Source organism: Azospirillum melinis, assembly GCF_013340935.1.
GTDB classification, from domain to species: domain Bacteria; phylum Pseudomonadota; class Alphaproteobacteria; order Azospirillales; family Azospirillaceae; genus Azospirillum; species Azospirillum melinis.
Window position 1 is genome coordinate 168527 of the sequence record NZ_WHOS01000001.1, and the last position, 57129, is coordinate 225655.

Sequence of the window (57129 nt, forward strand, 5' to 3'; positions counted from 1 at the left end):
GCCGGGTCGATCCCCAATCGGGGTGCCAGCACCCCTGGCGCGAACAGGGCCAGCGCGACCAGCGCCTGCAAACCGGTCATGCCGACCAGCGCCGGCAGGAGCGGGGGGAGCAGTGGCGCTGGCGTTGCCGTCGCCGTCTCGGCTACCATTTCGGCGAACCGAAGACGGAGGCAGCATGGCTGGCGGAATTTCGATCCATGGCGTGGATGTGGCGCGCGGCGTCGCCGCCCAGGGCATGCGGGTGGAGCTTCATGCGCTGACGCCGGAACGCCGGCTGCTGGCGGCGGGCGAGCTTGGCACCAATGGCCAGCTCGACCACCCGACCGTGCGCGGCGACGGCATCGCCGCCGGCCCGCACGAAGTGCTGTTCCATGTTGGCGACTGGCTGCGGGCGGCGGGCTATGCCGAGGAGCAGGCCCGCTTCCTCGACATCGTTCCATTCCGCTTCGTCGTCACCGACCTCGACCGCCATCTGCATCTGCCCTTCAAGTTCACCCCCTACGGGGTTTCCCTCTTTCTCGGTGTGTGACGGGGGTCAGGTCAACCTTTTGGAGAGACCGGCGACACGTTCCATCACCAGCATCAGGCCGATGGTGACGACGATCAGCACGCCCGACAGCGCCGCGACGGTCACGTCCAGCCGGCCTTCCAGATCCTGCCACATGCGGATCGGCAGCATGTCGGTGGCGGCGTCGCGCAGAAACAGCGAGACGGGGACGTTGTCGAAGGACGCCATGAAGGCGATGAAACCCCCCGCCATGATGCCGGGCCGGATCAGCGGCAGGGTGACGCGGCGGAAGCCGTACCAGCGCCCTGCACCCAGGCTGGACGAGGCCTCCAGCAGCGACGGGTTCATCTGGGCCAGCGACGCCACCGTGTTGCGGACGACGAAGGGCACCGAGACGACCGTGTGGCCGATGATGAGCGTCAGCGGCGACACCGGCACCCCGATCATCGAGAAGAACATCAGCGACGACAGGCCGAAGGCCAGGGCCGGCAGCACCAGCGGCGACAGGAACAGGCTGTCCAGCACCTTCGCCGTCAGCGTCGGCGAGCGCGCGATGCCGAGCGAGGCGGAAACCCCCAGCAGGATCGACAGGCCGGTCGCCCAGGCCGCCACCGTCAGGCTGTTCATCATCGCGAACTGGAGCTGCCAGGCGTTCCACAGCTCGGCGTACCAGCGCAGCGAATAGCCGGGCGGCGGGAATTTCAGGGAATAGCCGCTCGTGAAGGACACCCAGATCACCACCACCGTCGGCGCGACCAGCAGGACCAGCGCCATCAGCGCGATGCCGGTCATGACGATGCGGAAGCTGAGCGCATCGAAATCGATGCGGCGGCTGCCGGAGACCGGCTTTGCGTGGTCGGACATCGATGCCTCCCCGGATCAGGCGTTGGCATAGCCGCGCGACAGGCGGCCGAGAGCGTTGAAGATCGAGACCACCACCAGCACCGACACCAGGAAGACGATGGAGATCGCTGCGGCGAAGGGCCAGTTCTGCAAGGTGGAGGCCTGCTGGTAGATGTACATCGGCATGAACAGCATCTGGCCGCCGCCGATCAGGCTCTGCGTGATGAAGGCGGTGATCGCCGCGGCGTAGGTCAGCAGGCAGCCGGCGACGATGCCCGGCAGCGACAGCGGCAGGATCACCTTGCGGAAGGTCCGCCAGTGCCCGGCCCCCAGCACCGACGAGGCATCGGCGAAATTCGGGTCGATGCGGCTGAGCGCGGTGATGATCGGCAGCACCATCAGCGGCATCTGCACCTGTGCCAGCGCCACGACCACCCCGCCCTCGGTGTAGAGCAGCTTCAGCGGCGTGTCGATCAGCCCGATCCAGGCCAGCGTGGCGTTGACGATGCCCTGGCGGCCCAGGATGACCACCCAGGCGAAGGTGCGCACCACCACGCTGGTCAGCAGCGGCAGCAGCACCAGCAGCATGATCAGCCCCCTGGCCCAGGCGGGAGAGCGCTGGTGCAGCCATGCCACCGGATAGCCCAGCAGCAGGGTCAGAACCGTCACCTTCACCCCCAGCCACAGGGTGGAGCCCAGAACCCCCAGGCTGAAGCTGTCGCCCAGGAAAGCGACATACTGGGTCAGCCCGTAATGGCCGCCCTGTGGGTCGGTCTGGAAACTGAGCGCCAGCAGGATCACCAGCGGTGTGACGAAGAACAGGATGAAGCCCGCCGCCAGCGGAGCCGCGAGCTTCAGGTCGTAGGTGGTGACGTCGCGCAACGTCGCGGCCATGGGGCGCCTCCTCCGGCTGGCGGGCTATGGGTGGTCAGACGCGGATTTCGCGGTTGAACCGCTCGATCCAGGCAGCGCGCTGCTCGTTGATCTTGGCCCAATCCTGGAACACGAACTTCTTCGCGATCTCCGCATGGTCCTTGGCCAGCGTCTTGGCCAGTTCGCCCTTGATCGCGACCTTCGTGTTGGTCGGCACGATCAGGTAGGGCTCCTCCATCAGCGTGGCCTGCACCTCCGGCGACAGGGCGGCTTCGATCAGCTTGAAGGCCAGTTCCTTGTTGGGGGAGTTCTTGACGATGTGGATGGTCGTCTTGAAGGCGATGGCGCCCTCCTTCGGAATGACGAACTCGACGGGCACGCCGCGCGCCTTCAGGATCTGGATGGCGTTGAAGTTGCCGGGGGAGATGTCGATCTGGCCCTGCTGGAACAGGGTGGCGAGCTGGCCGGGGTTGGCGGCGACGGCGGCAAGGCTGGGGCGCAGCGCCTCGATGGCCTTGAAGGCCGGGTCGATGTTGGCCTCCGACCCGCCATGCATCTTGGCGAGTTCCACCATGAAGCCGGTGCCGAGCGTCGAGTTCAGGTTGGTGATGCCGACGCGGCCCTTGAATTCCGGCTTCCACAGGTCGGCCCAGGAGGTCGGCGGCGTCTTCACCGTCTCGGGGTTGTAGGTGATGCCGACCACCTGGAAGAAGGGCGCCGGCCCCATCGGGACCTGTGCCGCCGGGATCAGGTCATTGTAATAGGCGCTCTTTTCGACCGGATAGGGTTCGACGAGATCCTGCGCGATGGCCTGGAGCGCGGGCCCCGGATCGTGCAGCATGACGTCGATCGGCGGGTTGGACCTGGCGGCGTTGACCTTGGCGATCTGGTCGACCGACAGCATCGGGTCGAGGACGATGTTGGCATTGCCCGCCGCCTTGCGGAAGGCGGGGACGAGCACGGCCTTGTGGGCTTCCTCCCAACTGCCGGTGAAGGTCGCGAAGACCAGCGGGCGCGCCTGTGCCCAGGTCAGGCCGGGGAAGGCGTGCATGGCACCCAGCGTCAGCGCCGTCTGCATCAGATTGCGGCGGGTCAGCAGCATCGTTCACTCCTGAAGGTGAGAGGGGGCCTGAAGGTGAGAGGAGGTGGGCGAAGAGGAGATTCAGGCCGCGGCGAAGACCGAGGCGAGACGGGGAGCCACCGGCGCCAGCCGCACCGGGGTACCGGGCGCCAGCAGGTCGGTGCGCTGGATGCGCGGTTCCGACACCTTGACGGCGGTGCCGTCGCCGACGCGGATTTCGTGGACGACGGTGGCGCCCAGCGGCAGCCCCATCTCGACCACGCCGTTCAGCGTCTCGGCGTCGCCCGTGGCGGGATCGACGCTCAGATGTTCGGGGCGCAGGCAGACGGTGACGCGGGAGCCTGGCCGCAGATCGCCCTTGGGCGCGCGGGTCTCGATCAGCCCGCCGGCGTCCAGCCGCACCCGGCCGGCGCTGCGGTCGCTGTCGACCAGCACGCCGCCCAGCAAATTGGCCGAGCCGACGAAGGTGTTGACGAACAGGCTGTCGGGCGCGTCGTAGATCTCGGTCGGCGGGGAGAATTGTTCGAGCCGGCCCTGGCTCAGCACCGCGACGCGGTCGGCCATCGACAGCGCCTCCTCCTGGTCGTGGGTGACGAGGATGGTGGTGATGCCGGACAGGCGCTGGATACGCTTGACCTCGATCTGCATGTCGAGGCGCAGATTCTTGTCGAGCGCGGCAAAGGGTTCGTCCAGCAGCAGGATCGACGGGTTGACCGCCAGCGCGCGGGCCAGTGCCACGCGCTGCTGCTGGCCGCCGGACAGCTGGCGCGGGGTGCGGTCGCCGAGATGGCCGAGCTTGACCAGATCAAGCATGCGTTGCGCCTCGCTGCGCTGGGTGGCGCGGTCGACGCCGCGTGCATCCAGCCCGTAGGCGACGTTTTCCTCCACCGTCATGTGCGGGAACAGCGCGTAGTTCTGGAAGACGATGCCGACCGAGCGGCGGTTGGGCGGCAGTCCGTCCACGCTTTTGCCGCCAACCATCACATGCCCCTTCGTCTGGGCGAGGAAACCGGCGATGATCCGCAGCAGGGTGGTCTTTCCGCAGCCCGACGGGCCGAGCAGGGCCACCAGTTCGCCGCCGCGGATGTCGAGCGTGACCTCGTTCACGGCGAGCGACGCGCCGTAGCGTTGGGTGATCCCGTCGAGAAGAAGCGTCTGCCCGCGCGGGGAAGCCGGGCCGTTGGGCGAAGCGCTGACCATGGCTGCACCATCCCTTTCGCGTTGCCGTTCGATTGCCTTCCTCTTTAGCAAACGGCATGCCGATTTTTCATTTTGCGTTATATAGCAGTATGATAGCATTGTTTTGTGATGGCCGGCGCTTTTCGCGGAAACCGAATTGCCGCCATCTTGTGCGCAGGCCGGATGCATATGCCGCTTTTGACGCCATTGTCGGGAGACTGATCGATGTCTGTGCAGAATGACGTCTTGTGGCGGGACAGTGCGATGTCCCTGGCAGCGCGTCTCGCCAGCGGGGAGCTTTCAGCCCGCGCGGTGACGGAGGCGGATCTGGTCCGGATCACGGCTGCCGATCCCGCGCTCTGCGCCTTCCTGACCGTCGCTGCGGACAAGGCGATGGCGCGGGCCGGGGCGCTCGATGCCGCCTTTGCAAAGACCGGCCGGCCGGTCGGGCCGCTGCATGGCGTGCCGGTGGCCATCAAGGACCTGACCGACACCGCAGGCATCCGCACGACCTACGGCTCGGAGCTTTACGCCGACCATGTGCCGGCGGCGAACGATGTCGTGGTGGAGCGGATCGAAGCGGCTGGCGGCATCGTCATCGGCAAGACCAACACGCCGGAATTCGGCTTCGGCGCCATCTGCGGGAACCGTCTGGCCGGACCGACGCGCAACCCGTTCGATCCGCGGCTGACGTCCGGCGGATCGAGCGGCGGCGCTGCGGTCGCCGTCGCCGCCGGTATGGCGCCGCTTGCCCATGGCACCGACTTCGGCGGGTCTGTGCGGGTGCCGGCGAGCTTCTGCGGCGTCGCCTCCATCCGGCCGACGCCCGGACTGATTCCTGCGCCGAAACGGCCGCTGGGTTGGGATACGCTGGCGACGCATGGCGTGATCGCGCGCAACACGGCGGACTGCGCAGTGCTGCTCGCGGTGATGGCCGGCATGGACCCGGACGATCCGACATCGCTTCCGGTACCGCTCCGCGCCGGTGTCGGCGAAGGGTTGGGCTCACGGCTGTGTGCCACGGCCGATTTCGGTGCCGCAACGGTGTCGCATGCGGTGAGGGAACGCTTCGCCGCCGCCGTCGCCCGGCTGGAGGCGGAGGTAGGGCCGGTCCCCCGCCGTCATCCGGACTGCGGCGACGCCATGGCGACCTTCCGCACCCTGCGCGCCGCCCAGATCAGCCACGCCTACGGCCCGCTGCTGGACAGGCATGGCGACCGGTTGACCGACACCGTGCGGTGGAACATCGAAGCGGGCAGCGGCATCACCGCCCAGGCCTATCTGGAGGCACAGGCGGCGCGCACCGCGCTGTACCGCCGCTTCACGGCACTGTTCCGGGATATTGACGTCCTGGTGGCCCCGGCTTGCGGCGTTCTACCCTGGCCGAACGAGGATGGCGAGGTGACCGCCATCGACGGCAATCCGACGGAGACGATCCTGGACTATCTCGGCGTCACCGCCATCGTAACGCTGATCGGGTTTCCGGTGCTGACGCTGCCGGCCGGCGATGCCGACGGGTTGCCCTTCGGCATCCAGTTGATCGCCCGTCCAGGGGAGGAGCACCGCTTGATCGGTCTGGGCCGCCGGCTGGAGCGTGACGCCGGCTTCGTCCATCGCTGGCCTTCGGATCCGGCATTGCCGGACTGAGAAGCCGGCGGTCCGGTCATCGCCGGTCCCGTCCCGTCATTCGCGATGGCGCAGCGCCTCGACCAGGGCGATGAAGGCCGGCGAGGACTGCCGCCGGCTCGGATAATACAGGTGATAGCTTTCCCAGTAAGGCGACCAGTCTTCGAGGACGCGCCTCAGCCGTCCTTGCGCGATGTGGGGGCTGGCGATGTCCTCCGGAACATAGGCAAGGCCGAAGCCATCCAGGGCCGCCTCCAGAACATTGTGGATGTTGTTGAAGGCCACCTGTCCATCGACGCGGATGTTGACCGTCTGCCCCTCGCGTTCGAACTCCCATGCCCACAGGCCGCCATAGGTCGGCAGGCGCAGATTGATGCAGTTGTGGTGGACAAGCTCCTGCGGGCTGGCAGGGATCGGATTGCCGTCGAAGTAGGCGGGGGTGCCGATCACGGCGAAGCGGACCGGCGGGCTGATTCTGGCCGAGATCATGTCCTTGGCAAGCAGCTCGCCCATCCTGACGCCGGCATCGCACCGGGTGGCGACGATGTCGATCAGCGCGTTGTCGAGAACCAGCTCGACCTTGATGTCGGGGTATTTCGGCAGGAAGTCGCGCAGCTTGGGCCAGAGCACATGGGTAACGGCATGGTCGGATGCGGTGATGCGGATGTTGCCGGCCGGCTTCTCGCGCAACTCGCTGAGCGCGTCGATCTGGGCGCCGATCTCATCGAAATGCGGACGGATTCCGTTGAACAGGCGCTCGCCCGCATCGGTCAGCGACACCGCCCGCGTCGTGCGGGTCAGAAGCCGGATGCCGAGCCGGGTCTCAAGCTGGCGGATGGTGTGGCTGAGCGCCGACTGCGACAGGCCGAACTGCGCCGCCGCCCTGGTGAAGCTCCGTTCACGGGCCACCGCGATGAAGGCCAGCAGATCGTCGACGCTCTCACGCGGCATTCATGAATCCCCTTCATGTCGTTCCGCACAGTATAGCGCCGGAGTGGAATTCAGGAATCGGCTTGCTCGACGCTCTGACGCTGTCGGGGGCAACAAACCCCCGTCCGGCGGGCCGCTGGGGGCGCGCCGGACAGGGGTGCTCACATTTTTTAACAGGGAGGCGAGAGCCGGGATCAGGTGGACAGGGAAGCGTTGTCGATCACGAAGCGGTATTTGACGTCGCCCTTGAGCATCCTCTCATAGGCCGCGTTGATGTCGCCGGCGCGGATCAGTTCGATGTCCGCGGTGATGCCGTGTTCGGCGCAGAAATCCAGCATTTCCTGCGTTTCGGGAATGCCGCCGATCATCGAGCCGGCAATGGACCGCCGCTTGGTGATCAGGTTGAACACGTTGGGCGAGGGATGCGGCGTGGCCGGCGCACCGACCAGCGTCATCGTGCCATCGCGCTTCAGCAGCACGAGAAAGGCGTCCAGATCGTGCGGAGCCGCCACCGTGTTCAGGATCAGGTCGAAGCTCTTGGCATGGGCGGCCATCTCGATCTCGTTGCGGGAAACGACGACCTCGTCCGCCCCCAGCGCCTTGGCATTCTCCCGCTTGGATTCGGACGTGGTGAAGGCCACCACATGGGCGCCCATCGCGTGGGCCAGCTTGATTCCCATATGGCCGAGGCCGCCGATCCCGACGACGCCGACCTTCCTGCCCGGCCCCGCCTGCCAATGGCGCAGGGGCGAATAGGTGGTGATGCCGGCGCACAGCAGCGGCGCCACCGCTGCAAGCTGCTCCTCCGGGTGCTTGACGCGCAGCACATAGCGTTCATGCACGACGATCCGCTGCGAATAGCCGCCCAGCGTGTGGCCGGGCGGGTCGTCGGTCGGTCCGTTGTAGGTGCCGACCATGCCGTCGCAGTAGTTCTCCAGCCCGGCTTCGCAGTCGTCGCAATGCTGGCAGCTGTCGACCATGCAGCCGACGCCGACCAGATCGCCTTCGCGGAAGCCTTTCACATGGCCGCCGACCGCGGAAACCCGGCCGACGATCTCGTGGCCTGGAACGCAGGGCCACAGCGTGCCGGCCCATTCCGCCCGCACCTGATGCAGGTCCGAATGACAGATGCCGCAATAGGCGATCTCGATCTGCACATCATGCGGGCCGGGAGCCCGGCGGGCGATGTCCATCGGCTCCAGCGGCCGGTCGGCGGCATGGGCGCCATAGGCTTTCACAGTCATGGGGGAAACCTCTCGCGTCTCTTGGCTTCTTTTCCGGGACGGGCGGCATCAGGCGCCGTATTGCTCGTCCGTCACCTTGTCCATCCAGTCGACCGCCTTGCCGTCCAGCTGTTCCTGGATGGCGATGTGCGTCATCGCCATGGTGGGCGAGGCGCCGTGCCAGTGTCGTTCGCCCGGCGCGAACCAGACAACGTCACCGGGGCGGATCTCCTCGATGGGACCGCCCTCGCGCTGGGCTCGGCCGCAGCCGGCGGTGACGATCAGCGTCTGCCCCAGCGGATGGGTGTGCCATGCCGTGCGGGCGCCGGGTTCGAAGGTGACGCTGGCGGCCGTCGTGCGGGCCGGCGGGTGCGGCTGGAACAGCGGGTCGATGCGGACCGTACCCGTGAACCAGTCGGCCGGTCCCCTGGCGGATGGCTGCGAGCCGACGCGTGTGATGTCCATGGCCTCGATCCTCCGGTCGTTGCCCGCCGCGGTGCGGCGGTGGTGGCGACAGAGAAGCTAGTCCACGGGACTGTCTGCGATTAGTCCCCCAAAGATGCATGGACTTATGAAAGAACCTCATCAATTCCCGTGACGTGTCGCGGTTTCGATGTCCGTTCACGGGGCCGGTCAGGCGATGGCTCCGCCGCCATCCACGCGCACGGTGGAGCCGGTGGCGAAGGGGGTGGTGGCGAGGAACAGCACGGCGTTGGCGATATCCTCTGCTTGGCCCACCCGGCGGGCAGGCAGGCGTTGGGCGGCGCCGGCGAACATCGCCTCCCGCTTCTCCGCCGGCAGGCCGGACCACAGCGGTGTCGCGATCAGGCCGGGCGAAACGGCATTGACGCGGACCGGGGCGAGTTCCAGGGCCAGCCCGCGGGCCAGCGCTTCCAGCGCGGCGTTGATGGCGCCCTGCAGAACGGAGGTCGCGGACGGCCTGACGCTGAGAAAGCCCGACACGAAGGTCAGCGATCCGGTCTCGCTGATTTTTGCGGCCCGGGCGACATGGTAGGCGCCCCAGAATTTGCTGTCCATCGCGGTCCGGGCGTCGGCGACGGCAAGGCCGCGCACCGGCCCGCCGGGCGTCTGCGCCGCGGAGACGACGACATGGTCCCAGGCCGGCTCTTCCGCGAAGAAGCGTTCAACCGCCTCCAGGTCGCGGGTGTCGAGCACGACGGCGCGTGCGTCGCCGCCGATTGCGGCGACCGCGGCGTCGAGCTTTTCGCGCGACCGCGAGGCGATGGTGACCGAAGCGCCTGCTTCGGCAGCCGCCGTCGCGGTCGCCAGACCGATGCCGGAGCTGCCGCCGACCACCAGCACGCGCGTGTTCTTCAAGCTGTCTGACATGGTGCATTTCCTTCAGGGGTGGATTGGAAGGAAGTCTAGAACCTCTCCGGATTACGCAGTATCCTTGATCGGATCGATATACTCTCCACCAAATGGAAAGAATGCGACGGGTATGCTGGGCGACCTCGATGAGCTGCGCACTTTCGTCCGCATCGTCGCTGCGGGCAGCCTGTCCGCCGCCGGCCGAGAGATGAATGTGGCGCTGAGTGTGGTCAGCAAGCGGCTGGCATCGCTGGAGCGGCGGACCGACACACGGTTGGTGGCCCGCAGCACCCGGCGCCTCGCCCTGACGGATGAGGGGCAGCGGCTGTATCGGCATGCCCAGCGCATCCTCGCCGAGGTCGCTGAGGCCGAGGAGGCTCTCAGCCATGGCCGCGTCGAGCCGCAGGGCATTCTGCGGGTGGGAGCGCCGGCGGCCTTGGGTCGCATGCATGTCGGCCCGGTCTGCCGCGAGCTTGTCGAGGCTTATCCGCGGATTTCGGTCGACCTGCGCCTGACCGATCGAATGGTCGATCTGATCGACGAGGGGCTGGACGTGGCGGTACGGATCGGGGCGCCCAGGGATTCGGCGCTGGTCATGCGCAGGCTGGCCGACAACCGCCGGATCCTGGTCGGTGCGCCGGCCTATCTGGAGCGTCGCGGCTGGCCCGCCTCGCCAAAGGATTTGGAAAGCCACGACTGCATCCAATACCGCGGCACCGGCGGGCGCTGGCGCCTGCTCGGCCCCGGCGGTGCGGTGGTCGAACTGGACATCGCATCCCGCCTGCGCTGCGACAATGGCGACGTCGCCCAGGACTGGGCGCTTGCCGGCTGCGGCCTCATGTGGAAGTCACAGATCGACGTTCAGGACGACCTTGCCGCCGGCAGGCTGGTGCGGGTGTTGCCGGACTGGCATGGCGACCCCGCACCGGTCTGTGCGCTGTTCCCCTCGCAACGGCAACTGCCGACGCGCGTGCGCCTGTTCCTCGACGCCATGGCGCGCCGGCTGAACCGGGAGGAGGCAGGGCGATAGAAGCGCCGCTTGTGGTGCCTCAGCCAACCCGCTCGATGGCGATGGCCGTGGCCTCGCCGCCGCCGATGCACAGGGAGGCCACGCCCCGTGTCAGTCCGCGCGCCGCCAGGGCATGCAGCAGCGTCACGATCAGCCGTGCCCCGGTGGCGCCGATGGGGTGGCCGAGCGCGCAGGCCCCGCCATTGACGTTCGACCGCTCGGGATCGATCCCCAGGTCGCGCTCTGCCGCCATGGCGACGACGGCGAAGGCCTCGTTGATTTCGAACAGATCGACCTCGCCCACCGACCAACCGACCTTGTCCAGCAGTTTGCGGATCGCCGGGATCGGAGCGGTGGTGAACCAGGCCGGATCCTGGCTGTGGGTGGCGTGGCTGCGGATCTCCGCCAGGATCGGCAGACCGGAGGCCTCGGCCACCGAACGCCGGGTCAGCACCAGTGCCGCGGCACCGTCCGCATTGGCCGACGAGCTGGCGGCGGTGATCGTCCCGTCGCGGCGGAAGGCGGGTTTCAGCGCCGGGATCTTGTCGGGGGAGACCTTCAGCGGGTTCTCGTCCTGCGCGACCACCCGCTCGCCACCTTTGGCGGGAACCGTGACCGGCACGATCTCCGCCGCGAAGGCACCGCTTTCGACCGCCGCACGGGCGCGGGTCAGCGTCCGGGCGGCGTAGGCGTCCTGCTCGATGCGGGTAAAGCCGTAGGCCTCGGCCGTCGCCTCGCCGAAATCGCCCATGGCGCGGCCACCCTCATAGGCGTCCTCCAGCCCATCCAGCATCATGTGGTCCAGCAGCCGGTCGTGGCCGATGCGGTATCCGCCGCGGGCCTTTGCCAGCAGGTAGGGGGCGTTCGTCATCGACTCCATGCCGCCGGCCACGACGATGTCGGCCGACCCGGCGCGGATCAGGTCATGGGCCAGCATGGTCGCCTTCATGCCCGACCCGCAGACCTTGTTGATCGTGGTCGCTCCGGTCGCGTCGGGCAGCCCGGCGCCGCGGGCTGCCTGCCGGGCCGGCGCCTGCCCTTGCCCGGCGGGCAGGACGCAACCAAACAGCAACTCGTCGATGCTGGTGGGCGGCAAGCCGGCACGCTCCACCGCCGCGGCGATGGCGCGGGCGCCGAGAACCGGGGCCGGCAGCGCCGACAGCTCTCCCTGGAAGCGGCCCAGCGGCGTGCGGACGGCGGACACGATGACGACGGGGTCGTGGTTCGAAGCGGTGTGCATGTTGCGGTCTCCGGATCGGTGGCCCGGCTGGGGCGACATTTAAATGACGAGCATCATGTTTGCATAATTGATGATGATCGTCATATAATTTGTCAACGGGTCTCCTGTCGCTTTGCGGGGAGGCTTCTCAGTGTCGGGTCAGGGAAGGTGCATCATGCGGGTGAGCAAGGAGCAGGCGGCGGAGAACCGGCGCCGCGTCGTCGAGGTGGCAAGCGCGCTGTTCCGCGAGCGCGGCTTCAACGGGATCGGCGTCGCCGACCTGATGAAGGAGGCCGGCCTGACCCACGGCGGCTTCTACGGCCAGTTCGCCTCGAAGGAGGATTTGGCGGCGGAGGCCTGTGCCCACGCGATGGAGGTGGCGGCGGAGCGCTGGCGCGTGTCGGCGGAGACGAAGGGGGACGAGGCTCTAACGGCGCTGCTGGACAGCTATCTGTCCCCGCGCCACCGCGACCGCAGTGCCGCCGGTTGCCCCATTGCGGCACTCGCAATCGATGTGGCTCGTCAGGGTGGCGTGGCGCGCAGCGCCTTCACCCGCGGACTGCGGCCCTTCCTCGATGGCTTGAGCCGCCTCGTTCCGGGGCGTTCGGTGGAGGCGAAGCGGAGGGCGGCGCTGACCACCCTGTCGGAGATGGTCGGCGCCCTGATCCTCGCGCGTGCCGTCGATGACCCCGCCCTGTCGGAAGAGATCCTTGAGGCGGCACGCGCCAGCCTTGGCCGGCCTCCCGGCAAGCCGCAGGACGGCGATGCCTGACGGTCGCCGTGCCGGCGAGGCCGATCAGCCGATGCGGCGGAGCAGGTCGATCCGCAGCGGCTCGCCCAGCAGCCTGTCGAACTGGGCGGCAAGGCCGGTGAAGGCCGCAGCCTTCGCATGGGTGTCGAGCGCCGCCTGATCCTGCCAGATCTCGTACATCACGATGGTGCCGGGCTTTTCACGGCTGACATGGGCGGAGTAGGCGAGGCAGCCCGGCTCCTTCAGCACGTCCGGAACGATGGCGGTGATGGCGTCGGCCAGTGCCTGCTCCTGGCCGGGTTTGGCGACCAGATAGGCGACGAGTTGCACCTGCTCGCTCGGCGGAATGGTCATGGCGGTCTCTCCCCTGATGGACGGTTGGAACTGAAGCTTCGTAGCGCCGGGATTTGACCGATCCTCGCCCGCGGAACGGTGGCTTGCAACCCGGCCCCTTGGCCTGTGACCAAGGGATAGACCGGTCAAATCGAAATCGGAAATGCGGAGTTGCGATTTCAACCAGAAGGAAATCCGATGGATCCTATACCGCTGACCAGGGGCCGGACGCCCATCGCCAGCCTATGGGGTATGCCATTTCAGACGGCGCGGGCAGCGTGACGATGGGATTACCCGTCCTGTTGTCGACGGATTGCCCATCCAACGCTTCTGGAGCCTATGGTTTTTGCCGAACGCAGCGCACACGCGCCAGCTGACCGCCGCGGAACGAGGCGCCATTCCGCCATTCTCCTGCTTTGCCTCCTGTCCATCGGCGTTTCCATCCTCGCCGCGGCGGGCTCCGCCTTTGCGCAGTTGCCTCTGACGACGCCGGCCCCGGCGGCAGCCCCGGCACCGGACCCGAAGGAGATCGGCCGCCTGGTCGATTCGCTGGAGAACCCGGCCAAGCGCGAGGAACTGCTGGAGCAGCTGAAGGCTTTGCAGCAGGTCGAACAGGCGGCCAAGCCCGAGCGCGATACCGAGCGCCTCGGCACGCGCCTGCTGACGGTGCTGTCGGCGCGGCTGGACAATCTGGGGGAGGAGGTCCGGACGACCGGCGAGGTGGTGCTGGCCGCGCCGCAGGGGATGCGCTGGCTGCAGCGGCAGGCGCTGGACCCGGCAAAGCGGGCGACCTGGGCCTGGCTGTTCGCCGAACTCGCCCTTGTCCTTGTCGCCGGGCACAGCATCAGGCTGATCACGATCCGGCTGTTGAGCCGGCCGCGGTCGATCCTGGCGGCACGGCCCTTCCAGTCCGCCATCGCCAAGATCCCCTTGCTGCTGGTCCGCGCCCTGATGGATCTGGCACCCATCGCCGCCTTCGCCTTTGCCGGCTTCGGCGTTCTGGTGCTGATCGACCCGCCGGCGACGGTGCGGCTGCTCGGGGTCGCCTTCCTGAACGCCAGCCTGTTCGTGCAGGTCGTGCTTCTGGTGATGCGCGTCCTGCTGTCGCCGCGCTCCACCAACCTGCGGCTGATCCCGATGAGCGACGCGTCGGCGCGGCGTCTCCTGATGTGGAGCCGGGCCATCGCCGCCACCACCGTCTACGGCCTGTTCGCCGCCGGGACCGTGCGCACGCTCGGGCTGCCGGAACAGTCCTACGACACGCTGGTGAAGCTGGTCGGGCTTGCCGATGCCGTCATGCTGACCGCGCTTGTCCTGCAAAGCCGCGTCGCCGTCGCGTCCTGGCTGCGCGGGGAGATTTCGGCCGCACCGTCGGTTCCGGATCGGGAGCAGGGGGGAGCGCACGCTATCAGGACCACGCGCCCCGGCCGCCTTCTGCGCGCGGCCGGACGGCGTCTGGCCAATGTCTGGCATGCCGTTGCCATCCTCTACATCGTCGCGTTGTTCGGCATCTGGGCGCTGGAGGTGGAGGGAGGGCTGTTGTTCGTCCTGCGGGCAACAGCCGTGTCGATGGCGGTGATCGCCATCGCCCGGATCGCCGGTCGCGGGATCGCCCAGGGCTCCGCGGCACTGCGGCGGCGGCTGGACCGCCAGCGCTCGACCTGGGGCGAGCAACGGATAAAGCGCTATGTCGGGCCGGGCACCCGCCTGCTGCACTGGTCGGTCGCAGTTTTGACCGCTCTGGTGGTGCTGGATGCCTGGGGGCTGGACATCCGGGGGGCGGTGGAAACCGCCCTGGGCTGGCGGTTCGTCGCCTCCGGCCTCGCCATTCTGCTGGTCGCCGGCATCGCGCTTGCGGTGTGGGAACTGACGAACGCCGTCATCGAGCGGAACCTCGCCACCACCGACCGCAACGGCCACACGATCCAGCGCAGCGCCCGTATCCGCACGCTGCTGCCGCTGCTGCGCAACGCGCTGATGGTGCTGCTGACCACTTTCGTGACGCTGATCGCCCTGTCGGAACTGGGGCTGGACATCGGGCCGCTGCTGGCCGGTGCCGGCGTGGTCGGCCTTGCCGTCGGCTTCGGCGCGCAGACGCTGGTGAAGGACGTCATCACCGGCCTGTTCATCCTGTTCGAGGACACCATCTCGGTCGGCGATGTGGTGAATGTCGGCGGCAAGGGCGGTCTGGTGGAGGGCATCACCATCCGAACCATCCGCCTGCGCGATTTCGACGGAACGGTGCACACGGTGCCGTTCAGTGCGGTGACCAGCATTTCCAACATGACCAAGGACTTCAGCTACTACGTCTTCGACGTCACCGTGGCCTATCGCGAGGATGTCGACCGCGTCGTGTCGGTTCTGCACGAGATCGGGGCGGGGATGCGCGCCGATCCGCGCTTCGCGCCGCTGATCCTGGAGCCGCTGGAGGTGCTGGGCATCGACGCCTTCCAGGAATCCGCCGTCCTGGTCAAGGCGCGGATCAAGACCCTGCCGATCCAGCAATGGAACGTCGGCCGCGAATTCAACGGCCGCATGAAGAAGCGGTTCGGCGAACTGGGAATCGCCATCCCATTCCCGCAACGCATCCTGCACATGGCGCCCGACGGGATGCCCAAGGCGAACGCCTACGGCGAAGCGGCGGAGTGACCGCCGCCCGGCAGCGATGCTCCTGTCAAATCCTCTGGCCGGACCCAGGGAGGCTTGCTTGGGTTCGGGCCGCGATGGTTCGCGCCCCCAACATCGCTGTTGACCAAAGCTGTATTATCCATCATACAGGTTCCTGTCTGATGAATGGACAGCATTGGTTCCCGGTGGGACGGTTTCCGGTGGAAGGGGAGGCGGAGTGCTGTGAAGTCGGCGGTCGAACCCCTGAAGGCTCGCAGGATCTATCTGCTGCTGCGCGACCGCATCGTCGCCGGCGAGCTGCCGCCGGGCGCGCGCCTGCCGGGCGAACCGGCTCTGGCCGCCGAACATGCCGTGTCCCGCGTCACCGTGCGCCGCGCGCTGGACCTTCTGGACAAGGAAGGGCTGGTGCAGCGCAAGGCCGGGTCCGGCACCTTCGTCCACGACACGCGCGCTGTCCGGCCGATCGTCGCCGATCTGTCGAACGTGCTGTCGCACCTGATCGACATGGGCCGCAGCACCGACGTCAGGCTGCTGTCCTTCGGCTACGGCGTGCCGCCTGAGTCTATTGCCGAGAGCCTTGGCTTGAAACCCGGCGAGCGGGCGCAGCGGTCGGTGCGCGTGCGCCTGATCGACGGGGAGCCCTTCTCCTACCTCACCACCCATGTGCCGGAATGGATCGGCCTGACCTACTCGGAGGCGGAACTGGCAGCGCGCCCGCTGCTGGAACTGATCGAACGGTCGGGTGTGACGACGGAACGCGCCACCCAGGCGATCAACGCCACGTTGGCCGGTCCGGAAGCGGCGGCGGCGCTGGATCTGGAGATCGGTTCGCCGCTGCTGACCCTGACCCGCATTGTCTACGAGCCGTCGGGCCGCGGCGTGGAGCACCTCCACGCGCTGTACCGGCCCGACCGCTACAGCTTCCACATGGATCTGGTGCGCACCGGCAGCGACGGCGAACGGCGCTGGAGCCCGGCGCTCGGCTGGCCGCGCGCTGCTGACAAGAGCAAATCCGAGAAAAGCAAATCGGGCGAAAAGCCCACCCGCACCCCGCGGGTCATCAAACAGAGGAGTTGAGCGTTATGGGACGTTCGGTTCAGGACTCCACCCTCGCCGGCATTTCCCGCCGCACGGTTCTGAAGGCCGGTGCGGCGGCTGCCGCCGTCACCGCGCTGCCGTTTGCCGCCCCCTCGGTCCTGCGGGCGCAGACCCCGGCGGTGAAGATCGGCATCCTCCAGCCGGTGACCGGCGCGCTGGCCCATGACGGCGACCTAGGCCGGGCCGGTGCGGAGATGGCGATCAACGAGATCAACGCGGCCGGCGGCATCAAGTCGCTGGGCGGCGCCAAGCTGGAAATGCTGTTCGGCGACGCCCGCTCGACTCCCGAAGCCGGCACGCAGGAGGTGGAGCGGATGCAGGCCGAAGGCGTGTCCGCCATCGTCGGCGGCTTCGCCAGCCCGATTTGCCTCGCCGCGTCGCAGGCGGCGGCACGTTACGATCTGCCCTATCTGGTCGATGTCGGCGTGTCGGACCAGATCATGTCGCGCGGCCTGACCAACACCTTCCGCTTCAGCCCCGGTTTCGGCAAGGTCACCCAGGTGGCGCTCGACAACCTGACCGCCATCAACGACAAGGCGGGCAAGCCGGCCAAAACCGTCGTGCTGGTGCATGAGGACGGGCTGTTCGGCTCCGGCCTCGCCAAGCTGCTGCAAACCGAACTGCCCAAGCGCGGCTTCGAGATTCTGGAGACCATCGCCCACCCGACCCCGGCGCGCGACATGTCCAACGTGGCGCTGCGCATCCGCTCGCTGAACCCCGATCTGGTGATCCCGTCCAACTACTATGGCGAGTTCGTGCTGCTCGCCCGCACCATGCAGCAGCAGCGCATCAAGCCGAAGGGCATCTATGCGATCCTGGGCGGTGCGGCATCGAACGGCCGCTTCGTCAAGGAATTCCCGCAGGCGGCGCAGAACGTCATCGACTGCAACCACTGGCACGATCCGAAGAACCCGAAGGCGCTGGCGCTCCGCAAGGCGGTGGAAGGGCAGGGCAAGTCCTTCGCCTACAATGTCTCGCTGAACTATTCGAACGTCCTGCTGCTGGCCGACGCCATCGAGCGCGCGGGATCATCCGACCGCAAGAAGATCATCGAGGCGCTGAACGCCTCCACCTTCGCCGGCCACATCATGCCCTACGGCCCGACCAAGTTCGTCAACGGCCAGAACGAGGGCGCCACCCCGATCAACACCCAGATCCAGGGTGAGGACATCAAGGTGATCTTCCCCGACGCATTCGCCGAGGCGAAGGCCAACTTCCCGGCGGCCTGATCCGTTTTTCGCCGTCGCACCTCCGCATTCCCCCATCCGTCCGGGTCGCCGCGAGCCGGCCGACCCGGCGCGGGTGAGGGACCATTCCTCTCATGCGCGGGCTGCCATGTATTCACCTCAGATCATCCTGGAAGCGGCGCTGAACGGTCTGATGACCGGTGCGGTCTATGCCCTGATCGCGCTCGGCCTGACGCTGATCTACGGCGTGCTCCACATCATCAACTTCGCCCACGGCGCCCTTCTGACCTGTGCCATGTTCGCGGTCTGGATCGCCTGGGCGGCGCTGGGCATGGACCCCTATCTCGCCATCCTCCCGCTGGTGCCGCTGATGTTCGTGCTCGGCTACGGCCTGCAGCGCTTCGTCATCGGGCCGGCCAGCCATGGCGACGACGGCAACATCCTGCTGGTCACGCTGGGCCTGTCCATCGTGCTGGAGAATGTGCTGCTGGCGGTGTTCCAGTCCGACACCCGCACGCTTGACACCGATTATTCCTTCCAAGTGGTGGCTTTGGGACCGCTGCTGCTCAGCTATCCACGGCTGATCGGGCTGGGCGTCGCCGTGGTGGTCACCGGCCTCTTGTGGCTGGTGCTGAACCGCACCGACACCGGCAAGGCCATCCGCGCGGTCGCCAAGGAGAAGCTGGGCGCCAATCTGGTCGGCATCGACGTGCCGCATGTCTATGCCGTCACCTTCGGGTTGGGCTGTGCCTGTCTTGCCGTCGCGGCGGGGCTGCTGATGCCGACCTTCTACGTCAACCCGCGCATCGGCGGCGCCTTCGTGCTCGTCGCCTTCACCGTGGTGGTGCTGGGCGGCATGGGCTCGCTGCCCGGCGCGCTGCTGGGCGGCCTGTTCATCGGCGTGGTGGAGAGCCTGTGCGGCCTGTTCCTGGGCGACAGCCTGGGCCAGATCGGCATCTTCCTGATCTTCATCGCCGTGCTGCTGGTGCGGCCGACCGGACTGTTCGGAGCCAAGGCATGACCGCGCGCGACCTGATCCCGATCGGCGTCCTCACCGTCCTGGCGGCGCTGCTGCCGCTGGTGGTGACATCCAGCCCGGTGCTGAACTTCCTGGTCTTCATGCTGATCGTGGCGCTGGGCGCGCAGGGCTGGAACATCCTGGGCGGCTTCGGCGGCCAGTTCAGCTTCGGCCATGCCGCCTTCTTCGGCACCGGCGCCTATGTGACGGCGATCCTGCAACTGCGCTATGGCGTCAACGCCTGGGCCGGTCTGGTGCTAGCCGTGGCGGCCGGTGCGGCGGTCGGCTGGGTCATCGGCTTCCTCAGCTTCCGGTCGGGCCTGCGCGGCTCCTACTTCGCGCTGGTGACGCTGGCTTTTGCCGAAGTGTTCCGCATCCTCGCCAATGCGGCGTCATTCACCGGCGGTGCGGCGGGGTTGCTGATCAAGCTGGATGTCCGCGCCGCCAACCTGCAATTCGACGACCGCGCCGTCTTCTACTGGCTGGTGCTGGCCTTCGTTGCCGCGGTGCTGCTGCTGACGCGCTGGATCCAGCGCTCCCGCTTCGGGGCGCAGCTGGTGGCGGTGCGCGAGAACGAGGATGCGGCCAAGGCGCTGGGCGTCAATTCCCTGACGGTGAAGCTGCGCGCCATCGCTTTGTCCGGTGGGGTGACGGCGCTGTCCGGCTGCCTCTATGCCCAATATTTCCTCTACATCGACGCCAACATCGCCTATGGCAGCTGGATTTCGGTGGAGCTTCTGCTGGCCCCGATCATCGGCGGCGTCGGCACCGTCTTCGGTCCGGTGGTGGGGGCGCTGACCCTGCACGGGCTGGGCGAGGTCGCCAAGCAGTTCGCCGGCCGCATCCCCGGCATCGACCTGATCGTCTTCGGCGGCGTGCTGGTGCTGGCCGTGGCCTTTGCCCGCGGCGGCATCCTGGGCCTGCTGGAACGCTTAAGCGACCGCGGCCGCGGGATGGTCACGCGCGGACCCAAGGAGGTTTCCCATGCTGGCCGTTGATGGCGTTTCCAAGCGGTTCGGCGGGCTGATGGCGGTGGACAGCGCGACGCTGTCGCTGCAACCCGGAGGCATCGTCGGGCTGATCGGCCCGAACGGTGCCGGCAAGACCACGCTATTCTCGATGATTTCCGGCTTCGTCGCCCCCACCGACGGGCGCATCCGCTTCGATGGCACCGACATCACCGCCGAGGAGCCGCACCGCCGGGCGGAGCGCGGCATTGGTCGCACCTTCCAGATCGTCCAGCCCTTCGCCGGGCTGACGGTATGCGAGAACATCGCGGTCGGTGCCTATCTGCGCCATGCCAAACGGGCCGATGCAACCGCCAAGGCACGCGACGTGGCGCGCCGTGTCGGGCTGGGCGCCGAGCTTGACCGGCCGGCCGGCGGGCTGACGGTGGCCGGGCGCAAGCGGCTTGAGCTGGCCCGCGCGCTGGCGACCGAGCCGAAGCTGCTGCTGCTGGACGAGGTGCTGGCCGGGCTGAACCCGTCGGAAATCCGCGATATCATCCCGGTGATCCGGGGCATCCGCGACGAAGGGGTGACGATCCTGATGATCGAACACGTCATGCAGGCGGTGATGAACCTGTGCGAGCGCGTCTATGTGCTGGCACAGGGCCGCATGATCGCCGAGGGGCCGCCCGCCGTCGTCTGTGCCGATGCCCGTGTGATCGAGGCCTATCTCGGCCACGGCGCCGCCGCCCGGCTGAAGGCGGAGGGGGCGGCCCATGGCTGAGCAGCTTCTGGAAATCCGCGGGCTGAAGACCGGCTATGGCGCCACCGAGGTGCTGCGCGGCATCGACATGGCCGTCCATGCCGGCGAGATCGTCACGGTGCTGGGCTCCAACGGCGTCGGCAAGACCACGCTGAACAAGGTGATGTCGGGCGTGCTGCCGGCCTGGGCCGGCGAGATCCGCTTCGGCGGCACCCGCATCGACGGCAAATCCGCCGCGCGTATCGTGGAAGAAGGGCTGATCCAGGTGCCGGAAGGCCGCAAGATCTTCCCCAACCTGTCGATCCGCGAGAATCTGGAACTCGGCAGCTACCGGCGCGGCAAGTCGAACCGTGCACGGAACCTGGAGCGCATCTTCGCGACCTTCCCCCGGCTGAAGGAGCGCGAGGGCCAGTTCGCCGGCACTTTGTCGGGCGGCGAGCAGCAGATGCTCGCCATCGGCCGCGGCATGATGGCCGAGCCGCTGCTGCTGATCCTCGACGAGCCGTCGCTCGGCCTCTCGCCCCTGGTGGTGGAGGAGATGTTCGGGCTGATCCGCAAGCTGAATGAAGACGGGCTGGCAATCCTGCTGGTGGAGCAGAACGTCGTCCAGTCGCTGGAGGTCGCCCGCCGGGCCTACATCCTTGAGAACGGCGTCTTTGCGCTGTCGGGACCGTCCGACGAGATCGCGCGCGACCCCGAACTGAAACGCACCTATCTCGGCCTCTGAGGGGCTGTCCGCCTGGGAGCGGTGACATGACAAGCCTATCCTTCGACGTGAAGCCGGCGAGCGAGCTGCTCGCCGCCGCCCGCCCGTCCTGGCTCGACCGCTGGGGCGCCTTCGCCGCCGGCCTGACCTTCGCCGACCTGCCGGCCCCGGTGGTGGAACGGGCCAAGCTGGTGCTGCTCGACTGCATCGGCGTGATCGCCGCCGGCATGCAGGAACCGGAATGCCGTGCCCTGGTCGGCAGGATGGCTGAGACCGCCGGTGCCGGGGATTGCCCGGCCATCGGTTCGGGCCATGGCTTTCCCGCCGGCTCGGCCGCCTTCCTCAACGGCCTCGCCGGGACCATGCTGGAACTGGACGAGGGCAACCAGTATGCCCGCGGCCATCCGGGGATCCATGTGCTGCCGGCGGCACTCGCCGCCGGGCCGCGGCTGAACTCCTCCGGCGCCGATCTGCTGACCGCGCTGGCGCTGGGGTACGAGATCGGCTCGCGCATCGGCATCGCCGCCAAGCTGCTGGTCACCACCCACCCGCACGGCACCTGGGGCACGGCGGGTGCGGCGCTGGCGGTGGCGCACCTGAACCGGGCCGATGCGGCGGCGATGATCGAGACGATCAACATCGCCTCCACCCTCGGCCTCGCCACCAGCCGGCGGACGATGCTGGAGGGTGGCACCGTGCGCAACGCCTATGCCGGCGTGTCGAACCAGCTGGGCCTGACCGCCTGGGATCTGGCGGCCAGCGGCATCATCGGCGAGACCGACGGGGTCGGCAGCGTGTTCGGCGGCGTCATCGCCCGCGATTTTCGCCCGGACCTGATGGTGGACGAACTGGGCGAGCGCTGGGAGATCGCCCGCAACTACTTCAAGCGCCACGCCGCCTGCCGCTACACCCACGGCGCGCTCGATGCGCTGGGGGACATCGTGGCGCAGGCCGGCGGGCGGATCGCGCCGGAGCAGGTCGCCTCCATCGAGGTCGACACCTATGTCTGGGCCGCCCAGCTGAACGGCCCTGAACCGAAGAACATGCTGGCGGCGAAATTCTCGCTGCCCTTCGCGCTGGCGACCTTCCTCGCCAACGGGGCGGCGACGCCCGACGCCTTCCGCGACGAGGCCCGGCAGGCCCAGGCCACCCGCGATCTCGCCCGCCGGGTGACGGTGCGCGAGGATGTCGGCCTGACCGCCCGCCTTCCCGGACTGCGCCCGGCCCGTGTCCGCCTGACGCTCGCCGACGGCCGCAGCTTCGCGGCGGAGGCGCTGACCAACAAGGGCGACACCGAGGATCCCTACAGCCCGGACGAGGTGCGGGCGAAGTTCGCCGAACTCGCCGGCCCGGTCTGGGGCGCTTCGCACGCCGCCGCCATCGCCGACTGCGTCGAGACCATCGACCGCGCGGCCGATCTTTCAACCCTTACCCGGCTTCTGTCGGCGCCTGCCGCCGCCGGGGGGAGCGTCTGAGATGACCATGCCCGACCTCAGCTTCAAACAGCGGCTTTCCGAAGACCGCGTCGTGCTGGCTCCCGGCGTCTATGACGCCTTCACCGCGTCGATGGCCACCGCCGCCGGGTTCGAGGCGCTGTACTTGTCCGGTGCGGCCATCGCCTACACCCGGCTGGGCCGGCCCGACATCGGGCTGGTTTCGGTCAGCGAGGTGGCCGACACCATCGCCCTGGTGCGCGACCGCGTGCCGACGCCGCTGATCGTCGATGCCGATACCGGCTACGGCAACGCGCTCAACGTGCAGCGCACCGTGCGCACGTTCGAGCGCGCCGGCGCCACCGCGTTGCAGCTTGAGGACCAGAGCTTTCCCAAGCGCTGCGGCCACCTGACCGACAAGGCGGTGATCCCGGCCGGCGAGATGGCCGGCAAGATCAAGGCGGCGGTCGATGCCCGCGCCAGCGAAGGCACGCTCATCGTCGCCCGCACCGATGCGGTGGCGGTGGAAGGCGTTTCGGCCGCCCTCGACCGCGCCCGCCTTTATGTCGAGGCCGGGGCCGACGTGCTGTTCGTCGAGGCGCCGAAAAGCCGCGAGCAGCTGTCCGCCATCGCCACCGACCTGGGCGGCATCCGCCCGCTGCTCGCCAACATGGTGGAGGGTGGGCAGACGCCGATCAGCTCCGCCGCCGATCTGGCCGAGCTGGGTTACCGGCTGGTGATCTTCCCCGGCGGAATCGTGCGAGCGCTCGCTCGGCAAGCGCAGGACTATTACGGCTCGCTGGCGCAGCACGGCACCACCCAGCCTTTCCGCGACCGCATGTTCGACTTCAACGCGCTGAACGACCTGATCGGCACGCCGGAGATGCTGGCGCTCGGCGAAACCTATAAGGACTTTGGCCCCGCCAAGCGGGAGGACGCAGCATGACCACCAGAACCACCGCAATCGACCCCGTCACGCTGGCCGTCCTGAAGGGCCGGCTGGAGCAGATCGCCGACGAGATGGATGCGACGCTCTACCGCTCCGCCTTCAACCCGATCATCGCCGAGGCGCGCGACGCCTGCCACGGCCTCTACCATGCCGAGACCGGCGCCACGCTGGTGCAGGGCACCAATGGGTTGCCGATCTTCGTCGGCGCCATGGCCTTCGCGGTCAAGGCGGTGATCGACAAGGTGGTGAAGGAGGGCGACCTCCATCCCGACGACATCTTCCTGTTCAACGATCCCTATGACGGCGGCACCCACCTGAACGACTTCCGTCTGGTGCGGCCGATCTTCCGTCAGGGCCGGCTGTTCTGCTGGATGGCGTCGGTCGGCCATTGGCTCGACATCGGCGGCAACGTGCCGGGCAACTTCAACGCCCGCGCCACCGACAGCTTCCAGGAAGGCGTCCGCATCCCGCCGGTGAAGCTGGTCAAGGCTGGTGCGATGAACCACGATCTGCTGGCGATCCTCGCCGCCAATTCCCGTGTGCCGGTATCGAATTACGGCGACCTGAACGGCCAGTTGAATGCCCTGGACCTGGGCGTGCGCCGCCTGACCGAGCTGCTGGACGAGCATGGCGAGGAGACGGTCGCCGCCGCCTTCGACGCCTTCACCGCGCGGGCCGACGCGCTGATGCGCAGCGCCGTGTCCAAGCTGCCGGACGGCGTCTACAGCTTCGAGGATTATCTCGACAATGACGGCATCACGGCGGACCGGCTGCTCATCGCGCTGGACCTGACGATTGCCGGCGACCGGATGACGCTGGACTTCTCGCGGTCGTCGGCTCCCTGCGCCGGGCCGCTGAACATCGCCTATTCCACCGCGGTGGCCTGCTGCTATGTCGCGCTGAAGCATGTCTTCACCGACGTGCCGGCCAATGCCGGCTGCCTCAACCCGATCACCTTCGTCATCCCCGAAAGCACCCTGCTGGCGGTCAAGCCGCCGAAGCCGGTCGGCGGCTATACCGAAACCATCCTGCGGGTGATCGGCGTGGTGTTCGGCGCGCTGGCGCTCGCCGACCCGGCCCGCGCCACCGCCGCCCCCTTCGGCACCATCAACGCGCTGTCGCTGGCCGGCCACCGCAAGGACGGCTCGCGCTGGGTGATGTTCTCCTTCTTCGGCGGCGGCCTGGGCGGCAATCCGGAGACGGACGGGCTGAACCACGCCAACAACCCGATCTCCACCGCCACCATCCCGCCGGTGGAAATCCTCGAAGCCGCCTATCCGGTGATGTTCACCCAATGGGCTCTGCGCCCGGACTCCGCCGGTGCCGGCCTGCATCGCGGCGGGTTGGGCGCGGTCTACGAGATCGAGGCGCTGACCGACGCCGACGTCTTTTTGCTGGGCGAGCGCGGCGTCTTCGCGCCCTTCGGTGTCGCCGGCGGCATCCCGGCGGCGCTGAACCGCTTCACCTGGCAGAGCGACGAGGGCGAGAAGTCGCCGCCGCTCGCCTCCAAGGTCACCGACGTGAAAATCCGCGACGGCCAGCGCGTGCGGCTGGAGACGCCGGGCGGCGGCGGCTGGGGCGACCCGAAGCGCCGCGATGCGGAGGCTGTCGCCCGCGACGTGCGGCTCGGCTACCTCGGCCGTGACGCGGCGCGCAGCGCCTATGGCGTGGCGCTGACCGACGACGGCGCGCTCGACATCGCCGCCACCGCGACCTTGCGCGAATCCTCCGCCGCCTGACGATTCCGGGATCCAAGACCATGAGCAACGGTATTTCCATGGGTGCAGCCAAGGGCGCCCCCAAGGGCGCCATCGTCGGCGTCGATGTGGGCGGCACCTTCACCGACCTGTTCCATTACGACGAGGCGCGCGGCAGCTTCCGCACCGCCAAGGTTCCGTCCAACCGCGGCGACGAGGCGGTCGGCTTCCTGGCCGGTTTGCAGAGCTTCGGCCCGGTGGCGGAACTGGGCTCCATCGTACACGGCACCACCGTCGGCACCAACGCACTGCTGGAGCGCAAGGGCGCGAAGGTCGGGCTGATCACGACCGCCGGCTTCCGCGACGTGCTGGAGATGCGCCGCCGCGACCGACGCCACACCTGGGGCCTGTGGGGCGATTTCGTGCCCGTTGTCGACCGCGACATGCGGCTGGAGGTGGCGGAGCGCACGCTGGCCGATGGCACCATCCGCACCGGAATCGACCCGGAGGAGGTGCGCGCTTGCGCCCGCCGGCTGGCCGAGCAGGGGGCGGAGGCGCTCGCCATCGTCTTCATCAACGCCTATGCCAACCCGGCCAACGAGCTGGCGGCGCTGGAGGCGGCGCGCGAGGTCTGGCCGAACGCCAATCTCGAATGTTCCTCCCGCATCCTGCCGGAAATCCGCGAGTTCGAGCGCACCTCGACCACCGCGCTGAACGCCTATCTCCAGCCGGTGGTCGGCAGCTATCTCGCCAAGCTCGACAACGCGCTGGCCGGCGAAGGGTTCGGCGGCCGCTTCCATATCGTGCAGTCGAACGGCGGCGTGATGTCGACCGACACCGCAAGGCGTCTGCCGGTGCGCACCGCCCTGTCGGGCCCGGCGGCCGGCGTGATCGCGGCGGCGGCGATCTCGAAGGCGGCGGGCTTTCCCAACGTCATCACCGGCGACCTTGGCGGCACCAGCTTCGACGTGTCGCTGGTGGTGGAAGGGCAGACCATGCTGGCCGCCCAGACCACCATCGATTTCGGTCTGGTCGTCCGCACGCCGATGATCGAGATCACCACCATCGGCGCCGGCGGCGGCTCCATCGCCGGGGTCGATCCCGGCGGCATGCTCCAGGTTGGGCCGGAGAGCGCCGGTTCACGGCCGGGCCCGGTCTGCTACGGCCAGGGCAACACCCGCCCGACCCTGACCGACGCCAACGTGCTGCTCGGCCGCATCAATGCCGAACGCCCCATCGGCGGCAAGCTCGCGCGTCTGGACGTCGATGCCGCCCGCACTGCCATCGCCACCCATGTCGCCGAGCCGCTCGGCCTCGACGTCATGGCGGCGGCGGAAGCCGTGGTGCGCATCGCCAACAGCAAGATGGCCGGAGCCATCCGCCTCGTCTCCATCGAGCGCGGCCACGATCCGGCCAAATTCGCCGCCGTGCCCTTCGGCGGCGGCGGGGCGCTCCATGTCGGCGCGCTGATCAAGGAGGTCGGTTTGAAGGCGGCTCTGGTGCCGCGCTTCCCCGGCGTGACCTCGGCGCTCGGCTGCGTCATCGCCGACATCCGCCACGATCAGGTGCAGACGGTCAATCTGCCGCTGGCCGGCATCGACGCACGCTCGCTCGACCGCCGCATGGTGGAGGAGGCGACCGCAGCCCGCGCGGTGGTGGAGTCCGCCGGGCTCAGCGTCGAGCGCATCGACCTCGTCTTCGAACTGGACATGCACTACATCGGCCAGACCCATACGGTCGCCGTGCCGCTGCCGGTGTCGGTGGAGAACGACAGCACGGGGATCGACGAGGCGACCATCCACGCCGCCTTCGAGCGCGCCTATCAGGCCTCTTTCAGCCGTCTGCTGCCAGGGGTGGGGGCCAAGATCGTCAATCTGCGCACCGCCGCCATCGGCCGCCGTCCGCATTTCGACCTCTCTGCCCTGGCTCCGGCCGCCGGAACCACGGTGGAGGGCGCCTATGCCGGGTCGCGGCCGGTGTGGTTCGATGGGGCTTGGCATGAGACGGCGGTCTATAACCGGCTGGATCTGCCGGTCGGTGCCCTGATCCAGGGCCCGGCGATCCTTGAGCAGCCGGATGCCACCACCGTCATCGACCCCGACCTGTCCGCCCGTGTCGACGGCTTCGGCAACATCATTGTCGAAAGGAGCGCCCGATGAGCGCTGGCGTCTTCCCGGTCGAGCGCACCGCGCTGCTGGTCTGCGACCTCCAGAACGACTTCCTGCATCCCGAAGGCGCCTATGGCCGCGCCGGGCAGACGGCGGCGGAGATTGCGGCGCTGCCGGAGCGGGTCAAGCCGCTGGCCGATCTGCTGCGCTCGCGCGGCGGTTGGGTGATCTCCACCAACTTCACCCTGGTGCCGGGCCGCGGCGGCGAGCCGATGATCTCGCCTCATCTGAAGTCGCTGCGGCCCTTCCTGGCGAAGGGCGATTTCCAGCCCGGAAGCTGGGGTCACCGCACGGTGGATGCGCTCCAGCCCGTCGATGTCGAGGTGGAGAAAATCGCCTATTCCGCCTTCTACATGTCGCGGCTGGAATGGGTGCTGGCGAAATGCGGGGTGGAACGGCTGCTGGTCTGCGGCATCGTCACCAATGGCGGTGTCGCCTCGACCGTGCGCGACGCCCATGTCCGCGATTTCGAGACCATCCTGCTGGAGGACGGTTGCGCCGCCTTCAGCCCGGAGGTGCATGAGGTTTCCGTCGCAGCACTCCGTCCGGTCTGCCGGGTGGCGACAGTCGCCGCGATGCTGGAGGAGGTGGCGAACTCATGAGCCGCATCCTGCCCGCCGATGGCATCGAGTTCGAGTTCACCGTCCCCGTCGTCGTGATCGGCGGCGGAGCGGCCGGAATGGTCGCGGCGCTGGCCGCCCATGAGCGGGGGGCCGGCGTGCTGGTGCTGGAGCGCGATGCGCTGCCGCAAGGCTCCACCGCCCTGTCGGCCGGACTGATCCCGGCGCCGGGCACCCGCTGGCAGCGCGATGCCGGAATCGAGGACAGCCCGGAGCGCTTCGCCGCCGACATCATCGCCAAGGCGAAAGGGGAGCCGGACCCGCTTGAGGTCGCCCGCGTCGCCCAGGTGGTCGGGCCGGCCCTGGAATGGCTTGCCGACCGCTATGGCCTGCCGTTTTCGGTGGTGGACAATTTCAGCTATCCCGGACATAGCGCCCGTCGCATGCATGGGTTGCCCAGCCGGTCGGGAGCGGAACTGATCGACCGGCTGCGCGGTGCCGTGGAAACCGCCGGCATCGACGTGCTGTGCGAGGCGCATGTGACCGCGCTCCATGCCGATGGCGCACAGATTCGCGGTGTCGAGATCACGCGGCCCGACAGCAGTGTCGAGCGGGTCGGCTGCGGTGCGCTGATCCTTGCCTGCAACGGCTATGGTGGGAACAGGGCGCTGGTCGAGCGGCATGTGCCGGAACTGGCCGACGCGCTCTATTTCGGCCATACCGGCAACCAGGGCGACGCACTGCTGTGGGGCGAGGCGCTGGGGGCGGCAACCCGGCATTTGTCGGGGCATCAGGGCCATGGCTCGGTCGCTCATCCCGCTGGCATCCTCGTCACCTGGGCGACGATTACCGAGGGCGGCGTGCAGGTGAATGCGGAGGGGCGGCGCTTCTCCAACGAGGCGCAGGGCTATTCGGAACAGGCGGCGGTGGTGCTGCGCCAGCCGGACGGCATCGCCTGGACCGTCTTCGACGAGCGCATCGCCGCCATCGCCCGTCAGTTCGAGGATTTCCGGCAGGCCGAGGCGATGGGCGCGGTGTTGAGCGCCGGCACGCCGGCCGAACTGGCCCGGCTGATGAAGATCGACGCAAATGCCCTCGCCGCCACGCTGGCCGACATCGACCGGCTGAAGGCAGAGGGTGGAACCGATGGGTTCGGTCGCGACTTCGCCGGCTCGGCCCCGCTGGTTCCTCCCTATCGCGCCGTCCGCGTCACCGGTGCGCTGTTCCACACCCAGGGCGGGCTGGTCGTCGATGACGAGGCGCGTGTTCTGGACGGGCAGGGGACGCCGCTGTCCAACCTTTATGCCGCTGGCGGGGCGGCCTGCGGCGTGTCGGGATCTAAGGCGTCCGGCTACCTGTCCGGCAACGGCCTGCTGACCGCGGTGGCGCTGGGGCGCATCGCCGGGATGGCCGCCGCAAGCGCCGTTAGTGAGGAAACCAGCCAATGACCGCACAGCCACGCAGCCTGTTCGAGAAGGTCTGGGACGCCCATGTCGTGGCAACCCGGCCGGACGGTCAGGCCTTGCTCGCCATCGACCGTCATTTCCTGCACGAAGGGTCCTTCCACGCCTTCGGCATGATCGACCATGCCGGCCGCAAGGTGCGCCGGCCGGAGCTGACCTTCGCCGTCGCCGACCATTACGTTCCCTCGCACAGCCGGTCCAGGCCGATTGCCGATCCCGAGATCGCCAACATGGTGACGATGCTGGAGGCGAATGCCGGCCGCCACGGCCTGCGCCATTTCGGCCTGCACGATCCGGCCCAGGGCATCGTCCATGTGCTGGCGCCGGAACAGGGGCTGACGCTGCCCGGCCTGACCATCGTCTGCGGCGACAGCCACACCTCGACCCACGGGGCTTTCGGCGCGCTGGCCTTTGGCATCGGCGCCACCGAGGTGTCGCATGTGCTGGCGACCCAGACCCTGTGGCAGCGCCGGCCCAAGACGATGCGCATCACGGTGGATGGCGTGCTGGGGCCGCATGTGACGGCCAAAGACCTGATCCTGGCGGTGATCGCCGCCATCGGCGCCGACGGGGCCGCCGGCCATGTCATCGAATATGCGGGCAGCGCCATCCGTGCCCTGTCGATGGAAGGCCGCCTGACCGTCTGCAACATGTCGATCGAGGCCGGGGCGCGGGCCGGCATGATTGCGCCGGACGACACCACCTTCTCCTGGATCGAGGGCCGGCCCTTCGCCCCCAAGGGGGATCTGTTCGGCCGCGCTGTGGAGCATTGGCGCACCCTGCCCAGCGATCCGGACGCCGTTTTCGACCGCGAGGTGACGCTCGATGCCGCCGACATAGCCCCGGCGGTGACCTGGGGCACCAGCCCGGAAACCGCGGTTCCGGTAACCGCTGTCGTTCCCGATCCCGCATCCGAGGCCGATCCGGTACGCGCCGGCCAGATGCGCAAGATGCTGGATTACATGGGCCTCACCCCCGGCGTGGCGTTGGAGGAGGTGACCATCGACCGCGTCTTCATCGGCTCCTGCACCAATGCCCGGCTGGAAGATCTGCGCGCCGCCGCCGCGGTGCTGCGCGGCCGTCGCGCGGCGGTGCCGGGGTTGGTGGTTCCGGGCTCGGTCCCGGTGCGCATGCTGGCGGAGGCGGAAGGGCTGCACCGGGTCTTCATCGACGCCGGGCTGGAATGGGGCGAACCGGGCTGCTCGATGTGCGTCGGCATCAACGGCGACCTCGTTCCGGCGGGGGAGCGCTGCGCCTCCACCACCAACCGCAACTTCCCCGGCCGCCAGGGGCCGAACGCCCGCACTCATCTGATGAGCCCGGCGATGGCCGCCGCCGCCGCCGCTACCGGCAAACTCACCGATGTCCGCAAGCTGGGAGTTTCCTGAGGATGGAGCCCTTCGTCACGCTGACCGCGCCGGCGGTGCCGCTCGACATCGCCAACATCGACACCGACCAGCTGCTGCCCGCCCGCTTCCTGAAGAAGCCGCGCAGCGCAGGCTATGGCAACTTCCTGTTCCATGACGAGCGCAAGCCGGGCTTCCCGCTGGACGACCCGGCCTATGCCGGCGCCCGCATTCTGGTGAGCGACCGCAACTTCGGCTGCGGATCCTCGCGCGAGGGCGCTGTCTATGCGCTGGTGGACGGTGGATTCCGCTGCGTCGTCGCCCCCAGCTTCGGCGACATCTTCGCCGCCAATGCCGCCAAGAACGGCCTGCTGACCGTCACCCTGCCGGAGGAGACGGTGGCACTGCTGCGCCGACAGTTGCAGGCGACGCCGGGTACCGCCGTCACCGTGGACCTGCCGGCCCAGAGCCTGACCGGTCCGGATGGCCGGGTGTTGTCCTTCGCCATCGATCCCTTCAAGAAGGACTGTCTGGTCGAAGGGCTGGACGACGTTGCCCTGACCCTGCGCCAGCAGGGCGCCATCGACGCCTTCGACCGCGAGGACGTGGTGCGGCGGCCGTGGGTGGTGCCTGCCGAGGTATAATTCGCGTGCGATGATCCCCTCCCCCGGGGGAGAGGGGATCTTCGTCCTATTCCGCCTTGATCCCCAGCACCTCGGCGGCGATCTTCGCGACATTGCCGTTGATGGGGGGCGGGGCGATGTTCACACCGTCCTTCAAGGCGGCGGTGACGAGCTCCAGCACTTTGAGGCGGGCGTGCCATTTGGAGTTCGCCTCCACCGCATGCCAGGGCGCGTTGGTGGTGGAGGTGCGTTCAAACATCGTTTCCGCCGCTTTGACGTAGTCGTCCCATTTGGCGCGGTTGCGCAAATCCTCCTCGGTCAGTTTCCAGCGCTTGTAGGGGTTCTTCATCCGCTCGCGGAAGCGCTCCAGTTGCTCCTCCGGAGTGATGTGCAGGAACAGCTTGACGATGCGCACGCCGTCGTCGGTCAGCAGCCGTTCGAACTCGTTGATCTCGTCATAGGCACGCTTCCACTGGTCCTTGGTGGCGAACTTCTCCACCCGCTCCACCATGACGCGGCCGTACCAGGACCGGTCGAAGATGGCGAAGGTGCCGGGCGCCGGCAGCTTGGTCCAGAAGCGGTACAGGTAATGCTTTCCCTGCTCGTCCGCGGTGGGGGCGGAGATCGGCCAGACATGGAAGCCGCGGGGGTCGAGCGGCTCGGTCATGCGACGAATGGCCCCGCCCTTGCCGGCCGCGTCCCAGCCCTCGAACACCACGATGGCGCGGCGTTTCTCGTGCCAATAGGTCTGCTGGATGTGCAGAAGCTCCTTCTGCAGCTTACCGAGTCGGCGGTCATATTCCTCCGCCGTCTCGATCCGCACCTTGTCCTGGTCCAGTTTCCCGAGACGGATTTTCGAGACCTTGCCGGGCTTCTCGGCCATGCGTTGCATCCTGTGCTGGTGGGTTCGGTTGCGGCTTGCCAACAGGGCGGGCGGAACCTTCACCGCCCCTGCGGGTTGTCCGGCGGGGGCACGGTGTCGGCATCTGCGTCGGCGCCGGCATACCCGTGAGGGAAAAGCACCGATGCCGCCTGGTCGATCCCACAACGGGGAGCGGCAGGCTGTCAACGGAGAAGCAGGGCCAAGGAAGGGGGTTCCATGAGCATCGTCGGACCGCGCATCTACAACCTGTTTCCGACCCTGGTCGGTCCCGTGCGCGATTGGGCCGGGCACCTGCCGCGGATCCAGGGGATGGGTTTCGACTGGATATTCCTGAACCCGATCCACCAGCCCGGATTTTCCGGCAGCCTGTATGCCATCAAGGACCCCTACCGGCTGCATGACGCGCTCCGCGGCGGGTCGCACGAGAGCGACGACGAGCTTCTGCGCCGCTTCACGGCTGACGCCGCGGCGCATGGACAGTCGGTGATGATGGACTTCGTCATCAACCACACCTCGCGCGATGCGCTGCTGGTCGAGCGTCACCCCGACTGGTACAAGCGAGGTCCCGACGGCGACCTGCACCGTCCGGGTGCGGTCGATCCCAACAACACCGCCCATGTCACGGTGTGGGGCGACCTTGCCTCGCTCGACTATGACCGGGCGGACTCGCGCGCCGGGCTGATCGGCTACTGGTCCGACTATCTGCGCCATTACATCGGGCTTGGCGTGCGGGGGTTCCGCTGCGACGCCGCCTATCAGGTGCCGGCGGATGTGTGGAAGAGCCTGATCGACGCCGCCCATGCCGTGAACCCGGAGGTGAAATTCTTCGCCGAAACGCTGGGCTGCACGGTGGAGCAGGTCCGCGAGCTGTGCGGCGCCGGCTTCGACTTCCTGTTCAACAGCGCCAAGTGGTGGGATTTCAAAGCCGACTGGCTGCTGGACCAGTATGAGGAATTCCGCTGGATCGCCCCGTCCATCGCCTTTCCGGAAAGCCACGACACCGACCGGCTGGCCGCGGAGGTCGGCAGCCAGGACGCCGTGCGGCTCGCCGCCCAGCTGAAGATGCATTACCTGTTCGCCGCCAGCTTCTCCACCGGCGTGCTGATGCCGGTCGGCTTCGAATATGGCTTCACCCGCAAGCTGGACGTGGTGCGCACCAGCCCGGCCGACTGGGAGCAGCCGAAGCTTGACCTCACTGGCTTCATCGGCGCCGTCAACGCCATGAAGGCCGCCACCCCGGCCCTGAACGTCGAGGGGCCGCAGCGCCGCGTGACCTCCCCGCACAGCCCGGTGCTGGGGCTGATCCGGCAGGTGGACGGCGCAGCCCTCGACCAACCCGACGGCTGCGCCATCCTGGTGCTGAACCCGGACGAGAACCGGACGCACACGCTGGATGTCGGCCCGATCCTGGCAGCCACCGGCGGCACCTACGAGGCGTTCGAGGACGTGACGCCGGAGGCCGAGCCGCTGCCGATGGAGCCGGGCGCGCCGATGACGCTGCGCCCGATGGAACTGCGCGTCTTCCGCGCTCGCGCTGCCCGCAGCCATGCCATCGAACTGCATGATGTGGAAGAGCGGGAATGGATGGATTCCATCGCCGCCGGCCGCATGACCATCGAGAATGTCTACCCGGAACTGGACGGCGGCCGCTTCGCCATCAAGCGCGCGGTCGGCGATGTGATGGAGGTGTGGGCGGACATTTACACCGACGGCACCTTCGTGCTTGCGGCGTCCGTCATGTACAAGGCGGACGGCGATGACGGGTGGAGCGAAGCGCCGATGCGCTTCCACGAGAACGACCGCTGGGTCGGCCGCGTCCCGCTGACCCGCAACGCTCGCTACACCTACAGCATCGAAGCCTGGCGCGACGTGTGGGAAAGCTGGCGCGCCGACTTCAAGAAGAAGGTCGATGCCGGCATGGTCGTCGATCTTGAGCTGGTGGAGGGCCGCCGCTTCGTCGAGCAGGCGCTGGACTTGAACCATGGTGACGGGCGTGCGGCGCTCCAGGCGGTGATCGAGCGGATGCAGGCGCTGTCGGGCCGCGAGGCCATCGACTATGCCCTGTCGGACGAGCCGCGCCGCGTCATGAAGCAATATGGCGAGCGGCAGTACAAGTCGCGCTACGTGCGTGAGTTGGAGGTCTATGTCGACCGCACCGCCGGCGCTTATTCGGCATGGTTCGAGATCTTCCCGCGCTCGGCCTCGCCCGACCCGTCGCGTCCCGGCACTTTCGACGATGTGGTGAACCTGTTGCCCATGGTGCGCGACATGGGCTTCGACGTGCTGTATTTCCCGCCGATCCACCCCATCGGCCGCGCCTTCCGCAAGGGCAAGAACAACACGCTGAACCCCGGTCCCGACGATCCCGGCGTGCCCTATGCCATCGGTGGCGAGGAGGGCGGGCACGACGCCATCGACCCGATGATCGGCGACTTAGACAGCTTCCGCCGGCTGGTGCGCGAGGCCAAGCGCCATGGCATCGAGATCGCGCTGGACTTCGCCGTCCAGTGCTCGCCCGACCATCCCTGGGTGAAGGAGCATCCGCACTGGTTCTACTGGCGGCCCGACGGCACCATCCGCTATGCCGAGAACCCGCCGAAGAAGTATCAGGACATCGTCAATGTCAGCTTCTACCGCCAGTCCTATCCGGACCTGTGGTATGCGCTGCGCGACGTGGTGCTGATGTGGTGCAAGGAGGGTGTGCGCATCTTCCGTGTCGACAACCCGCACACCAAGCCCTTCCCCTTTTGGGAATGGATGATCCGCGAGGTGCAGGACCGCTATCCCGACGCCCTGTTCCTGGCCGAGGCCTTCACCCGTCCGAAGCTGATGAAGCGGCTGGCCAAGGTCGGCTTCACCCAGTCCTACAGCTACTTCACCTGGCGCACCACCAAGCCGGAACTGACCGAGTACCTGACCGAGCTGACGCAGGGTGAATCGCGGGAGTATATGCGGCCGAACTTCTTCGCCAACACGCCGGACATCCTGCCGCCGATCCTGACCCATGGTGGCCGTCCGGCGCACATGATGCGGGCGGTTCTGGCGGCGACGCTGGCCGGCGTCTATGGGCTCTACGGTCCCTACCTGCTGTGCGAGGCGGAAGCCTATCCCGGCAAGGAGGAGTACAATCACTCGGAGAAGTATGAGGTCCGGCACTGGGACTGGAACAAGCCCGGCAACATTCGCGACTACGTCACCGCCATCAACCGCATCCGTGCCGAGAACCCGGCGTTGCAGCAGTTCACCAATCTGAAATTCTACAACGCCTTCGACGACAACATCCTGCTGTACGGCAAGATGACGGCGGCGAAGGACAACGTGATCCTGATCGCGGTGAACCTGGATCCGTACAACGGCCATGGCGGGACCATCGAGGTGCCGCTGTGGGAGCTGGGCCTGTCCGACGGCGCGCATGTCCAGGTGGAGGACCTGTTCAGCGGCCACCGCTTCACCTGGATCGGCAAGTTCCAGAATGTCTGGCTGGATCCCCACCGCAACCCGGCGGCGATCTGGCGGATCGTACCGCCGGGGGTGTGAGGAAAGGATTTCGGCGGCAGATACACTCTGCCGCCCCACATCTGCTGCCGAAGAAATTCCCAATAAAAAAGCGGCCCTTCAGGGCCGCTTTTTAAATTCCGTCTATGCGACGATCAGCGCCGGCGGATCATCGTCACGCCGCCGACGGTCTTGTCGAGGAAATCGATCATGGTATCCGGCTTCGGTCCGACCGATGAGGCGGCGAACGCCATCCACCAGCGGGCCATCGGGGTGGTCCAGCCGTAGCGGTCGGCAATGGTCTGAACATCCATGGTAGAGGACATGGTCGTCTGGGCGGTCGCCGCGGCGCGGGTGGCGCCGGACGGGGTAACCTGAGATTCGACGCTGTGCATGGTTCCTCCCAACGGGGACATACGGTGTCCGCTTATGCGGTACCTTAGCTCTCAACCGCTGGAAGGGGCAGAGTGGCTTTGGTGCTAACGGGTACTATACCTTTGGCTGCAAAGGTCCCATGCCCCAGGCCACCCCTTTCAGGCAGGTGGATGCGGCAATCCGCTGGCCCAGCCCAGGAAAGCCACCAGCGCCGCGCGGTTGGCCGGGCGGAGCAGCAGGGCCAGCCGCACCCACAGGGGTGAAAGCTTGTATTCGGCGGCCATCTCCCGGACTTCCTCCGGCGACAGACGCAAGTCGGGAGCGGGGTTGTTGCTCACCGGGCAGTCCTCCACCATTGCCAAAGGTTGCGATGGATGAAGAACAATCCGCCGCACCGGCAATCGCGCAGGCATCTGTGATAAAAATATGGCCGAACTTTACTTGGCGGCCAGCAAGGCCCTTGGCGCCCGGTCGGCTCCGCTGGCCAGCGGCACCTTGGGATTCCCGATCCAGGCGATGACGTCGTTGACCACCAGCTTGCCCTTCAGGTCGCGCAGCAGCATGTGGTAGCCGTCGGGATAGACGGCGACGACATGCCGCCCGCCGGACTCGAAATCCTTCAGGGCACGTTCGACCGGCCGCGGCGGCAGAACCTCTTCATGGGCACCGTAAAGCACCAGCGAGGGCGTCTGGAGATGCTGGCAGGCGTCGAGCGCCGACCCCATCAGGTCGGTCAGCCCTTCCAGCGCATCGACGCGCGATCCCTTGATGACTAGAGGGTCGCGGCCAAGAGCCCGCAGCATCTCGATGTTGTCGGACGGGTGGATGTCCAGATCCTTCGGTGGATGCACCACCATCCCGGGAACCAGATTGTAAGTGATCCACAGCGCGGCACGCGGGAAGAACCCCATCGCCTGCCGTCCCCAGACGGCGGGTGCGACCAGGATGGTGCCGTCGACCTTGGGCGGGTTGGGACCGGTCATCGCGCTCAGCACGACGGCGCCGCCCATGCTTTCGCCCATCAGATAGACCGGCACGCCGGGATGGCGCTTGTGCACCATCTCCACCGCGATGCGGGCGTCGCTGACCAGCGTGGGGGTGCCGGCCCACACGCCGCGTTCACGGGTGGCGCCGAAACCGCGCTGGTCATAGGCATAGGTGGCGATGCCGGCAGTTGCGAAGTCGCGGCCGGCACCGTCGAAGGCATTGGAATAGTCGTTGTAGCCGTGCAGGGCCACCACCGCGGCCCGCACCTTGCCGTCGGCCGGCAGCCAGGAGCGCATGGGCAGCTCGAAGCCGTCGGCGGCGATCAGCACCTTATCGTTCAACTGCGGCTGGACGACGGCCATCCCCATCGGTTGGAAATCCGCGGCACAGCCGCCAAGCAGAAGCCCCAACCCGAGAACAGCCGCCATTCCGCTATGCCGCATGGATTACCCCTGTGTCGCTGTGAGCACCACCCGTCAGTTGGAGGAATATATCTTCAAGATCCGACTCTTCGGTCGTGACATCGACGATCCCAATTCCGGATGCCGCCAGAGTGGACAGGATGGCGCCGGCGCGCTGGCGGCTCGGCTGATAGCGGACGACCATCCGCCGCGGCTCCGGCAGCTCCACCGTATAGCCTTCCAGCGCGGGCGGAGCGGCGGTCAGGTCGCGCTCCAGGGTCAGGCACAGCGCCTTGTTGTCGACCCGGCGCAGCAGGGTGGTCTTCGGCTCGCACGCCACCACCTGCCCGTGGTTGATGATGGCGATGGTGTCGCACAGCTCCTCCGCCTCCTGCAGGTAATGGGTGGTCAGCAGGACGGTGGTGCCGGACTTGTTCAGCGTGCGCACATAGTCCCACAGCTGGCGGCGCAGTTCGACATCGACGCCGGCGGTCGGCTCGTCCAGGATCAGCACCGGCGGGGTATGAACCATCGCCTTCGCCACCATCAGCCGGCGCTTCATGCCGCCCGACAGCGAACGGGCGTGGGCGTCGGCCTTGTCGGCGAGGCCGACGGCGTCAAGCAGTTCGTCCGTCCGGCGCTCCTTCTTCGGCACGCCATAGAGGCCGGCCTGAAGCTCCAGCATCTCGCGCGGAGTGAAGAAGGGATCCATGTTGAGTTCCTGCGGCACCACGCCGATGGAGGCGCGGGCGCGGCGCGGATGGTCGGCCACCTCATGCCCCCAGATGGTGGCGGTGCCGCCGGTCTTGTTCACCAGCCCGGCGAGGATGTTGATCATCGTCGATTTGCCGGCGCCGTTGGGGCCGAGCAGCCCGAACAGAGACCCGCGCGGAATGGCGAGGTCGATGCCTTTCAGCGCGTGCTTCGGCCCGGCTTTGCCGGTCGGCTGGTAGATCTTGGTCAGGCCACGCAGCTCGACCGCGTTGGCCGGGAGCGAGACGGGCGTGGGGGTATCGGTTGGCGCGGCCATTGATCCTGAACCATGATGTTTGCGGTTTGCGAAAAAGCCCCGGCGTCCGGTGGTTTCCCCCGTTGATCCGCGGCGCGCGATGGGTATCATCCGGCCCGCGCGCGCGGAACCCTGATCGGGGACCCGGACAGCGGGCGTGTCCACGATGGCGTGAACCGGCGCGCCTGTCAAAACAGAGGATGACTGCTATGCAGCCGACCGAGACGATCCTTGTTGAAACCTCGACCGTCGGGTGCGACGGCGGCGGCGGCGCGCTGGGCCATCCGCTGGTCTATCTGACGCTGGATCGCGAAGGGCAGGTCGAATGCCCCTATTGCTCGCGCCTGTTCAAGCTGAAGGAAGGTGCCAAGGTCGCCCACGGGCACTGACAGCCCGTTCCTCCTGCTGGCGGGCCGGTCAGACCCGGCCGGCCAGCAGGATCAGCACGGCCAGGACCAGCAGCGCCGACAGCCCCTGCCAGAAGGCCAGCGGGTTGCGCTCGGTCAGCGACCGCCGCCGCACGCCCGCCGCCTGCTTGCGCGGGTGGCGCAGGTCGTACAGGAACTCCGACAATTCCCGATAGCGCTTGGCCGGGTCCGGGTGGACCGCCTTGCGCAGCACCCCGTCGATCCAGGCGGGAACCGCACGCCGGTCGTCCAGGGCGGTGCGGTAGACCAGCTTGCGCTGGCGCGCCCGCGTGGTGGCCGTCGCGGCATCGGCGCCGTAGGGCAGGCGGCCGGTCAGCATCTGATAGGCGATGACCCCCAGCGCATAGAGATCCGACGCCGGCGTTCCGCCTTCCCCCAGCAGATATTCAGGCGCGGTGTATTGCAGCGTGCCCAGAATCTCGCCGCGGTCGGCGTCGGGCATGGTCTCCAGGATGCCGGGGACCAGAACCGATCCGAAATCGACGATCTTCACCGTTCCGGTGCCGTCGATCATCACATTGTCGGGCCGCAGATCCTGGTGCAGCATCTCCAGCCGGTGGAAGGCCTGCAACCCCTTGCCGATCTGCTCGACGATGGCGCGCACCGTCGGTAGGCCGGGGTCGGGGTGGTCGCGCATCCACTGGGTCAGCGTCTGCCCCTCGATATACTCGGTGACGACATAGAGGTGTCGGCGTGGCCGGCTTTGCGGCGGCGGTTTCAGCACATGGGGGCTGTTGATCCGGCGGGCGATCCACTCCTCCATCAGGAAGCGGCGGAGGTGGGCGCGGTCGTCGCGCCGATCGATGGCCGGCACCTTCAGCACCACCGCCGGGGCCATCGCCGGGCCACCCGCACCGTCCTGGGCCAGATAGACATGGCTGCGGCTGCTGGCATGCAGCTCCCGAAGAATGCGGTAGCCCTCGAATTCCGTCCTCGGCTCCAGCAGGGGTGGCAGGGGCAGGTCGGACAGCCGGTGGAACAGGTCGCCGGCATCGGCGTCGGGAAGCGCATCGATCCGGACGATCTGGAGGGTCAGATTGTCGGTGCTGCCGCGCCGCATTGCCTCTTCCACCGCGAATCGGGCCGCGCGGTCGAGATCGTCCGGGTGCCTGTCGATTGTACTGATTAAAAATTCGGCATCGACATGCTCATAGACGCCGTCGGTCGCCAGCAGAAAGACGTCGCCGGGTTCCACCGGCAACTCTCGGCAGTCGATCTCGACATGTGGCACCACGCCCATCGCCCGGCCGAGATAGCTGACTTCCGACGACACCACCACGCGGTGGTCGTCGGTCAGTTGCTCCAGCGACCGGCCGGCAATTCGGTAGATTCGGCAATCGCCGACATGGAACAGGTGCGCGGTGGCCGATTTCAGCACCAGCGCACTCAGCGTGCAGGCATAGCCGCGATCCTGATCGTAGCGGTACTCGCTGCGCCGGTTCTGGGCGTGCAGCCAGGAATTGGTCGCCGCCAGAACCCGCTGCGCCGACATCCTGACCGACCAGCTTTCCGGCGTGCAGTAATAGTCGGTCAGGAAGCTCTTCACCACGGATTCGCTGGCGATGTGGCTGACCTGGCTGGTGCTGATGCCATCGGCCAGCGCCACCGCGATGCCCTTCATGCCGAGCAGCGGTGCCACCGGGATCAGCGCTCCATGGAAATCCTGATTGGTCTCCTTGCGTCCCTTGTCGGACCATTGGCCGATGGAAATCCGCAGCTCTTTCACAATACCGGCCCCGCTCAAGGAAAACTCCGCTCCGGGCCCCGGCCCAGGACGGACCGGGGAGAGCGGACGGACGGGCAGGGTGGCTTATTCGGCCGGTTGCAGGTGGGGCTGCGGCAAGCGGCGCTTGGGTGCCGTGCGGACATGGGTGGCGTAGAGCGTCAGGCCGGTGAAGGCGAGGCCGCCGATCAGGTTGCCCAGCACCGTCGGCAGCTCGTTCCAGATCATGTAGTCCATGACCGAGAAGTTGCCGCCCATCAGCATAGCCGACGGGAACAGGAACATGTTCACCACCGAATGCTCGAAGGTCATGCCGAAGAACAGCATGATCGGCATCCACATGGCGATCACCTTGCCGCTGACCGAGGTGGAGATCATGGCGCCGACAACGCCGGTGGAGACCATCCAGTTGCACAGCATGCCGCGCAGGAAGATGGTCAGCATTCCTGCCGCGCCATACTGCGCATAGCCCAGCGTCCGATTCTCGCCGATGTGGGAAATGACGGTGCCGACCTTGTCGGGCGGGGTTGAGAAGCCATAGGTGAAGACCACGGCCATCATCACCGCCACCGTCAGCGCCCCCAGGAAATTGCCGACGAACACCAGCCCCCAGTTGCGCAGCACGCCGCCGATGGTGACGCCCGGCCGCTTGTCGATCAGCGCCAGCGGGGTGAGCACGAACACGCCGGTCAGCAGGTCGAAGCCCAGCAGATACAGCATGCAGAAGCCGACGGGGAACAGGATGGCGCCGATGATCGGGAACCCTGTCTGGACCGTGACCGTGACGGCGAAGACCGCCGCCAGCGCCAGGATCGCCCCGGCCATGTAGGCGCGGATGACCGTGTCGCGGGTGGACATGAAAATCTTGGATTCGCCGGCGTCCACCATTTTGGTGACGAACTCGGAGGGCACGAGATACGACATGACAAGTCCCCTTGGAACAAGCGCTGAAGAAACGGCACGGCAGCGTCCGGTGCGATCCGCGCGGCACCGGTCCGGTGCGGGGCGGAGGAGGAAGGACGCATTGCGTGTGATTTGGGTGCGGGCCGCAGTCTTTGGGTCCGCGCTGGTCAAACCGCCGTTGGCTTGAACGGGAGGCTCTTTGCACGGGATGTGCCAAACGCTGGAATGCAGCAAAGCAGCGACATCTCGACCGCCGCGACGAGGCTGCAACGCAAATAAGAACCTTTCTTGCTCAAAGACTGGGCAGTGCTGAATAAAAATCAGTCATTTTTACAGGAATGACTATAGGACCTGAAAAACGAGCGGCCGTTTCAGCGAGGGCTATAGCGGAGAATTCTTTCAGGATTTTAACCGTGGCTCGTTAGACTATCGTTGCAAATCAATGCTCTGAGCAACGGTGCGGGTCGGATGCGCCGGTAATGGTCAGGAACGGTTACCTTTTTGTTATATTTTCCCTTCGTACTATGAGACAGTACAGGCGATGGTGCTTGACGGGCTTCATCGAACCGGCGTCTACTTTGCCGCATTGCGGAAAGATGGCAGTTCCACAATCGTTGTTTGAGTTGCAGGCCTATGTTGTTTCCAGGCGGTTCGGGATCGGCGTCGGATGAGGCGCGTACTATGAGTCACGACACTGAAGAGCAGTATCGCAGCATCTTCGAGAATGCTGTCGAAGGCATCTATCAGACCACCGTCGACGGCCGTTACCTGCGGGTCAATCCGGCGCTTGCCGATATCTACGGCTATGCTTCGCCCGAAGACCTGATCGCCAACCTCACCGACATCGCCTGCCAGCTCTATGTCGATCCCGGCAAGCGCGAGGCCTTCGCCGACCTGATGGCCCGACAGGACCGTGTCCTCAGCTTCGAGGCGCGCGTCTTCCGCCGTGACGGCTCCATCATCTGGATTTCGGAAAGTGCGCGCTGCGTGCGCGACCCCGCCGGTCGCATCCGCTACTACGAAGGCACCGTTCAGGACATCACCGAGCGCAAGCAGCATGAGGAGAAAATCCGGCTGCTCGCCACCGTGTTCGACAGCGTCGCCGACGGCATCCTGATCGTCGATCCCGAACTGACCGTCCAGGCGATCAACCCGGCCTACGAGATCATGACCGGTTTCCAGCGCGAGGAGCTGCTCCGCAAGCCTTTGGTGCTCTTCGCCCCCGGCTCGCACGAACGCGAATTCGTCGACGCCATCTGGACCACGGCGCGCCAGGCTGGCCGATGGCAGGGGGAGGTCACCAGCTTCCGCCATTCCGGCGACGCCTTCGCCGCCGCCCTGTCGGTGACGTCGGTCCGCGCGCCGAATGGCGTTCTGGAACATTACGTCCTGACCATCGCCGACATCAGCCAGCGCAAGTCGCAGGAACACCAGATCCGCTATCAGGCCAGCTTCGACCGGCTGACCGACCTGCCCAACCGCTGGCTGGTCTGCGAAAGGCTGGAGGAGGCCATCGTCCGCGCCCAGCGGACGAAGAGCAAGGTCGCCGTCGCCTTTCTTGACCTCAACCGCTTCAAGCAGGTGAACGACACGCTGGGCCACCATGCCGGCGACGAACTGCTGAAGCTGGTGGCCCGGCGCCTGCGCAACTGCACCCGCATGACCGACACCGTCGGCCGGCTGGGCGGGGACGAATTCCTGATCGTGGCGCCCGATGCCGCCGACCGCTCCGCCGGAGCCCGGCTGGTGGAAAAAGTGCTCTATTCGATGTCGGAGCCTTTCAGCGTCCACAATCAGGAGCTTTTCTGCGGCGCGTCCATCGGCATCGCCTTCTATCCCGACGACGGCGAGACGGCGGACCAGCTTCTGCGCAACGCCGATCTGGCGATGTACCACGCCAAGCGCAACCCTGAGCACAAATACGTCTTCTACGACAGCGGGATGCGCGAGCGGTCGGGCTTCACGCTGGGGCTGGAGAGCGACCTGCGCCGTGCCAGCGGCGGTGACGAGTTCGAACTGCATTTCCAGCCAAAGATCGATCTGGTCGGCAACCGCACCATCGGGGCGGAGGCGCTGATCCGCTGGCGCCACCCGGTCCGCGGCATGGTCAGCCCGGCGGAGTTCATCCCGCTTGCCGAGGAAACCGGCCTAATCTGGGAGATCGGCGCCTGGACCCTGGTCGAATCCTGCCGACGGCTGGCCGACTGGATCCGGCGCGACCTGCCGATCCCCTCGGTGTCGGTGAACCTGTCGCCGCGACAGTTCCAGGACGCCCGCCTCGTCGGTTTCGTGCGCAGCGTGGTTGAATCGGCAGGCATCCCGGCCGACCGGCTGGAACTGGAACTGACCGAAGGTGCGATGATCGGCGACATCGAGAAGGCGGTGACGATCCTCAACGGGTTGAAGGACATCGGCGTCCGCCTGTCCATCGACGATTTCGGCACCGGCTATTCTTCGCTGGCCTATCTGAAGCGCTTCCCCATCGACACGCTGAAGATCGACCGCAGCTTCGTCCGCGACATCGTGAAATCGACCACCGACCCGGCCATCGTCGGCACCATCGTCAATCTTGCCGAGAGCCTGGGCTTCGACACCATCGCCGAGGGGGTGGAGACGCAGGAGCAGGCCGACATGCTGCGCCAGCAGCGCTGCACCCGCATCCAGGGCTATCTGATCAGCCGGCCGCTGCCGATCGACCAGTTCGAGGCCTTCCTCGGCAACAGCGTGGTTCCGGCCTGACGCCTGCCCCCTCTCCCGCGGGGAGAGGGGATACCCCGGCTTACGGCGCCGTCCGCTCCAGGAAATACTCCATCTCCTGGATGATGCCGCTCTGGGCGGCCCAGAGGGCGGCCTGGGTGCGGTTGCGGACGTTGATGGTCTGCATGATGTGGCGGACATGAAGCTTCACGAGATCTTCCGTCATCAACATCTCGCGCGCGATTTCCTTGTTGCTGCATCCGTCCATGATCAGTTTCAGGATGCGGGCGTGACGCGGATAGAGCCCGGGATAACCCAGCAATTCGGTTTCATGCTGGGCCATCGCCCCATCCTCGCCACCGCGGCGCAGTGCGGTGGGAGAGAAGTAATCGAAGCATTCCTCCGGCACCACCGGCTCGCCGGCATGGATCAGGCGCAGGGACAGTACGAAGGCGGCTGGCGCCATCCGGTTCAGGAGGTAGCCGCGCACGCCGAAGCGCAGGGCCATCCGCATGTGGTGGGCGGAAAATTCGTCGGCGATCATTGCAAGCTTGGCCTGCTCGCCGTACCAGCTGCGGAAGTTCCAGGCGTCGGTCTTCAGCGAGGCCAGATCGAACAGCACGATGTCAGCGGATCGGTCGGGATTGCCGTTTCCGGAGCCATTTCCAGGCGGCGCTTCCAGCGTCGCCACAGCCCCCCTGGCGGAGAACCCGTCGGAATGGCGGTCGGCACCGTTCGTTCTGCCGTTCCACATCGTCTTGGGTGAAAGTCCAGTTACAAGCCGGCTTTGCGGGTCGATGACCTCGAAGCAGTCATCCAGAATGTTCAGGATGGATTCGCGCAGCAATCGGCTTTGGTTGTGAACAATCACGCGAATGCGATCGGACATGTCCGTCTCCCCCAGGAATAGACGAAATGGTGGACGGCATTGCGCGGCCGGAGGCAGGCTTTTCCCCCCTGGACGCTGTGCTTGGACGTCGGCGGTGCCGGTGCTTGGCAATTCAGGTTAGCCGGATTCTTATGCCCGGCGTCCGACCTTCGGCCCCCCGTCCGGACCGTTGCCTCCGCAGTCTCCGATGCCGCCGCGCTTGGCCGCGCAATGCCGCAATTCCGATGGACGATACACGTTGTATCGCTGGTGTCGTGCTCGCCCGTTCGAATTTAGATCAAACTATGATCCGGCACTCACGGCATTGTCTGCTGCACTTTTGGAATTGTTCCAGGCTCAGTGGGGGTGAGAATCACCCTGTCAGGGCGGAGTCCCTTGTCAGACGGACAGCAGTAATAAACCATCCTCGTGTGCCGGGATATAGAAGATTACCCGACAAAGACAGTGGGTGCTCCAAGGGATATCGCCAATCGTGGCGGTTCCGAAGGGAAGGAAGCCAAACGATTTTGCCATACTAAGAAGAAAAACGTCTGGATAAAGCAACTTATATTAGATGACTTGACTTGTCATCTGTCCGATATGCGCCAGTTCACCATCGATAATATAGACTCTTAAACAGCAGTTGCCAGGAGAATCTTCGTTGACCATGGAAACGAAAATGGAGCCCCGCCTGGACGGGTCTCCATTTTCGTTCCGGCTAGCTGTGTCTTGGCCGCTGCCTTATGCCGCCACGTCGTGGGTGATGGCATAGACGCCGGTGTCCCAGCGGGCGATGGTGGTGTCGAAGCTGCCGACGCCGTTCACCACGTCGAAACCCTGGGTGGTGTTGTGCATCAGGTCCTGGACCGTGTAGTGGCCGTTGGCGAGCTGAAGCTCCACATGGGTGGCGACCGCCTTGCGCGCTGCGGTGTCGTTGAAATCGACGCGGTCGGAGGCGACGACGATCAGCCTGTCCTTCTGGTCGTAGAAGCCGTAGCCGGTGATCTGGGCGTCGGGATCCTTGTCGGTGAAGGTCAGAGGGTGGTGGTAGTTCAGTGCCTCGTCCCCGATCAGAACCGGGGCCTTGGCCTTCAGTGCCGCGATCTCGGCGTCGCTGAACAGATTGTGCCCCTCATATGTGGCCTGCGGGATGATGAAGGCGCTGGGCGCGCTGGCCTTGGTCATCGACGACAGGGCGGCGTCGCTGACGTAATAGCCGAAGGGCACGCCGGCATCGTGCAGCTTGGTGATCGGCTCCAGCAATTCGCCCAGATAGGCATTGCCGATGGAATTACCGGCCGGCTCCAGCGCATTCATCGCCTTTTCAGCGTTGGCGCTGTAATAGAGCGCCGGGCCAAAGGGACGGGTCGGCACGATGTCGCGCAGCATGTCCAGCCAGGGCTGCTTCACCTCGCCCCAATCGTGATAGCTGCGCGACCACTGCTCCGCCGCTCGCCGGACACCGCCCTGGTCGTCGGCGATCATAGTCCAGCCGCTTTGCAACCAGGTCTGCTCCAGCCGGCCCCACCCCAGCTCGTCGCGGACCGTGCCGGAGACGCCGGTGTAGAGGCTGTTCACCGCGCCCCAGTAATCATCCTCCGACGAGGACATCATGTGGCCGAAATGGGCGTCCGGCGCGCGGGCGGCATGGATGCCCAGCATCGCCTGCTCGTAGGAGGCCGGGGCCTGCTTGTGCTGCATCTCGAAGCGTTCGAGGGTCTGCACGTTGAACAGGATGTCCTTCTCGTTCATCGTGTCGGCGATCACGCGGGCATCGACGCCGGCGAATTCGCGCATCGCCGCCGGGGTGAAGGACACCTGGGTGGTCAGCCAGGCGGCCTTGCCGGTGTTCTTCACGATGGCGTCGTCCAGCGCCTTCCAGCCATAGGCCCAGCCGTCGACGAAATAGTCCAGCCACTGGGTCGGGTGGTTGTCGACGATGTCCTGCGCCTGCTGCGCCAGCGTGCTGCCGGCCACCTTGATGCCGGTCTTGCTGCTGAACTCCGCGATCATGCGGGAATTGAAGAAGTCCATCACGCCGGAATGCGGGCTGCCGTCGAAGAAGTCGGCCAGCTCGTACCCACGGGTGCCGGTCAGGGCGGACAGGCGGCCCAGCTTGTCGGCCATCCAGTCGGCATAATGGGCGGTGCCGCCGGTCCAGCCGGCCGGTGCATCCTTGGCGTCCAGCGGCATCAGCGGGCTGACATAGCCCCAGCCATAGGGATTGCTGCTGTCGGAGTTCAGGACATTGCCGTCGCCGTCACGTCCCAGATACTGCGGATGGGCCTTGACCCACGACACCCACGCCTTGTGACCGCCCAGATTGGCGAACTCGCCGCCGTTCTGCGAGAACTCGAAGGTGTCCTCCCACAGCTGCATGCCGATCAGCGGCATCACCCCGTCGGCCAGATGGCCGGCGGCGACGTCGCGGGTTTCCTTCAGATGGGCGGCGTTGGCGTAATCGGGCACCGATTCCCAGAACAGGTGCTGCGGCGCCAGCCCGCGGTCGGCGCCCCAGGAGATGGTCGACACGTCCGACATCAGCGGCGGACGCTCGCTGCTGACCCCGGCGCTGGCGCTGTGGTCGTTCTTCGGCAGCGTGGCGGCCGGCGCCGTCGGAGTGGTGGGGGTGGTGGGAGTGGTTGGCGCCGTGGGGGTGGTGGTCGTGCCGCTGGCCAGCATGTCCTTGCTGACGGGAATGCTGAGCGTGCCGTTCCACCACAGGCCCTGCTGGCCGGCGATGACGTCCTTGCCGTCCAGCGCGCCGCGGTCATAGGTGACGCCGGCGGCGGTCGAGGCGACGCTGTGGCCGTTCACCACGACGGAGCCGACATAGAGGCTGCGGTCCTGGCCGTTGACGACGGCGTCGTTGTCGTACTGGACCTGGACCTTGTGCGCCAGGGCCGGATCGAGATCGACCGTGAACTTGTAGGCGGTCTGGCTGGTGGCGGCCACCTTGGCGTCGCCCACCATTTTGCCGTCGACCAGAAGCTTGAAGTGCGGCGGCACGCCGCCGGCACTGGTGCCCCAGGCATTGACGACCACGCTGAAGGACTTGGTCGCGGCCGGGGTCGCGACCACCGCTTCGGCGGCATCGGTCGCCGTGGGGATGGGGAACAGCGAGGCGGGCAGCGGCATGTTCAAGGCGCCGCCCCAATAGAGACCTTCCTGTCCCTTCACCACGTCCTTCCCGTCGACCGCACCCTTGTCATAGGTGACCGACGGGTCGGTGACGGCGATCGAGGTGCCGTTCACCGCCACGGCGCGGACGAACAGGTTGCGGTCGGCGCCGCCGACCACCCCGTCATTGTCATAGACAAGTTGAAGGTTGTGCGCACTGCCGGCGGCGACCTTGGCGCTGATCGTGTAACGGCCTGCGGTGCTGCTGTTCACCGTCGCCTGGCCGATGGTCGCACCATCGAGTTTGAGCGCCAGATGCGGCCAGATGCCGCCGGCAGCCTGTCCCCATGCGTCGATCGCAAAGGTGACATCGATGAGATTGGACTCGGTGGACGACATCGGCACGACTCCTATTAATCGGATATTAAGATCTTCCAAAACGGGATTACCCGTATCGGTCGGATTACCCTTCTCGTTGGGAGTAGTCGCACGAAAGTTTATGTAATTGAGAGAGTCAATCTTGGGACATAACTCTGACTCATCTTTGACTCTTCCAAAAAAATCGATTTTGAGTCCGCGAATGCTTTAGACTCTGAAAGAATGAATCCGACATCGGCAGTCTTAAGCCTGTTGTGCGGAGATCGTATCTTTCGTTTGTTTGGTGTCCGCTCCGCCTCCATGGTCCACTGCGGCACGAACCGTCGCCGATACCGCAGATCAGGCAGGGCAGGAGATCTCCCCATGCGCACCGAATTCCTGCGCATCGCCGTCGTTACGCAGAAGATCGTCCGCCATGACGGCCAGGGCCGCGTGAACGCGGTCGTGGTCGACGAACTGCTCCGCCGCGGGCACGAGGTCGTCGCCATCGCGTCGGAACTGGCGGACGAACTGGCGCGTCATCCGCGCCTGCGCTGGGTCCGCATCGACGGGGGAGGGGTGCCGACGCAGTTGGCAAAGGACCAGCTGTTCGCATGGCGGGCCAGCCGGGCGCTGGTGCGGGAAAGGCGCCGGGGAAAAGACCGATCAGGAAGCGACCTGCCAGGGATAGACAGGGTGGTGGTGAACGGCTTCGTCAGTTGGGCGCGGTCGGACGTGAATGCGGTGCACTTCGTCCATTCCGCCTGGATGCGCTCCCCCACCCACCCGATCCGCAAGGGCGTCTCGCCCCTGTCGCTCTACCGGGCGCTCTACACGCTGCTGAATGTCGGGTTCGAGCGCTGGAGCTTCCGCCGTGCCGGCCGGCTGGTGGCGGTATCGCGCACCGTGGCGGACGAGTTGCGCCGGGACGGCATCGCGCCTGGGCGGCTGAGCGTGATCGACAATGGCGTCGATGTCGAAGAGTTCCGTCCGGGAACGCCGGACCCGGCGCTGTTCGGCCTGCCGCCCGGCCGGCCGGTGGCGCTGTTCGTCGGCGATGCCCGCAGCGACCGCAAGAATCTGGACGGCGTGCTGCACGCGCTGGCCGAGGTGCCGGATCTGGCGCTCGCGGTGGTCGGCGAAGAGCGGGGCGGCCCATTTCCGGCGATGGCGCGGGCACTGGGGGTGGAGGGGCGGATCCGCTTCCTCGGCCATCGGCGCGATGTGGCGGCGCTGATGCGGGCGGCCGACCTGTTCGTCTTTCCAACCCGCTACGAGCCCTTCGGCCTCGTCCTGCTGGAAGCGGCGGCGAGTGGGTTGCCGGTCGTCACCACGCGTCTGGCCGGTGCCGGCCGGCTGCTGGAAGACGGCGCGGCCATTTTGCTGGATAGCCCGGACGCCCATGCCGAACTGGTGCAGGCGATGAGCAGTCTGGCGGCCGACCCGGCGCTCCGCCGCCGCATGGGCGAGGCCGGACGCCGCATCGCCGAAAGCCAGGACTGGTCGGTGACGGCCGGGCAGTATGCCGACCTGCTGGAGGAGCCGGGATTCTCGGGGCGGGCGGTTGAGGGCCGGGGGCTGTTGGCCGGATCGGCCTCCTGACCGGGTGCCGTCAGCGCACTCCCAGCCGCAACTCCATCATCACGCTGTCGCTTCCCGCCGGGGCGTCCGCCACGGCCACACCCACCGCAACCGCGGGGCCGGCAGAGGAGTCGACCCGCTGAGGAACGCCGCCTGCGGGGCGCAGGAGGCTGCCCATGCGGATGGTGGCACGGGTCTTGCCAACCGGCGCGGTGCCGCTGGTGGCGACCGGCACGATGCCGCCGGCGGGGGCCGAGGTCAGGGCAACGCCATCGGCCGGGCGGTCCTGCTCCAACCGGCGCACCCGGTCGTAATCGCGCTGCACCAGATTGCCGGCATCGACGCCGCCGGCCCCGGCCTTGCGGAACTCGCCGGCGCAGTCCACCGCCTCGAACCGGTTGGCCCGGCAGGTGCCGGAGATGCTGAGCGCCGGAGCGAACCCGTCGCGGCCGAAGCGGATCAGCCGTTCCGCATCCTCGAACCGGTTGCCGACGGCCGAGGATGCCACCACGGCCGCGGTCTCGATGTCGGCGGCGCGGTCGTTGGTGCCGTCGCCGAAGCTGGCGCTGCCGCCGGTGAATTGGTTGCGCTCCAGCGACCGCACCACGATCAATCCGGTGACCGGACGCCCGGCCAGACGATAGTCGGGCAGCAGCGAGCCGCTACAGCCGATCAGGACATTGCCGTACATCTCCGCCATCGGCCCCTGGATCCAGCCGTTGCCGCAGGCCTCGAAGGCGCAGTCGAGGAACTTGTTGTTGGACAGGAATGTCCGCTTCGGCGCCCCGTCCTCCGCCAGGATGGCGTAGGGCGAGAAACCGAGATGACAGGAGATGAAGCTGGCATGGTCGATGCCGTTTTCCGGCGCCACGGCGATGGAGGCCAGCGTGTTGCCGGCGAGGTCGGTGTCGAGGAACAGATGATCGCCGAAGCTGTCGGTTCCCGCCGACCAGTAGGCACCGATGTGGTTCTTGGTCAACTGGCAGGAGATCAGCGAGGAGTGGTCGCGCCAGACATCCACCCCGGCGCGGAAGCCGTAAATCCCGACCCGTTCCAGCAGGAAACGGGAGGTCAGGGCCACCCCGCCCATGCCCGGCGGCGCATCGCCCGGCCGGTTGCCGGGCTTCGGTCCGCGCAGGCTGAGATGCGCGATGCGGCTGCGCTGATAGCCCTTGTTGTCGTCGCGGGCGGCCTGCCGGCTGCCGGCACGGATGGCGAAACGGCCTGGCCCCAGATCCTCCGGCCAGGACAGCAGCGAAGCCCGCATGCCGGCGCCGACGATCTCGACCTCGTTGAAGGCATCGTCGTAGCGGTCGAGGTTGGGCAGGACGATCTCGCCGTCCAGCCGGTACTGGCCCGGCGGCACCAACACCGTCCCGCCCTGGCCGGTGCGCGACAGTTCCAGGACAGCGCCTTGCAGGGCGGCCCAATCGCATTCCTGATCCAGGGAACGGGCATGCGGATGGACGCGCCGCGCCGCCTCCAGGCTCTTGTAGCGTTCGGACAGGGGGTGGCTGCGCCCGTCGCCGATGGCGCCGCGGTCGCGGATCGACAGGGCCGGGCCGCTCCGTGGCGGCGGGCCGGGGGGCGGGTTGGCGGACGGGCGCGATGGCTTGTCCGGAGCGGCCAGGGCGGTACCGGCAGCGGACCCGGCTGCCGGCAGTGCCAGGACCGCGGCCAGCAGCGCACGCCTGCCGATGCGGCTGCCGGTTCGGTCATTCATGGTGCGCGAACCCGAGCCGGTCGCCGGAGCCCGCCGCCGAGGGCGGTGCGATAGACCTCCTCCACCCGGTCGAGATGGCGGTCCAGGGTAAAGGGTGCTTGCCAATAGCGGTCGTAAGCGTTGCGGCCCAGCCGCTTCACCTCCGCATCGTGGGAGAACAGCTTCAGGCAGCGGGCAAGGTCGGCGGCGTCGCCGCTGCAAAACAGGAAACCGTTCTCGCCGGACAGGACCGCCTCCGCCGCCGCGCAATTGTCGCTGACGATGATGGGCACGCCATTCGCCAGCGCTTCATAGGCGGCGAGGCCGAAGGTCTCGTACCACAGCGACGGGACCACCAGGGCGCGCGCCCGCCGCAGTTCCTCCAGTACCCGATCCGGCGGCAGCCAGCCGGCAAGCTCCGCCTCCGGATTCAGCCGGCGGACCGTTTCCCTCTCATCGCCGTCGCCGATGAAGCGCACCGGGCAACCGGCCTCGGCCGCCGCTTCGGCCAGCAGGGCGGCGCCCTTCTCGCGCGACAGGCGGCCGACGAACAGCATGTGGCGGTTGTCGGCGACCGGAGCCGGACCGCGATTCCTGATCTCGTCCGGCACCTCGACCGGGTTCGGAATCGGCAAGGTCATGGTGCCGGGCGGCAGGTGAGGGGCGATCACCGCGCGCTGCCGGTCGCTGAGCGTCACCAGCGCCATGCCCCCGATGAAGCCGCCGGCCAGCGCCCCTGCCGCATGGCGGGCCGCCCGCCACCATTTGTGATGCAGGGCGCGGGCATCGCAGTCGGTGGCAAGACAGCCGGCAGACAGCGCCCGGTGCGAACAGTTGATGCCTTCGGGAAAGACGAAGAAGGCGCCGTTGGGGCAAAGCGGGAAATAATCGTGCAGGGTCAGAAGCACCGGCAGACCGGATTTCCGGCAGACCGGGAAGACGCTGGGCGACAGCGCCTTGGCCCAGCCATGGATATGGATCACCGTGTCGTTGGCCGGGCAGCCGGCAAGGAGGCTCTCCAGGGCGCGCGCCGCTTCGCGGTTCCAGAGCCCCCGCAGCGCCGCCTGCACACGGTCGGCATTGCCCTTCAGATCGGCCTGTTCCAGGCAATGCACGGTGATCCCGTCGGTCAGCAGGGCCGGATCGATGGGCGGCACGGCGGTGAAGAACTGGACCCTGTGGCCGCGCCCGGCCAAGCCGACGGCGCTCGCTATGGCGACCTTCGCCAGCCCGCCGCTGGGGTGGGCATGGTCGCAGAGGATGACCACCGTGCTCATGGCGGGATACTCATTGCAGGGCGCCGCGGTAGACCGCGGCGGTGCGGGCGGCGATCACCGGCCAGTCGAAGCGGCTGCGGACCAGCGCTCGGCAGGCGTCGGCATCCGGCAGGCGGCGGACGCCGGTCAGTGCTTCGGCGAGGCCGATGCCGATGGACCGTGCGTCGGTCCCGGCCAGGACGAGGTCGCCGTCCAGCCCTTCCACCACCTCCGGCAGCCCGCCGACCGGGGTGACCATCACCGGGGTGCCGGCCGCCAGCGATTCCAGCGCGGTCAGGCCGAACCCCTCCAGCGCCTGGGACGGCATCACGCACAAATCGGCGGCGCGGTAGGCCAGCGGAAGATGCGCGTCGGGTACGAAGCCCAGCAGCCGCACATGCTCCTCCAGCCCCAGCGCGCCGATGCGGTCCTGAAGGGCTGCCGCCTCCGGCCCGCGCCCGGCCACGATCAGCAGCACGTCCGGCACCCGGCGGCGCAGCTCCGCCATGGAATCGACCAGCGCCGTCAACCCCATGCGCTTCACCAGCCGCCGCACCGTCAGCACGGTGGGACGGCCTGGAGGCCAGCCGAGCCGGACGCGCGCCCGCTGCCGGCTATCGGGAAGGTCGTAGCGGTCGGCATCGACGCCGCCCGGCACCCGGTGGATGCGCTCCGGCGGCACGCCATAACGCTCGGCCAGGATGGTGGCGAAGGACCGGGACAGCACGACGAAGCGGGTGGCGCGGTGATAGACCAGCCGCTCCACCATGAATTTCAGCCGCACCGCCAGCGGACCGGCTCCCTCCGCAGCGCTTTCCAGCGCCCAGGGGCCGTGGAAATGGACGACCATCGGGCGGTTGCGCAGGGCCGGCAGGGCTCCCACCGTGTTCAGCGCGAAATGCGAGGCGACGAGGTCCGGCGCCTGCCGGCGCAGCGCGTCCGCGATGGCGGTCCGCGCCGCCACCATCCGGCGCGGCAAGGAGGCCGAAGGCGGCGCGAAGCTGGCGATGCGGGCGCCATTGTCCAGCGTTTCGGAAACATTGCCCAGCACGAGCCCGGAGAAGGCGATGCCCTGCTGCGGCAGATGGCGGGCGAGGTGGTAGAACATGTTCTCCGCCCCGCCATGGGTCTCCGGAAACCAGCCCAGTCCAAGCTGGAGCACGCTGGCCTCCCGCATCTCCCCTGGCAGGGCGCCGGGCAGGATCAGGCTTCCGTCCATTGCTTGTCCTCTTGGAATTGGCGTTCGGCGGCTTGTTCGACGACGGCCTGCTGCGTGGCGAGCCCATGGTTCTTGGCGGCCATCGCCATGCCCAGGAAGAACCAGAAGCCGACGCCCGTGACCTTCACCAGCGTGTGCTCGAACACCATGCAGAGGAGGATCGTCAGCGCCGCGGTCTCGGCGCAGCGGGCGAAGGGGTCGGGCGGCGCCCCGCCGCGGCGCAGCATGCCCACCGTCAGCGCGATGATTCCGGCGACATAGCCCAGCGTGCCGGGCCAGCCAAGCTCGTAGGGTACGCGCAGGATGCCGCTGTCGAAAAAGGCCATGGCACCCAGCTGGCCGTCCTCGTTGGTCAGCTTGGTCGCGGTGTCGATGGTGCCGAGTCCGGCGCCGCGCACCTCGGTCAGCGCCTGGATCAGGAAGCGGCCGTAGAACTCCTGCCGCTCCTGATAGCTGCGGTCGTTCTCCATCGAATTCAGCGTGTCGAAGCGGGAGACGATGGCCTGGTTGACCAACGGCACGCTCAGGAGCGGCAGGGAGCAGAGGATCAGCCCAACACCGACGGCGACCAGCCGCAGCCGGTGCCGGCCGGGCATGGTCAGCAGCAGCCAGGCGAAGGTGAACAGCCCGGCCAGCCACGCCGCCCGCACCAGACTGAGCAGCAGCGATCCCAGCGCCAGCGCTCCGGCGATCGGCACGAGAATGCCGCGGGCCGCCGGCAGCACCGCCAGCCCGGTCACCAGCAGGAAAGCCATCGGGCCGGAGGAGTTCAGCGTGCTGAAGACCCGCACCTGCATCGGCAGCGGCATGCCCTGGTTGGTCATGCCGACATTGATCAGCCAGCGCGCATCCCAGGCCGGCATGAAGAAGTACTGAATGAGCCCATAGCCGCCGACAAGCGCCAGCCCCAGCACGAAGGCGCGCAGCACCGCGTCGCGCATCTGCGGGTAGAGCGGCCAGTGCAGGGCGACATAGAGCCCCAGCGTCACCGGCACCAGCCAGTTCAAGAGCGCGAAGGTCGCCGCCGCCACGCCGGCCTGGGTGATGCCGTTGAAATAGGCGTAGAAGATGCCCAGCATCACCGGCACGAAGCCGAAATAGGCGCGGTAACGCAGCATCGGCAAGTACTGTGCGATCACCAGCCAGGTCATGGCACCGACGGCGAAGGGGGTCACCATGACCGGACTGATGACGCTCCAGCCCGCTTGGTAATCGACCAGCCGGCGCACCTCCGGCGTCAGGAACCACAGCCACCAGGTGAAGGCGGCGAAGCGGGCCGGGTCGCGCGTCACCAGCAGCGCGCCGACGGCCAGCGCCCCCACCGGGAAGATGATCTCCAGCAGGCCGGCCTTGCCGACCAACACCGGCATCAAGACCAGGAACCAGAAGACCGGTGCGGCCAGTTTGCCGAGGGACGGCAGGCCGCCCGCGCCGTGATGGGTGCGCGCCAGATGGTTCGGATCCTGGCCGGCGGTGGCGAAGGTCATGCCGCTGTCTCCCGCCAGTCGCGCATCCCCGCCAGCCGGCCGCGCAGCGTGGCGCGCAGCTTCGCCCCGGCGTGCCGGTCGCCGCGCAGCCGCAGCCTTGCCCATTGCGCCAGCCCGGGAAACTCACAGGTTCCCACCAGCATGGCCCAGGCGGCGAAGGCGGCGCGGTTGGCCGGGCCGAAATGGGCCATCAGCGCCAGCGTGTCGTTGAAGGTCGCGTTTTCCTGCGCCTGCGGGTGGAAGTGATCGGCGCCACGCTGGTCGATGTCGAAACGGACTGCCGGAAAATGGTCGACCGCGACCAGCGGATCGTAGACCAGCCGCCAGCCCTGGCGGGACAGGCGCAGGCAGAAATCCACCTCGTTGCGGACCTGGGCGCCGCTGCCGCGCAGCCGGGTGTTCAGCCGCTGGCCGGCGATGGCCACCCGGCGGAAGCTCCAGTTGGCGCCTTTCAGAACATCGACGTCCTGCGCCGGGCCGACGCCCAGATGGTGGTTGCCGATGACGCGGCCGAACCATTGCAGCCGGCCGACGATTTCCGCCTCTCCGGTCTCCGGCACGTCGCCGTGATAGACATGGTCGCGGCCGCCGACCCCGCCGATGCGGGGGTCGGTGCGATACCACGCCTCGATCCGCTCCACCCAGTCGGGATGCGGGACGGCATCGTCGTCGGTGATGGCGACGATATCTCCGATGGCATGGTCCATGCCGCGGTTGATGGCGGCGACCTGCCCCGGGACGTCGATGCCGACGACCTGGACGGGCAGGGCTGGGTGGTAGCGGCGGGCGACCTCGGCGGACTCCGGATCGCTGTCGCGCACGGTGACGACCACCTGGACCGGCGCCAGGGTCTGGCGGACCAGCCCGTCCAGGCAACCGGCCAGCTGGTCCGGCCGGCGGTAGGTCGGGACGATCACGGTGACGCCCAGCCGCTCGGTGGCGGTGGGGTCTATCGGCACCAGCGATACCGGACGGGTCGCCATGGAAGGAGTCTTGCCGCCGCTCATGCCGGTGCCAGCTCCCGTCCGCGGCGGCTGATCGCCGTGGGGCGGTCGGGCGCCAGGGAGGCTTCCTCGCCGTTCATCCAACTGTCGATGGTCTCGCGCAGGCGCGCCTTGAACACGTCGCGGTCGAAGCGGGCCGCA

The 57129-nt window shown here is 67.4% G+C and carries 49 protein-coding genes (2 of these 49 only partly in view); 23 read left to right on the plus strand and 26 right to left on the minus strand.

Annotation, left to right across the window (positions count from 1 at the left end):
- Window positions 1-80: the beginning of an MFS transporter gene (locus GBZ48_RS00775; protein WP_246306901.1), read on the minus strand. The gene continues 1048 nt to the left of window position 1, outside the view; 80 of the gene's 1128 nt are visible here — the first part of the coding sequence; its start codon is at window positions 78-80; its stop codon lies beyond the left edge, outside the window.
- Between the two features lie 95 nt (window positions 81-175).
- On the opposite strand from GBZ48_RS00775, the gene GBZ48_RS00780 reads away from it, so the two are divergent.
- Window positions 176-529 (plus strand): hydroxyisourate hydrolase, encoded by a 354-nt coding sequence (locus GBZ48_RS00780; protein WP_174469232.1) that lies wholly within the window; start codon window positions 176-178, stop codon window positions 527-529.
- Window positions 530-535: 6 nt separating this feature from the next.
- Here GBZ48_RS00780 and GBZ48_RS00785 read toward each other — a convergent pair whose 3' ends face one another.
- From GBZ48_RS00785 to GBZ48_RS00800, 4 genes are read right to left on the minus strand one after another with little or no spacing between them, the layout of a single operon-like run.
- Window positions 536-1372 carry an ABC transporter permease gene (locus GBZ48_RS00785; protein WP_174469233.1) on the minus strand — a complete coding sequence of 279 codons (837 nt, stop codon included), beginning with the start codon at window positions 1370-1372 and terminating at the stop codon, window positions 536-538.
- A 15-nt stretch (window positions 1373-1387) separates the two neighbouring features.
- Window positions 1388-2245, minus strand: a complete 858-nt coding sequence (locus tag GBZ48_RS00790; RefSeq protein ID WP_174469234.1) for an ABC transporter permease — start codon at window positions 2243-2245, stop codon at window positions 1388-1390.
- A gap of 34 nt (window positions 2246-2279) precedes the next feature.
- On the minus strand, window positions 2280-3326 hold the full coding sequence (locus tag GBZ48_RS00795; protein WP_174469235.1) for an ABC transporter substrate-binding protein: 1047 nt from the start codon (window positions 3324-3326) through the stop codon (window positions 2280-2282).
- 60 nt (window positions 3327-3386) lie between these two features.
- On the minus strand, window positions 3387-4505 hold the full coding sequence (locus GBZ48_RS00800; RefSeq protein ID WP_174469236.1) for an ABC transporter ATP-binding protein: 1119 nt from the start codon (window positions 4503-4505) through the stop codon (window positions 3387-3389).
- 243 nt (window positions 4506-4748) lie between these two features.
- Between GBZ48_RS00800 and GBZ48_RS00805 the strand changes: the two genes are divergently transcribed.
- Window positions 4749-6131 carry an amidase gene (locus GBZ48_RS00805; RefSeq protein WP_209798182.1) on the plus strand — a complete coding sequence of 461 codons (1383 nt, stop codon included), beginning with the start codon at window positions 4749-4751 and terminating at the stop codon, window positions 6129-6131.
- 36 nt (window positions 6132-6167) lie between these two features.
- Here GBZ48_RS00805 and GBZ48_RS00810 read toward each other — a convergent pair whose 3' ends face one another.
- From GBZ48_RS00810 to GBZ48_RS00825, 4 genes are all read right to left on the minus strand, one after another.
- Window positions 6168-7061 (minus strand): LysR family transcriptional regulator, encoded by an 894-nt coding sequence (locus tag GBZ48_RS00810; RefSeq protein ID WP_174469238.1) that lies wholly within the window; start codon window positions 7059-7061, stop codon window positions 6168-6170.
- 173 nt (window positions 7062-7234) lie between these two features.
- The gene (locus tag GBZ48_RS00815) at window positions 7235-8284 is read right to left on the minus strand and encodes an NAD(P)-dependent alcohol dehydrogenase (RefSeq protein WP_174469239.1); all 1050 of its coding nucleotides are present in this window, start codon (window positions 8282-8284) and stop codon (window positions 7235-7237) included.
- A 48-nt stretch (window positions 8285-8332) separates the two neighbouring features.
- The gene (locus GBZ48_RS00820) at window positions 8333-8728 is read right to left on the minus strand and encodes a (R)-mandelonitrile lyase (protein WP_174469240.1); all 396 of its coding nucleotides are present in this window, start codon (window positions 8726-8728) and stop codon (window positions 8333-8335) included.
- Between the two features lie 168 nt (window positions 8729-8896).
- The gene (locus tag GBZ48_RS00825) at window positions 8897-9613 is read right to left on the minus strand and encodes an SDR family oxidoreductase (protein ID WP_174469241.1); all 717 of its coding nucleotides are present in this window, start codon (window positions 9611-9613) and stop codon (window positions 8897-8899) included.
- A 112-nt stretch (window positions 9614-9725) separates the two neighbouring features.
- Between GBZ48_RS00825 and GBZ48_RS00830 the strand changes: the two genes are divergently transcribed.
- Entirely contained in the window at window positions 9726-10625 is a 900-nt protein-coding gene (locus tag GBZ48_RS00830; RefSeq protein ID WP_174469242.1) for a LysR family transcriptional regulator, read from the plus strand.
- Between the two features lie 19 nt (window positions 10626-10644).
- On the opposite strand, the gene GBZ48_RS00835 is transcribed toward GBZ48_RS00830, so the two are convergent.
- Window positions 10645-11844, minus strand: coding sequence for an acetyl-CoA C-acyltransferase (locus tag GBZ48_RS00835; RefSeq protein WP_174469243.1), 1200 nt, complete (start codon window positions 11842-11844; stop codon window positions 10645-10647).
- A 154-nt stretch (window positions 11845-11998) separates the two neighbouring features.
- Between GBZ48_RS00835 and GBZ48_RS00840 the strand changes: the two genes are divergently transcribed.
- The gene (locus GBZ48_RS00840) at window positions 11999-12595 is read left to right on the plus strand and encodes a TetR/AcrR family transcriptional regulator (protein ID WP_174469244.1); all 597 of its coding nucleotides are present in this window, start codon (window positions 11999-12001) and stop codon (window positions 12593-12595) included.
- Window positions 12596-12619: 24 nt separating this feature from the next.
- Here GBZ48_RS00840 and GBZ48_RS00845 read toward each other — a convergent pair whose 3' ends face one another.
- Window positions 12620-12928 carry a putative quinol monooxygenase gene (locus GBZ48_RS00845; protein WP_174469245.1) on the minus strand — a complete coding sequence of 103 codons (309 nt, stop codon included), beginning with the start codon at window positions 12926-12928 and terminating at the stop codon, window positions 12620-12622.
- Window positions 12929-13246: 318 nt separating this feature from the next.
- Here GBZ48_RS00845 and GBZ48_RS00850 point away from each other — a divergent pair, with 318 nt between their 5' ends.
- The 15 genes from GBZ48_RS00850 to leuD all read left to right on the plus strand — a co-directional run bounded on the left by GBZ48_RS00850 (window position 13247) and on the right by leuD (window position 31514).
- Window positions 13247-15556, plus strand: coding sequence for a mechanosensitive ion channel domain-containing protein (locus GBZ48_RS00850; protein ID WP_174469246.1), 2310 nt, complete (start codon window positions 13247-13249; stop codon window positions 15554-15556).
- A 201-nt stretch (window positions 15557-15757) separates the two neighbouring features.
- Window positions 15758-16612 carry a UTRA domain-containing protein gene (locus tag GBZ48_RS00855; RefSeq protein ID WP_174469247.1) on the plus strand — a complete coding sequence of 285 codons (855 nt, stop codon included), beginning with the start codon at window positions 15758-15760 and terminating at the stop codon, window positions 16610-16612.
- A gap of 5 nt (window positions 16613-16617) precedes the next feature.
- Window positions 16618-17862 (plus strand): ABC transporter substrate-binding protein, encoded by a 1245-nt coding sequence (locus tag GBZ48_RS00860; protein ID WP_174469248.1) that lies wholly within the window; start codon window positions 16618-16620, stop codon window positions 17860-17862.
- Between the two features lie 106 nt (window positions 17863-17968).
- Window positions 17969-18841: a branched-chain amino acid ABC transporter permease gene (locus tag GBZ48_RS00865; RefSeq protein ID WP_174469249.1), complete on the plus strand. Its 873-nt coding sequence runs from the start codon at window positions 17969-17971 to the stop codon at window positions 18839-18841.
- On the plus strand, window positions 18838-19836 hold the full coding sequence (locus GBZ48_RS00870) for a branched-chain amino acid ABC transporter permease (RefSeq protein WP_174469250.1): 999 nt from the start codon (window positions 18838-18840) through the stop codon (window positions 19834-19836). Before GBZ48_RS00865 ends, GBZ48_RS00870 begins: the two co-directional genes overlap by 4 nt.
- Window positions 19823-20569, plus strand: coding sequence for an ABC transporter ATP-binding protein (locus GBZ48_RS00875; protein WP_174469251.1), 747 nt, complete (start codon window positions 19823-19825; stop codon window positions 20567-20569). Before GBZ48_RS00870 ends, GBZ48_RS00875 begins: the two co-directional genes overlap by 14 nt.
- On the plus strand, window positions 20562-21275 hold the full coding sequence (locus GBZ48_RS00880; protein ID WP_174469252.1) for an ABC transporter ATP-binding protein: 714 nt from the start codon (window positions 20562-20564) through the stop codon (window positions 21273-21275). Before GBZ48_RS00875 ends, GBZ48_RS00880 begins: the two co-directional genes overlap by 8 nt.
- Before the next feature lie 26 nt (window positions 21276-21301).
- Window positions 21302-22729, plus strand: coding sequence for an MmgE/PrpD family protein (locus GBZ48_RS00885; RefSeq protein WP_174469253.1), 1428 nt, complete (start codon window positions 21302-21304; stop codon window positions 22727-22729).
- A gap of 1 nt (window position 22730) precedes the next feature.
- Window positions 22731-23633 carry an isocitrate lyase/PEP mutase family protein gene (locus tag GBZ48_RS00890; protein WP_174469254.1) on the plus strand — a complete coding sequence of 301 codons (903 nt, stop codon included), beginning with the start codon at window positions 22731-22733 and terminating at the stop codon, window positions 23631-23633.
- Complete coding sequence (locus tag GBZ48_RS00895) at window positions 23630-25375, plus strand: hydantoinase B/oxoprolinase family protein (RefSeq protein ID WP_174469255.1); 1746 nt, start codon at window positions 23630-23632, stop codon at window positions 25373-25375. Before GBZ48_RS00890 ends, GBZ48_RS00895 begins: the two co-directional genes overlap by 4 nt.
- Before the next feature lie 20 nt (window positions 25376-25395).
- Window positions 25396-27492 (plus strand): hydantoinase/oxoprolinase family protein, encoded by a 2097-nt coding sequence (locus tag GBZ48_RS00900; protein WP_174469256.1) that lies wholly within the window; start codon window positions 25396-25398, stop codon window positions 27490-27492.
- Window positions 27489-28103, plus strand: coding sequence for a cysteine hydrolase family protein (locus GBZ48_RS00905; RefSeq protein WP_174469257.1), 615 nt, complete (start codon window positions 27489-27491; stop codon window positions 28101-28103). Before GBZ48_RS00900 ends, GBZ48_RS00905 begins: the two co-directional genes overlap by 4 nt.
- On the plus strand, window positions 28100-29509 hold the full coding sequence (locus GBZ48_RS00910) for an FAD-dependent oxidoreductase (protein ID WP_174469258.1): 1410 nt from the start codon (window positions 28100-28102) through the stop codon (window positions 29507-29509). The genes GBZ48_RS00905 and GBZ48_RS00910 overlap by 4 nt, the downstream gene beginning before the upstream one ends.
- A complete protein-coding gene (gene leuC / locus GBZ48_RS00915; RefSeq protein WP_174469259.1) occupies window positions 29506-30912 on the plus strand; it encodes a 3-isopropylmalate dehydratase large subunit in 1407 nt (468 codons plus the stop codon). Before GBZ48_RS00910 ends, leuC begins: the two co-directional genes overlap by 4 nt.
- A 2-nt stretch (window positions 30913-30914) precedes the next feature.
- A complete protein-coding gene (leuD, locus tag GBZ48_RS00920) occupies window positions 30915-31514 on the plus strand; it encodes a 3-isopropylmalate dehydratase small subunit (RefSeq protein WP_174469260.1) in 600 nt (199 codons plus the stop codon).
- 46 nt (window positions 31515-31560) lie between these two features.
- Here leuD and GBZ48_RS00925 read toward each other — a convergent pair whose 3' ends face one another.
- Window positions 31561-32376 carry a polyphosphate kinase 2 family protein gene (locus GBZ48_RS00925; protein ID WP_246306902.1) on the minus strand — a complete coding sequence of 272 codons (816 nt, stop codon included), beginning with the start codon at window positions 32374-32376 and terminating at the stop codon, window positions 31561-31563.
- 216 nt (window positions 32377-32592) lie between these two features.
- Here GBZ48_RS00925 and GBZ48_RS00930 point away from each other — a divergent pair, with 216 nt between their 5' ends.
- Window positions 32593-35913: a maltotransferase domain-containing protein gene (locus GBZ48_RS00930; RefSeq protein WP_174469262.1), complete on the plus strand. Its 3321-nt coding sequence runs from the start codon at window positions 32593-32595 to the stop codon at window positions 35911-35913.
- Between the two features lie 113 nt (window positions 35914-36026).
- Here the strand turns inward: GBZ48_RS00930 and GBZ48_RS00935 are convergent, their stop codons facing one another.
- From GBZ48_RS00935 to GBZ48_RS00950, 4 genes are all read right to left on the minus strand, one after another.
- Window positions 36027-36266, minus strand: coding sequence for a hypothetical protein (locus tag GBZ48_RS00935; RefSeq protein ID WP_246306903.1), 240 nt, complete (start codon window positions 36264-36266; stop codon window positions 36027-36029).
- Window positions 36267-36404: 138 nt separating this feature from the next.
- Complete coding sequence (locus GBZ48_RS00940; protein WP_146255431.1) at window positions 36405-36584, minus strand: hypothetical protein; 180 nt, start codon at window positions 36582-36584, stop codon at window positions 36405-36407.
- A 99-nt stretch (window positions 36585-36683) separates the two neighbouring features.
- Window positions 36684-37661, minus strand: a complete 978-nt coding sequence (locus GBZ48_RS00945; RefSeq protein WP_174469263.1) for an alpha/beta hydrolase — start codon at window positions 37659-37661, stop codon at window positions 36684-36686.
- A 4-nt stretch (window positions 37662-37665) separates the two neighbouring features.
- The gene (locus GBZ48_RS00950) at window positions 37666-38664 is read right to left on the minus strand and encodes an ABC transporter ATP-binding protein (protein WP_174469264.1); all 999 of its coding nucleotides are present in this window, start codon (window positions 38662-38664) and stop codon (window positions 37666-37668) included.
- A 188-nt stretch (window positions 38665-38852) separates the two neighbouring features.
- Between GBZ48_RS00950 and GBZ48_RS00955 the strand changes: the two genes are divergently transcribed.
- Window positions 38853-39032: a zinc-finger domain-containing protein gene (locus GBZ48_RS00955; RefSeq protein ID WP_412504566.1), complete on the plus strand. Its 180-nt coding sequence runs from the start codon at window positions 38853-38855 to the stop codon at window positions 39030-39032.
- A gap of 28 nt (window positions 39033-39060) precedes the next feature.
- Here GBZ48_RS00955 and GBZ48_RS00960 read toward each other — a convergent pair whose 3' ends face one another.
- Both GBZ48_RS00960 and GBZ48_RS00965 read right to left on the minus strand, forming a co-directional pair.
- Window positions 39061-40815 carry a bifunctional protein-serine/threonine kinase/phosphatase gene (locus GBZ48_RS00960; protein WP_246306904.1) on the minus strand — a complete coding sequence of 585 codons (1755 nt, stop codon included), beginning with the start codon at window positions 40813-40815 and terminating at the stop codon, window positions 39061-39063.
- A 66-nt stretch (window positions 40816-40881) separates the two neighbouring features.
- Window positions 40882-41718 (minus strand): formate/nitrite transporter family protein, encoded by an 837-nt coding sequence (locus tag GBZ48_RS00965; RefSeq protein WP_174469265.1) that lies wholly within the window; start codon window positions 41716-41718, stop codon window positions 40882-40884.
- 660 nt (window positions 41719-42378) lie between these two features.
- Here GBZ48_RS00965 and GBZ48_RS00970 point away from each other — a divergent pair.
- A complete protein-coding gene (locus tag GBZ48_RS00970; RefSeq protein ID WP_174469266.1) occupies window positions 42379-44436 on the plus strand; it encodes a sensor domain-containing protein in 2058 nt (685 codons plus the stop codon).
- A 40-nt stretch (window positions 44437-44476) separates the two neighbouring features.
- Here GBZ48_RS00970 and GBZ48_RS00975 read toward each other — a convergent pair whose 3' ends face one another.
- Window positions 44477-45394 (minus strand): LuxR C-terminal-related transcriptional regulator, encoded by a 918-nt coding sequence (locus GBZ48_RS00975; protein WP_246306905.1) that lies wholly within the window; start codon window positions 45392-45394, stop codon window positions 44477-44479.
- 609 nt (window positions 45395-46003) lie between these two features.
- Window positions 46004-48781 carry a carbohydrate-binding domain-containing protein gene (locus GBZ48_RS00980; RefSeq protein ID WP_246306906.1) on the minus strand — a complete coding sequence of 926 codons (2778 nt, stop codon included), beginning with the start codon at window positions 48779-48781 and terminating at the stop codon, window positions 46004-46006.
- 342 nt (window positions 48782-49123) lie between these two features.
- Between GBZ48_RS00980 and GBZ48_RS00985 the strand changes: the two genes are divergently transcribed.
- Entirely contained in the window at window positions 49124-50341 is a 1218-nt protein-coding gene (locus GBZ48_RS00985; RefSeq protein WP_174469268.1) for a glycosyltransferase family 4 protein, read from the plus strand.
- A gap of 10 nt (window positions 50342-50351) precedes the next feature.
- On the opposite strand, the gene GBZ48_RS00990 is transcribed toward GBZ48_RS00985, so the two are convergent.
- The 6 genes in view from GBZ48_RS00990 to GBZ48_RS01015 are tightly spaced (at most 10 nt apart) and all read right to left on the minus strand, a layout consistent with a single transcriptional unit that may run on beyond the window.
- Window positions 50352-52043 (minus strand): hypothetical protein, encoded by a 1692-nt coding sequence (locus GBZ48_RS00990; protein ID WP_174469269.1) that lies wholly within the window; start codon window positions 52041-52043, stop codon window positions 50352-50354.
- A complete protein-coding gene (locus GBZ48_RS00995; protein ID WP_174469270.1) occupies window positions 52040-53299 on the minus strand; it encodes a glycosyltransferase family 4 protein in 1260 nt (419 codons plus the stop codon). Before GBZ48_RS00995 ends, GBZ48_RS00990 begins: the two co-directional genes overlap by 4 nt.
- A 10-nt stretch (window positions 53300-53309) precedes the next feature.
- A complete protein-coding gene (locus GBZ48_RS01000) occupies window positions 53310-54497 on the minus strand; it encodes a glycosyltransferase family 4 protein (RefSeq protein WP_246306907.1) in 1188 nt (395 codons plus the stop codon).
- Window positions 54482-55984 carry an O-antigen ligase family protein gene (locus tag GBZ48_RS01005; protein ID WP_174469271.1) on the minus strand — a complete coding sequence of 501 codons (1503 nt, stop codon included), beginning with the start codon at window positions 55982-55984 and terminating at the stop codon, window positions 54482-54484. Before GBZ48_RS01005 ends, GBZ48_RS01000 begins: the two co-directional genes overlap by 16 nt.
- A complete protein-coding gene (locus GBZ48_RS01010) occupies window positions 55981-56991 on the minus strand; it encodes a glycosyltransferase family 2 protein (RefSeq protein WP_246306908.1) in 1011 nt (336 codons plus the stop codon). The genes GBZ48_RS01005 and GBZ48_RS01010 overlap by 4 nt, the downstream gene beginning before the upstream one ends.
- Window positions 56988-57129: the end of a glycosyltransferase gene (locus GBZ48_RS01015; protein WP_174469272.1), read on the minus strand. Its footprint extends 1031 nt past the window's final position; the window shows 142 of its 1173 coding nt (coding positions 1032-1173); its start codon lies off the right edge, out of view; the stop codon is at window positions 56988-56990. The genes GBZ48_RS01010 and GBZ48_RS01015 overlap by 4 nt, the downstream gene beginning before the upstream one ends.

Bases quoted from the DNA above. Each gene is read 5' to 3' on its own strand.
- GBZ48_RS00965 (WP_174469265.1), bottom strand. From the start codon at position 41,718: ATGTCGTATCTCGTGCCCTCCGAGTTCGTCACCAAAATGGTGGACGCC.
- GBZ48_RS00905 (WP_174469257.1), top strand. From the start codon at position 27,489: ATGAGCGCTGGCGTCTTCCCGGTCGAGCGCACCGCGCTGCTGGTCTGC.
- leuC (WP_174469259.1), top strand. From the start codon at position 29,506: ATGACCGCACAGCCACGCAGCCTGTTCGAGAAGGTCTGGGACGCCCAT.
- GBZ48_RS00780 (WP_174469232.1), top strand. From the start codon at position 176: ATGGCTGGCGGAATTTCGATCCATGGCGTGGATGTGGCGCGCGGCGTC.
- GBZ48_RS00950 (WP_174469264.1), bottom strand. From the start codon at position 38,664: ATGGCCGCGCCAACCGATACCCCCACGCCCGTCTCGCTCCCGGCCAAC.
- GBZ48_RS00820 (WP_174469240.1), bottom strand. From the start codon at position 8,728: ATGGACATCACACGCGTCGGCTCGCAGCCATCCGCCAGGGGACCGGCC.
- GBZ48_RS01010 (WP_246306908.1), bottom strand. From the start codon at position 56,991: ATGAGCGGCGGCAAGACTCCTTCCATGGCGACCCGTCCGGTATCGCTG.
- GBZ48_RS00790 (WP_174469234.1), bottom strand. From the start codon at position 2,245: ATGGCCGCGACGTTGCGCGACGTCACCACCTACGACCTGAAGCTCGCG.
- GBZ48_RS00825 (WP_174469241.1), bottom strand. From the start codon at position 9,613: ATGTCAGACAGCTTGAAGAACACGCGCGTGCTGGTGGTCGGCGGCAGC.
- GBZ48_RS00840 (WP_174469244.1), top strand. From the start codon at position 11,999: ATGCGGGTGAGCAAGGAGCAGGCGGCGGAGAACCGGCGCCGCGTCGTC.
- GBZ48_RS00850 (WP_174469246.1), top strand. From the start codon at position 13,247: ATGGTTTTTGCCGAACGCAGCGCACACGCGCCAGCTGACCGCCGCGGA.
- GBZ48_RS00870 (WP_174469250.1), top strand. From the start codon at position 18,838: ATGACCGCGCGCGACCTGATCCCGATCGGCGTCCTCACCGTCCTGGCG.
- GBZ48_RS00860 (WP_174469248.1), top strand. From the start codon at position 16,618: ATGGGACGTTCGGTTCAGGACTCCACCCTCGCCGGCATTTCCCGCCGC.
- GBZ48_RS00935 (WP_246306903.1), bottom strand. From the start codon at position 36,266: ATGCACAGCGTCGAATCTCAGGTTACCCCGTCCGGCGCCACCCGCGCC.
- GBZ48_RS00970 (WP_174469266.1), top strand. From the start codon at position 42,379: ATGAGTCACGACACTGAAGAGCAGTATCGCAGCATCTTCGAGAATGCT.
- GBZ48_RS00955 (WP_412504566.1), top strand. From the start codon at position 38,853: ATGCAGCCGACCGAGACGATCCTTGTTGAAACCTCGACCGTCGGGTGC.
- GBZ48_RS00810 (WP_174469238.1), bottom strand. From the start codon at position 7,061: ATGCCGCGTGAGAGCGTCGACGATCTGCTGGCCTTCATCGCGGTGGCC.
- leuD (WP_174469260.1), top strand. From the start codon at position 30,915: ATGGAGCCCTTCGTCACGCTGACCGCGCCGGCGGTGCCGCTCGACATC.
- GBZ48_RS00895 (WP_174469255.1), top strand. From the start codon at position 23,630: ATGACCACCAGAACCACCGCAATCGACCCCGTCACGCTGGCCGTCCTG.
- GBZ48_RS00890 (WP_174469254.1), top strand. From the start codon at position 22,731: ATGACCATGCCCGACCTCAGCTTCAAACAGCGGCTTTCCGAAGACCGC.
- GBZ48_RS00995 (WP_174469270.1), bottom strand. From the start codon at position 53,299: ATGAGCACGGTGGTCATCCTCTGCGACCATGCCCACCCCAGCGGCGGG.
- GBZ48_RS00835 (WP_174469243.1), bottom strand. From the start codon at position 11,844: ATGCACACCGCTTCGAACCACGACCCCGTCGTCATCGTGTCCGCCGTC.
- GBZ48_RS00830 (WP_174469242.1), top strand. From the start codon at position 9,726: ATGCTGGGCGACCTCGATGAGCTGCGCACTTTCGTCCGCATCGTCGCT.
- GBZ48_RS00795 (WP_174469235.1), bottom strand. From the start codon at position 3,326: ATGCTGCTGACCCGCCGCAATCTGATGCAGACGGCGCTGACGCTGGGT.
- GBZ48_RS00900 (WP_174469256.1), top strand. From the start codon at position 25,396: ATGAGCAACGGTATTTCCATGGGTGCAGCCAAGGGCGCCCCCAAGGGC.
- GBZ48_RS01000 (WP_246306907.1), bottom strand. From the start codon at position 54,497: ATGGACGGAAGCCTGATCCTGCCCGGCGCCCTGCCAGGGGAGATGCGG.
- GBZ48_RS00865 (WP_174469249.1), top strand. From the start codon at position 17,969: ATGTATTCACCTCAGATCATCCTGGAAGCGGCGCTGAACGGTCTGATG.
- GBZ48_RS00845 (WP_174469245.1), bottom strand. From the start codon at position 12,928: ATGACCATTCCGCCGAGCGAGCAGGTGCAACTCGTCGCCTATCTGGTC.
- GBZ48_RS00925 (WP_246306902.1), bottom strand. From the start codon at position 32,376: ATGGCCGAGAAGCCCGGCAAGGTCTCGAAAATCCGTCTCGGGAAACTG.
- GBZ48_RS00945 (WP_174469263.1), bottom strand. From the start codon at position 37,661: ATGGCGGCTGTTCTCGGGTTGGGGCTTCTGCTTGGCGGCTGTGCCGCG.
- GBZ48_RS00815 (WP_174469239.1), bottom strand. From the start codon at position 8,284: ATGACTGTGAAAGCCTATGGCGCCCATGCCGCCGACCGGCCGCTGGAG.
- GBZ48_RS00980 (WP_246306906.1), bottom strand. From the start codon at position 48,781: ATGTCGTCCACCGAGTCCAATCTCATCGATGTCACCTTTGCGATCGAC.
- GBZ48_RS00875 (WP_174469251.1), top strand. From the start codon at position 19,823: ATGCTGGCCGTTGATGGCGTTTCCAAGCGGTTCGGCGGGCTGATGGCG.
- GBZ48_RS00985 (WP_174469268.1), top strand. From the start codon at position 49,124: ATGCGCACCGAATTCCTGCGCATCGCCGTCGTTACGCAGAAGATCGTC.
- GBZ48_RS00930 (WP_174469262.1), top strand. From the start codon at position 32,593: ATGAGCATCGTCGGACCGCGCATCTACAACCTGTTTCCGACCCTGGTC.
- GBZ48_RS00800 (WP_174469236.1), bottom strand. From the start codon at position 4,505: ATGGTCAGCGCTTCGCCCAACGGCCCGGCTTCCCCGCGCGGGCAGACG.
- GBZ48_RS00785 (WP_174469233.1), bottom strand. From the start codon at position 1,372: ATGTCCGACCACGCAAAGCCGGTCTCCGGCAGCCGCCGCATCGATTTC.
- GBZ48_RS00880 (WP_174469252.1), top strand. From the start codon at position 20,562: ATGGCTGAGCAGCTTCTGGAAATCCGCGGGCTGAAGACCGGCTATGGC.
- GBZ48_RS00885 (WP_174469253.1), top strand. From the start codon at position 21,302: ATGACAAGCCTATCCTTCGACGTGAAGCCGGCGAGCGAGCTGCTCGCC.
- GBZ48_RS00910 (WP_174469258.1), top strand. From the start codon at position 28,100: ATGAGCCGCATCCTGCCCGCCGATGGCATCGAGTTCGAGTTCACCGTC.
- GBZ48_RS01005 (WP_174469271.1), bottom strand. From the start codon at position 55,984: ATGACCTTCGCCACCGCCGGCCAGGATCCGAACCATCTGGCGCGCACC.
- GBZ48_RS00805 (WP_209798182.1), top strand. From the start codon at position 4,749: ATGTCCCTGGCAGCGCGTCTCGCCAGCGGGGAGCTTTCAGCCCGCGCG.
- GBZ48_RS00990 (WP_174469269.1), bottom strand. From the start codon at position 52,043: ATGAATGACCGAACCGGCAGCCGCATCGGCAGGCGTGCGCTGCTGGCC.